Source organism: Streptomyces sp. 35G-GA-8, assembly GCF_023534745.1.
Taxonomy (GTDB): Bacteria; Actinomycetota; Actinomycetes; order Streptomycetales; family Streptomycetaceae; genus Streptomyces.
Genome location: NZ_JAMHJQ010000004.1, coordinates 57,672 through 115,342, shown reverse-complemented (window position 1 = coordinate 115,342; position 57,671 = coordinate 57,672). Strand labels below are relative to the sequence as shown.

Genomic DNA, 57,671 nt, shown 5'->3' with positions numbered 1-57,671 from the left:
GGGCTGGCGCATCGCGAGGGGCTGGGGCTGAGGCTCAGCGACCGGGGCGCGGAGATGGCCGAGGCGCTGGCGAAGGCACGTGAGGATTCTCTGGCGGAGTTGCTGGGGGACTGGTGGGGGCCCGACCGGCCGAGGGATCTGGTGCGGCTGGTGCGCGAGCTGACCGGCGAGCTGTGCGGCTCCGACAGCGAACGGCCGCGTGTCCCGGGGCCGCCCAGGGATCATGCGGCCTGACCGCCGGCGGGGGACGGCCCGCCGCCTCCGGTGCTTCTCGTATATCGGCGGCTCGGCCGTCCAGCGGCTGCGCGGTTTTGTCGGGTCAGGCGAGTACGTGGGCGAGCGCGAAGCCGTCGTACCCCTTGGAGCCCACCGTCTGCACCGCGGTCGCCGACAGCCGCGGGTGCTCCGCCATCAGCTCGATCGCGCGCCGTGTGCCCTGTACGGAGGCGTCGGTGCTGTCCGGGTCGGCGACCGCCCCGTTCCGTACGACGTTGTCGACGATGATGAGGCTGCCGGGGCGCGTGAGCTTCAGTGCCCACTCCACATAGTGCGGATTGTTCGCCTTGTCCGCGTCGATGAAGACGAGATCGAAGGGGCCCGCGTCCTCGGCCGCGAGAACGGGCAGCGTCTCCAGCGCGGGTCCGGTCCTGACCTCGGCGATCTTGTCGAGCCCCGCGTGCGCCAGGTTGGCGCGGGCCACCTCGGCGTGGCGGGGGTCGTACTCCAGCGAGATCAGCTTCCCGTCCTCCGGCAGCGCGCGGGCCAGCCAGATGGTGCTGTAGCCACCGAGCGTGCCGATTTCGAGGACGGTGCGCGCGCCCTGGACACGGGCCAGCAGCTGGAGCAACTTGCCCTGGTTGGGGGCGACGGCGATGGCGGGCAGACCGGCGGCGTCGCTCGCGGCGAGGGCGGCCGAGAGCGCTTCGTCGGCGGGGGCGAGCTGTTCGGTGAAGTAGCGGTCGACGGCGTTCCACTGCTCCTGTGACATGAGGGCCTTTCGTCGGTGCGGAGGTGACGGCGGTACCGGACGCGGACTCATTGTGCGCCGTCGGCCCGTCTCGTCGCCCTCTCCTTGTCCGCGCAAGTCCGGAAATCATGGGCCCCAGGACAAAACATGGATGACAGTCAGGCGAAGAGGGGGTTGCCTGAGTCTTCCCGACGGGGCAGTGCGAGGCTCTATGCCCCAAGGACGGCGTTATCGGACGGAGGGTCGGCGCGGCGTGGTGAATGCGGAGCACAGCGTGCACGGCGGTGCGGCGGCAGGTGCGGCAGCGGGTACGGCGGGGACCGGTTTCGGTACGGTCCGCGTGGCTCTCTGGCTGGTCGCCGCCGTGCTGGCGGTGAGACAGGCGGCGGCGGTGCTCCGGCATCCGCCCGGTGAACGGCTCACTGATCTGGAGACCTGGATCGGTGAGAACGGCGTGCTGCGTGTGACGGGTTCGCTGTACGACACCGGGAGGTTCACCGGGACACCGTTCGCCGGCCTCGTACTCAAACCGCTGGCGCGCTCGGCCGAGCAGAGCCTCGGCATAGCGTGGACCTTCGGGACGCTCCTGCTGGTCGTCGCCCTCGGTCTCGTCGCTGCCCGTGCTCTTCCCGGCCGGGTGTCGCGCCGTACCGGACTGCTGGCCGCGCCGGTCGCGATCAGTCTGCTGATGCTGTCGCTGCCCGTGCGCAACAGCTTCTCCCTCGGCCAGACCAGCATCATTCCCGTCCTGTTGGTGCTGCTGGGCTGTCTCGTCGCCCGGGGCGAACGCGGCTCCGGTGTGCTGATAGGTATCGGCGCGGCGCTCCAGCCCGCCGTGCTGCTCTTCGTACCGCTGCTCTGGCTGACCGGCCGCAAGCGGGCCGCCATGACGACGACCGGGGTCTTCGCCGCGAGTACGGCGGTGGCGTGGCTCGCGATGCCCGGCGACTCCTGGGCGTACTGGGTGCACCATGTGGCGGGCGCGGGCCTCGGTGAGCGACCCGACGGTCTCGCCAACCAGTCCCTGCACGGCGCGCTGCTCAGGCTCGGCCTCTCCGGCCCCCTGGAAGTGGTGGTGTTCATCGCGCTGGCCGCGGTCGTCGTCTTCCTGGGGCTGCGGCGCGCGGTCCGTTACGCGCGGGACGGGCAACCGCTGCTCGCCGTCGCGCTGACCGGCTGTGTCGCGATCGCCGTCTCGCCGACGGCCTGGCAGCACCAGCTGCTGTGGGTGCTGCTGGCGCTGGTCGGCCGGGTCGGCGTGCAGGCCAGGGACCGGCTGGTGTGGCCGGCCGTGGTGGTACTGGTGATGACGCTGCCGGGGACGATGCTCCTGCCGAACGTGGGCGTGCTCGTACCCCTGCGGGAGAACGCCCCGCTCGTCGCGGCGCTGGCGGCGGCGTGCGCGGTGCCGTTCCTGACGCGCACCGCGCGGTACTTCGAGCAGCCCGTACCGACCGAGTACGCGCGCCCCGTGCCCGCGCGCTGGCGCCGGATACCGCTGGTGCCGTTCTGGAGACGGCTGTTCAGCCGGCCGAACCTCCTGCTCGAAGTGCTCGCGATCCGGGTCGGTTTCTCCGTCTACACCCAGATCCGGCTCGCCGCGACGGGCGGTCGCGAGACCGCCGAGGAGCATGGCCGGCAGATTCACTCGATCGAGCGTGCGCTCGGGATCGACATCGAGCTCTGGTTCAACCACGCGGTCGTGAACGCGAAGTGGGCCGAGAGCTTCTTCAACTTCTACTACTCGTCGTTCCACTTCCTGGTGCCGCTGGCGATCCTCGGTGTGCTCTACGCGCGCCGCCCGGCGGACTACCGCTGGGCGCGCTCCTCGCTCGCCTTCGCCACGGTGCTCGCGCTGGTCGGCTTCTGGCTCTACCCGCTGGCGCCGCCGCGGCTGATGCCGGGCCTCGGCTTCATCGACACCGCGCACGGCCCGCAGGATCTCACCAACCCGGACTACGGGGCGCTGACCTCCCTCACCAACCAGTACGCGGCGATGCCGTCGCTCCACTTCGGCTGGTCGCTGTGGTGCGGTGTGGTGATCGTCGTCCTGGCACCCAAGGCATGGATGAAACTGCTCGGGGCGCTCCACCCGCTCTTCACCGTCTGCGCGATCGTCGCCACCGCGAACCATTGGGTGCTCGACGCGGTGGGCGGCGCGGCGGTGGTGGGGGCCGGCTTCGGGCTGACGTATCTGCTGGCGGGCCCGCGGCGGCTGGAGCCACGGACGGCGGCGCCCGGGAAGGCCGATCCGTTCCCGGAGGGGAAGGGGCTCGCCGCCACCCGTGGTACGGGCGACAGCGCGGAGCGGACGCCGACGGGCTGAACACCGGACCCCGCACAGAACTCCCGCACAGAACTCCGGCACCGGACTCCCGCACAGAACTCCGGCACCGGACTCCCGCGCTCAGGACTCACTCGCCGGACAGGCCCAGGGCCCCGGCCTTCGGCTCCTCGAACCGCGCCTCCGCGTCGAACGCCGCCCGGCGCGTCGCCCTCCGCAGCGCCTTGAGCACCGTCGCGCCGATCGTCAGGGTCAGCACGACCGTCAGCGCCGCCCGGCCCAGGTCCCAGCCGAACGACGTCGCCGCGCAGTACGCCAGGAAACGCGCCAGATTGTCGTGCACCGGATCGCCCGGATGGAAGGAGATCCCGGACGAGAGCCCGCCGATATACGTCCACCCCTGGAGGTTCATGACCGTGCCGTACGCGAACGCCGCGCACGCCCCGTACAGCGCCAGCATCAGCAGCTCACCGCGGCCCCGCAGCCGGTCGGCGCCGGGCAGCAGCCCCGCGCCCATCGTGAACCAGCCCATCGCCAGCATCTGGAACGGCATCCACGGCCCGACCCCGCCCGTCAGCAGCGCGGACGCGAACATCGTGACCGAGCCGAGTACGAAACCGAACCCCGGCCCCAGGACCCGGCCGCTCAGCACCATCAGGAAGAACATCGGCTCAAGTCCCGCCGTACCGGCCCCCAGTGGCCGCAGCGCCGCCCCGACGGCGGCCAGCACGCCCAGCATCGCCACCGCCTTCGCGTCCAGCCCGGAATCGGCGATCGTCGCGACGACGACGCCCACGAGGAGCGGGAGCAGCGCGGCGAAGAGCCACGGCGCGTCCTGGGAATGCGCGAGTCCTGACGCGGAGTCGGCGAGCAGCGGCCAGCCGAAGGCGACCACCCCGATCGCGCCGATGAGGGCGAGGGCGCAGACCGCGCGCGGGCCGAGCCGCACGGCGCGCGCCCGGGGGACCGGCGGCCTCATTCCGTTCCCTCCGGTTCGGGTGCCGTGGTCGCGGTGGCCGCCAGCGCCGTACGGACCTGAGCCACCGTCAGCCACTCCTGCGGGGCCATGACCTTCGCCACCTGTGGCGCGAACGCCGGTGACGAGACCACCACCCGGGGCGTCGGGCCGTCCGCCACGATCTCGCCGTCGGCCAGGATCACCACCCGGTGCGCGAGCTCCGCGGCCAGCTCCACATCGTGGGTCGCCAGGACGATCGCGTGCCCCTCCGCCGCCAGCGCGCGCAGCACCCCCACGAGACGGGCCTTCGCCGCGTAGTCCAGGCCGCGTGTCGGCTCGTCGAGGAGGAGCAGCGGCGGCCGTCCGGTCAGGATGACGGCGAGGGCCAGCGCCAGCCGCTGCCCCTCGGACAGATCGCGCGGATGCGTCGCGTCCGCCACTTCCGGCAGCAGCTCGGAGACCAGCGCGCGGCAACTCCCGTCCGCCGCGCCCGCGTCGCTGTCCGCCGCCGCGCACTCGGCCGCGACCGTGTCGGCGTACAGCAGATCGCGCGGTTCCTGCGGTACGAGACCGACGTGCCGGATCAGCTCGCCCGGCGGCGTACGGTCCGGGGTCCGGCCACCGACGAGGACGGAGCCGGCGGCCGGCGCGACCATCCCGACCAGGGTGGACAGCAGCGTGGACTTGCCCGCGCCGTTGCGGCCCATCAGCGCGATGGTCTCGCCCGGCGTGACGGTCAGCGACACGGCGCGCAGCGCTTCGGTCCTGCCGCGCCGTACCGCGAGTCCGGTGACCACGGCGAGTGGCCCGGTGCGGTCGGGCGCGGTGTCGTTCGTCGTGGTCGCGCGGCGGCGCAGGAGTCTGCCGAGCGGGGTACGGGCGCCCGTCGCCGCCGGGGGCGCGACCGTCCCCGTACCGTCCACCGGCTCCGGCCGGAGGTCCGCCAGCCGCTCGCGCAGCCCCGCCGCCCGGCGCCGCGCGTCGCGTACGGACAGGGGCAGCGGCTCCCAGCCGGTCAGCCGGCCCAGCGCCACCACCGGCGGATACACCGGCGACACCGCCATGATCCGCTCCGGGTCCCCGACCACCGGTGGCAGTCCGGGGCCCGGCAGCAGGACGACCTGGTCCGCGTACTGCACCACCCGTTCCAGCCGGTGCTCGGCGAGCAGGACCGTCGTACCGAGGTCGTGCACCAGCCGTTGCAGCACGGCCAGTACCTCCTCCGCCGCCGCCGGGTCGAGCGCCGAGGTCGGTTCGTCGAGTACCAGCACCCTGGGGTGCGGGGTCAGTACGGAACCGATCGCGACCCGCTGCCGCTGCCCGCCCGAGAGCGTGGCGATCGGCCGGTCGCGCAGCTCGGCCAGGCCCAGCAGATCGAGCGTCTCCTCGACGCGGCGCCGCATCACATCCGGCGCCAGGCCCAGCGACTCCATGCCGTACGCCAATTCGTCCTCGACGGTGTCGGTGACGAAGTGCGCCAGCGGGTCCTGGCCCACCGTGCCGACGAGATCGGCGAGTTCGCGCGGCTTGTGGGTACGGGTGTCCCGGCCGCCGACGGTCACCCGGCCGCGCAGCACGCCGCCGGTGAAGTGCGGTACGAGACCGGACACCGTCCCCAGCAACGTCGACTTGCCGACACCGGAAGGGCCGACGAGCAGCACGAGTTCGCCCTCGGGCACGGTGAGATCGACCCGGCCGATCGCGGGCGCCGAGGCATCGCCGTATGTCACCGACACCTGCTCGAACCGGATCACGACGCCGTCTTTCTCTGTGTCTTCGTTCTCTGTGTTTTCGGTCGCTGTGTTCTCGTTCGCTGTGCGGGAAGGGCCGCGGGGGAGAGGGCGGGTACGGGCGCGACGAACGCGGGCAGCAGTCCGAGCAGCGCCCCCGCCGCGGGCCAGAGCGGCAGTTCCGGCGCCACCAGCGGTACGACACCGGGGTGCAGCGCCGTCGGATCGACGGCGCCCGCCCGGATCATCAGCGCCGCGACGGCCGCGCCCGACCCGGCCACCAGCCAGGCGCGGACGCCCCAGCGGTCGGGGCGGTAGCGGGTACGGACCGAGCGCCGGCCGCCGAGCCGCAGCCCGGCCAGCGCGGCGGCGACCCCGGCGCCCAGCAGCGGCAGTCCATAGCCCGCGCCCTCGGCGGCGAGCAGCGCGTACGAACCGGCGCAGACGCCCAGCAGCCCGCCGAGCGTGAGCGCCGTGGTGGTGTGCCGTACGGCGCGCGGGACCTCGGCCGTGCGGCCGTAGCCACGGGCGTCCATCGAGGCCGCGACCGCCACCGAACGCTCCAACGCGCCCTCCAGGACCGGCAGTCCGATCTGGAGCACCGCCCGGACCCCACCGGTGGGCCTGCCGCGCAGCCGCCGGGCGGTACGCAGCCGTCCGACATCGGCGACCATGTTCGGCGCGAAGGTCATGGCGACGACGACGGCGACCCCGGCCTCGTACAGCGCGCCCGGCAGCGACTTGAGCAGCCTGGCCGGGCTGGCGAGCGCGTTGGCCGCGCCCACACAGATCAGCAGCGTGGCCAGCTTCGCTCCGTCGTACAGCGCGAAGACCAGTTGCTCGGCCGTCACCCGGCCACCGATCCGTACCCCCGCCGCCCAGTCGGGCAGCGGCACTTCGGGCAGGGTGACCAGGACGCGCTCGCCGGGGACCGGTGAGCCGAGGAAGACAGAGAACAGCAGCCTGATGACGATCACGGCCAGCCCCAGCTTGATGAACGCGCCGTAGGAACGGGCCCAGGGCGCGTCGGTACGGCGGGCCGCCACCACATAGCCCGCGACCCCGACCAGCAGCCCGAGCAGCAGCGGGTTGGTCGTACGGGACGCCGCGACGGCCAGCCCGAGCGCCCACAGCCACCAGGCCCCGGCGTGCAGGGCGTTGGAGCGGTTCGCCTCGGGCGCGCGGAGGGTGGCGGCGCGGTCGACGGTGCGGCTCATCCGCGCCGACGGCGGGCCTGCCACAGACCGGCCCCGGCGAGGACGACCACGGCGGCGGCCCCCGCGAGGAGACCGGCCGACGGACCGCCCTCACTTTCCCCGTCCGCCGCGACTTCCCCGTCGCCCGCGCCCTCGCGCGCGACGCCCGCCGCCGGTGTGGAGGTCCGCGAGGGCGTTCCGGAAGGCTCAGGCGTGGCGTCGCCGCCCGACACCCGCTCGCCACAGCCCGACGCCGGATAACCGGAGATGGCGCAGAGCAGGGCCTCGCTGTTGTAGCGCAGCGGCTTCGCCACCGCCGCCAGCGCCTCCGCGCTGGTCGCGTCCTCGGCCACCCGGGCGCACTCCGCCCGCGGCGCGGGCGGCTTCTCCCCGTCCGGGGCGTCGGCGTCGGTACCGGAGTCGATGACGACGGCGATCCGCTTGAGGCCGTCCCGCGCGGGGGTGGCGCCGCACACCGCCGTGAAGTCCGGTGTCCCGCGCGGCCGGTCCGCGTCCCCGCTGTCCGCGCTCACCGCGAAGCGGAACCCGTTGACCGTACCGTCGGCGGGCCGCGCCGTTGCCGGGCCCTGAGTGGCGTACGTCCACTTCGCGCCGTCGCTCTCCCAGAACGACCAGTAGCGGTAACCGGCCGCCTGGGACGTCCCCGCCCCGGCGACGACGGCGCCGACCGCGAGAACGAGGCAGGCGAAGGCGCGGAAGGGAAGGTGAAGGGGAAGGGGGAGGGGAAGGGGAAGACGAGGGGTACGAGTACGGGAACGAGCGCGGATCACGGCCGGGGGGTCTTTCCACGGATGCTGATCCGGAAGGCGATGTAGCCGGCCACGACCAGCCCCATCACGAAGAGCCACAGCATGGCACGCCCGCCGTCGTCGACGCTCGTGCTCGCCGCGGCGGCCGGTGAAGCCGGTACGGCGACGGCCTTCGGCGCGGGCCCGGTCGCGTTCAGCCGCTCCACGAGGTCGATACCGCCGAAGTTGCGCGGATCCGTGTCCGTGGCGTGGGCGGCCAGGATCAGCTGCGCGTAGGCGGCCGGGCCGTTCTCCTGCGCCCACGCCCCGCTGTTCTGCTTCAGCCACTCCAGCGCCCGGTTGGCCTGGTCCCCGTAGCCGGTGGCCGTCAGCGCGAGTACCGCTTCCGCCGTGTTCCCGATGTCGGGCAGCGGCGCGCTGTCGTCGGCGCCGGGCATCGGCGGCAGGTCGAGATGGCCGGTGGCCGCGAGCGCGGAGGCCAGATAGGCCGCGCCGTTGCGGGCCGCGCGCTCCGGCGAGAGATCCGCCGCCGGCACACACTCCGGCGCGGGGCCCGCCTTCACGGGACCGCTCACCAGCCGCTTGCCGACCCCGGCGAGGACGGCCGCGGCGGTGGCGTCGTCGTTGGCGGACAGCTTCCCGGCCGGGTCCGGCTGGTACGCGAAGGCACCGGCGTCCGCGCCCGATGCGGTGGCGCACGGGATCGAGAGGCCCACCAGCGCGTCGTAGGCGTTCTTCCCTCCGGGGGACAGCACCGAGGTGGGCCGTACCCCGGCGGCGGTCAGCGCGCCGATCACCAGCGAGGTGGAGTTGGTGTCGCTCGGGGTGCCGGGGACGTAGCTCCAGCCGCCGTCCTTGTTCTGTACGGACCGCAGCCAGGCGATCGCCTTGTCCATGGCCGGCCGCTGCTTGCCGAGCGTGGAGAGCGCCTGGACGGCCGCCGCGGTGGCGTTGGAGTCGACCGCCGTCTTCGTGTCGCAGGCCTTGGCGGGATCCGGACGGTACGCGGGGAACGCGCCGTTGGCGCACTGCTGCCCCTTCAGCCAGGACACTGCCTGGTTCGCGGGCCGCACGCCCGCCGCGAACTGGCCCAGCATCGCCAGCGACTGCCGCCAGACCCCGTCGTACGTCGGATCCTTCTCGCCGTACAGGCCCGGCGGGATGGTGACCGGCGCGGGCTCGGCCGGGGAGGGCGCGGGCGCGGGGGTGGGGTCGGCGGACGGGGACGAGCCGGGGGCGGCCGGCACATCGCCCCCCGCGACGGCGGCCGGAGCGAGCGCCACACAGAGCACGGTGGATGCGGCGAGCGCCGCTGCGCAGCGGCGGACGGTGGTCATGGCGGGCGGGGGCCTCTCCTGCGGGGGCCGGGCGCGGGCACACCTGACCGTGTCCGGGAAGTCCCGCCTCCCCGTGACGCCCGGCACGCGCACGCGCCGCGGTGTCGGAGCCCCCACGTACGGTCCCGTACGAGGGTGAACCTCCGTCTTGCGATCGCACGCGCCGGATGTCGCGGGGCCCGTCCTGCCGGACGGGCGGCGCTACTTCTCAGAAACGGCCTGGCGGCCCCTCCCGGCAACGTATTCCTCGACGATGCCGGCCACCGGCGGCTTCCGATGGCACGAGCCGGTCACGACCGCGTACGGAGCATTCCGGCTCGCCGCCGGGAAGGCGGCTCACGGCTGCGGGTCAGCGCCGGTTTCGCACCGGCTTCCCTCCATACGGGCATGAGAACGACCCGCTCACTCTACCGGCCGTCACGCGGCCCGCTCCGGGCGGTCGCCCCGGGGAGTCGCCCTCGCGGAGGGCCCCGCCGCGCCGTTCCGCGCGGGGCCGCGCGGCGGGCCGGGAGCCCCGTGTGCAGCCCCGTTCCCCGACAACCAGGTTAAATCCGGCGAACAGTCGGCAAACACTTGCCACTTACCGCACGCGAGCCCTTGTTGTCGTTCTATCTACGCGCGTATCTTGAGCCGACTTCGAGGGTTCTCACACTTCGTGCGCTTCTCGTACGACTCGCACGTCTCCCACACGTCATATTCGCAAGGAAGAGTCCACCGTGTCCCCATCCATACCCCCGGCCCTGCGCGGCCGTCGTGCCAAGGCGATCGCCGTGGCGCTCCCCGTCGGTCTCGCCGGATCGCTCATCGCGCTTCCGTTCACCGCCCAGGCGACGCCGTCCCCTGACGCCGTCATCTCCGAGGTGTTCGGCGGCGGCGGGAACTCCGGTGCCACCCTCACCAACGACTTCATCGAGCTGGGCAACGCGGGCGACGGTCCCTTCGACCTCACCGGCTGGTCCGTCCAGTACCTGAGCGGCTCGCCCACCTCCAGCTCCAAGTGGCAGGTCACCGAGATCAAGGGTGCCATCCCCGCGGGCGGCAGCTACCTCGTCGAGGAGGCCAAGGGCGCCGGTGGCGACACCCCGCTGCCCACCGCCGACGCGACCGGCACGATCGCCATGTCGGCGAGCAGCGGCACCGTCGCGCTCGTCCGCTCCACCACCCCGCTGACCTGTCTGACCGCCGCCGACTGCGCGGCCGACACCAACGTCAAGGACCTGGTCGGCTTCGGTACCGCCACCGTCCGGGAGAACACCCCCGCCACCGGCGCCGACAACACCCACTCGGTGGCCCGTAACGCGGCGCTCGCCGACACGGACAACAACTCCGCCGACTTCTCCGGCGCGACGCCGTCCCCCCGCAACAGCGCGGGCGCCGGCGACGGTGGCGGCGAGCCGGAGCCCACCCCCTCGCCCACCAACACCACCCCCGGCGAGCTGCGGATCCGCGACATCCAGGGCACCACCCGGATCTCCCCGCAGGCCGGAAAGACCGTCACCAACGTCCCGGGCGTGGTCACCGCGATCCGCGGGACCGGCTCCTCGCGCGGCTTCTGGATCCAGGACACCGCGCCGGACAAGGACCCGGCCACCAGCGAGGGCGTGTTCGTCTTCACCGGCTCGGCCACCCCGCAGGTGAAGGTCGGCGACTCGGTCCTCGTCAGCGCCAAGGTCGTCGAGTACTACCCCGGCGGCCAGAGCGGCGGCTCGCAGTCCCTCACCGAGCTGAGCGGCCCGACGACCGTCGTCCTCTCCTCCGGCAACCCGCTGCCCGCGGCCGAGGTGATCGACGCCAGGACGCTGCCCGAGGCGTACGCGCCGAAGGTGAAGGGGCTCAGCATCGAGCCGCTCGCCCTCAAGCCCGACAAGTACGCCCTGGACTGGTTCGAGTCCCGTGAGGGCATGCTCATCCAGGTCGGCGACAGCCGGGTGGTGGGTGCCTCCAACGCGTACGGCGAGACGTGGGTCACCACCAAGCCCAAGCAGAACCCGACCCCGCGCGGCGGCACCGTCTACCCCTCGTACGACGAGGCGAACTCGGGCCGTCTGCTGATCGCCTCGCTGACCGGCGAGAAGCTCGCGGCGAACGTGGGCGACACCCTGACCGGTACGACCACGGGCCCGCTGGACTACTCCAACTACGGCGGGTACGGCCTCCAGGCGAGCACCCTGGGCAAGGTCAAGTCCGGCGGTCTCAAGCCGGAGGTGGCGAAGAAGGGCAAGAGCGACGAGCTCTCCGTCGCCACGTACAACGTCGAGAACCTCGACCCGACCGACCCGCAGGCCAAGTTCGACCGGCTCGCCGAGGGCATCGTCAAGAACCTCGCCACGCCGGACATCGTGAGCCTGGAGGAGATCCAGGACAACAACGGCGCCAAGGACGACGGCACGGTCGCCGCGGACAAGACCCTCGCGCAGTTCGTCGCCGCCATCGAGGCGGCGGGCGGCCCGGCGTACGACTGGCGCGCGGTCGACCCGGCGGACAAGACGGACGGCGGTGAGCCGGGCGGCAACATCCGCAACGTCTTCCTCTTCAACCCGAAGCGGGTCTCCTTCGTGGACCGGCCCGGTGGCGACGCCACCACCGCCACCAAGGTCGTCACCACCGGCAAGAACGGCAAGGACATCACGCTGTCCGTGTCCCCGGGCCGGATCAACCCGACCTCGGACGCCTGGAAGAGCAGCCGCAAGCCGCTCGTCGGCGAGTTCACCTTCCGCGGTGAGCAGGTCTTCGTGATCGGCAACCACTTCAACTCCAAGGGCGGCGACCAGCCGGTCCACGGCGCCTTCCAGCCGCCGACGCTCGGCTCCGAGGCCCAGCGCCTGACCCAGGCCAAGGAGGTCAACGACTTCGTCTCCGGCCTGCTGGCCAAGGACAAGAAGGCCAAGGTCGTCGTCCTCGGTGACCTGAACGACTACCAGTTCTCCAAGCCCCTCACCACCCTCACCCGGGGCGGGGTCCTCGTCGATCTGATGAACAAGCTGCCGAAGAACGAGCGTTACAGCTACGTCTACGACGGCAACTCGCAGACCCTGGACCACATCCTCGTCAGCCCCGGCATCAAGAACCCGGACTACGACGTGGTGCACATCAACGCGGAGTTCGCCGACCAGGCGAGCGACCACGACCCGCAGGTCGTCCGCATCAAGTGAGCCGTCTCCTCGGCTGAACCGTGGCGTGTACGCGACTCGCGTACCCCCCACGGTCGCGTCGGCGCGTCCCTACAGACCGTCGGTGTAGAGGAGACGGTTGGGGGAGCCCCCGCTGAGGGGGAACACGAGGTCCTTCGTGGACCGCCCGGTGAGCCAGTCGGCCACCTCGTCCGGGGTGGCGGACGGGTTCTTCTCCTTGTAGAGGGCCGCGACCCCGGCGACATGGGGGCTGGCCATGGAGGTTCCGTTCAGCGCGACGGAGCCACCGCCGAGCCTGGCGGAGACGATGGCGACGCCGGGGGCGTATGTCTCCAGACAGGTGCCGTGGTTGCTGAACCGGGCCTCCTGGTCCTCACTGTTGGTCGCGCCGACGGTGTACACGCCCGAGGCGCGGGCGGGGGAGATGCCGCAGGCGTCCACCGCGTCGTTGCCGGCCGCGACGACCGGCAGCACTCCCTGGTCCGCGACGGCGTTGACCGCCGTGTCGACCGCGCTGGACGAGGGGCCGCCGAGCGAGGCGTTGAGCACCGCGGGCTGCCTGGCGTTCTTGGCCACCCAGTCGAAGCCGGCGATGACCCCGGCCCAGGTGCCGTTGCCCTTGCAGCCGAGCGTACGGACACTGACGAGGGAGACGGCGCGGGCGACGCCGAAGGTGGCGCCGCCGGTGGTGCCCGCCACATGGGTGCCGTGGCCGTTGCAGTCCTGGCCCATGCGCCCGTCACCGACGGAGTCGAAGCCGACGGTGGCCCGGCCGCCGAACTCGCTGTGGGCGGTCTCGATCCCGGAGTCGACGATGTACGCCGTGACTCCCTTGCCGGTGCCGTTCACCGTGAACTGGCCGTCGAGCGGCAGTCGGCGCTGGTCGATCCGGTCCAGTCCCCAGCTCTGCGCGGGGACCCGTTCACGCGTCGCGCCGGCCTGTCCCGAACCCGTCTGTTCAGGACCCGGCTGCTCGGCCCGCCACTGGCCGGGCCGGGTCGACGTCGGGCTGACGGTGATCCGGCTGTTCTCCTCGATGGCCTGGACGGCCCGGAGCGCGCGCACCTGGGAGAGCTGCGTCGCGGAGAAGGCGGCGGTGAACCCGTTCAGCACCTTGTCGTAGGTGAACAGCGGAGTGAGACCGAACTGCCGCAGGACGGCGGTCGCCGAGTACGCGGGCTTGAGGGTGACGATGTACTGACCGGGAACCGCGTTGGAGGAACGCTCGACCGGGACAAGGTTCTCCCGGGGCTCGGCCATGGCGTCGGTGCCGCTGGTGCCGCTGATCAGGGGGGCGAGCAGCAGAACGGCGGCGGATGCCCAGCGCGCGCTGAGACGCATACATGCTCCTTGGATGACGGGGATCGATCGCGGTCGGGGTGGACCCGCGAGGTACGAACACCCGTCCTTCGTCCACAACACACACGCCGCTTGAGCGATGACCACCGGATGGAGCAAGAACATCCGGCCGGTACCGCCGGGCCGTCAGTCCTCGATTCCTCGCGCGGCCGGTCCCCCGGGCCCCGGAAGGCCGGTCCCCGCGGAGCCTCGTACCGTCAGGTCGATCAGCCGGCAGACTGTCTCGATGTCCGACCTCACCTGCGCGATCGTGGCCCGGCCCGACAGCCAGGTGATCAGGGCCGCGTGCCAGGTGTGCTCCACGACGCGTACGGCGGAGAGCTGCTCGGGCGTCGGGCCCTGTGCGCCGATGGACGGGCCGATGGCGTCGAGGATGATCGCCGTCGTCCGCCCGATGACCCCGTCCACCTCGTCGCGCACCCCACGGTCCGCGAAGGTCAGCGCCCGTACCATCGCGTCGGCCAGATACGGATCCCGCTGGAGCGCCCGGAAGGCACGCAGCAGCGTCTCGGCCACCCGCTCGGCCGGACTGTCGCTCGCGGGCGGCCGTTTGCGCAGTGTGGTGTGCAGATGCTCCAGCTGGTCCCCCATCGTCGCGACCAGCAGATGGACCTTCGAGGGGAAGTACCGGTAGAGCGTCCCGAGGGCGACCCCGGCCTCCTCGGCGACCTCCCGCATCTGTACGGCGTCGAAACCGCCCCGGCAGGCCAGCAGGGTGGTGGCGTCCAGGATCCGGCGGCGCCGGGCCTCCTGGCGGCGCGTCAGCGGGGGTGACGCCGGTTTGACTTCCGCTGCCATCTGTCGCACTCCATTGAACGCATCCGACCGTCTCCGCCCGTCCCCGAGCGCCGCGCCGCCTTCGGACCGCACAGCATGGCAGACACCCGCCGTGGCATGAATCACCTGCTCCGGCGGGTGCCGCAACGCTACTTGCCGGTAGATTCGAAGCCGTGGACGAACAACTCTGAAACTTGTTCTAGATTGCGGACAGCGGTTACGCTCCGGCGAAAACGCGGAGAGCGCAGTGAGAAGGGGGCCGAAAGTGACCGCTGAGGCCATAGCGGCGGACACCGGAACGGGGCCCCTGCGTATCGCCCTTCTCAGCTACAAGGGAAACCCGTTCTGCGGCGGCCAGGGCGTCTACGTACGGCACCTGTCCCGTGAACTCGCCCGTCTCGGGCACAGCGTCGAGGTCATCGGCGCCCAGCCCTATCCCGTACTCGACGAGGGCATACCGCTCACCGAGCTGCCCAGTCTCGATCTCTACCGGCAGCCCGATCCGTTCCGTACGCCGAGGCGCGACGAGTTCCGCGACTGGATCGACGGCCTCGAAGTCGCCACGATGTGGACCGGCGGCTTCCCGGAACCGCTGACGTTCTCGCTCCGGGCCCGGCGCCATCTGGCGGCCCGCGCCGGGCAGTTCGATGTCGTCCATGACAATCAGACGCTCGGGTACGGACTCCTCGGCGACCTCGGCGCCCCTCTGGTCACCACCATCCACCACCCCATCACCGTCGACCGGCGGCTGGAGCTGGACGCGGCCGGGAACTGGCGGCGACGCGCCTCCGTACGCCGCTGGTACGGCTTCACCAGGATGCAGAAGCGCGTCGCGCGACGGCTGCCCTCGGTGCTCACCGTCTCCGGCTCCTCCAAGCAGGAGATCACCGACCATCTCGGGGTACGGGCCGACCGTATCGAGGTCGTGCACATCGGCGCGGACACGGAGCTGTTCTCGCCTGATCCGGCCGTGCCCGAGATCCCGGGACGGATCGTCACCACCTCCAGCGCGGACGTTCCCCTCAAGGGCCTCGTCCATCTCATCGAGGCCCTCGCCAAGCTCCGCACCGAACACCCCGACGCCCACCTGGTCGTGGTCGGCAGACGGGCCGAGGACGGCCCGGTCGCGGGGGCCATCGAACGGTACGGGCTCGAAGGCGCCGTCGAGTTCGTCAAGGGCGTCTCCGACGCCGAGCTGGTCGATCTGGTGCGCGGCGCGCGGATCGCGTGCGTGCCGTCCCTGTACGAGGGGTTCTCGCTGCCCGCCGCCGAGGCGATGGCCACCGGAACCCCGCTCGTCGCCACCACCGGCGGCGCGATCCCCGAGGTCGCGGGGGTGGACGGGGAGACCTGTCTGGCCGTACCGCCCGGCGACGCGGGCGCGTTGGCCCTCGCCCTCGGCCGGCTGCTCGACGACCCGGAACTGCGTGCCAGGCTGGGCGCGGCGGGCCGTGAGCGGGTGCTGGAGCGCTTCACCTGGGCCAGGGCCGCGCAGGGGACGGCCGAGCTGTACCGCGCGGCGATCGCCCGCTCCCCGGGCGCCCGGAAAGCCGGCCCCTCGGCCGCCCGCTCCTCGAACGCCCGCTCCTCGAACGCCCGCCCCTCCGACCGCGAAAGCAGGACGACCCTGTGCTGACCGTGGACTTCACCCGCTTCCCGCTCGCCGCGGGTGACCGTGTGCTCGATCTGGGGTGCGGCGCGGGCCGGCATGCCTTCGAGTGCTACCGGCGCGGCGCCCAGGTCGTGGCCCTCGACCGGAACGGCGAGGAGATCCGCGAGGTCGCCAAGTGGTTCGCCGCGATGAAGGAGGCGGGGGAGGCCCCGGAGGGCGCCACCGCCACCGCGATGGAGGGCGACGCGCTCAATCTGCCGTTCCCCGACGCGTCGTTCGACGTCGTCATCATCTCCGAGGTCATGGAGCACATCCCGGACGACAAGGGCGTCCTGGCGGAGATGGTGCGGGTACTGCGTCCCGGCGGGCGGATCGCGGTGACCGTGCCCCGGTACGGTCCTGAGAAGGTGTGCTGGGCGCTCTCGGACGCCTATCACGAGGTCGAGGGCGGCCATATCCGTATCTATAAGGCCGATGAACTGCTCGGCAGGATGCGGGAGGCCGGGCTCAAGCCGTACGGCACGCACCACGCGCACGCGCTGCACGCGCCGTACTGGTGGCTCAAGTGCGCCTTCGGCGTCGACAACGACAAGGCGCTGCCCGTACGCGCGTACCACAAGCTGCTGGTCTGGGACATCATGAAGAAGCCCCTCGCGACCCGGCTCACCGAACAGCTGCTCAACCCCGTCGTGGGGAAGAGTTTCGTGGCCTACGCGACGAAGCCGCGGCTGTCGGCCGTGTCCGCGGCAGCCGCCAAGTGACCTTGGCCGGCCGTGGTCCCGACGCCACGGAACATCTCGTCCTGCCCGGGGTCCTCACCGCCGCGCAGGCCGCCGAGACGGTCGCGGGCATCCTGGCGGCGCAGCGTCCGGACGGTGCGATTCCGTGGTTCCGCGGACACCATCTCGACCCCTGGGACCACACCGAGGCGGCCATGGCGCTGGACGCGGCGGACGAACCCGAGGCGGCGGCCCGTGCGTACGAGTGGCTGGCCAGGAACCAGAACGAGGACGGGTCCTGGTACGCCGCGTACGCCGACAGCCCGTCGTACGCCGACACGGCCGCCATGCGGCCGGACGACCGGGGCCGCGAGACCAACTTCTGCGCCTATGTGGCCGTCGGTATCTGGCACCACTATCTGGCCACCGGCGACGACGCGTTCCTCGACCGGATGTGGCCCGTCGTCCACGCGGCGATCGAGTTCGTCCTCGCGCTCCAGCAGCCCGGCGGCCAGATCGGCTGGAAGCGCGAGGCGGACGGCACGCCCGTCGACGACGCACTGCTGACCGGGTGTTCGTCCGTGCACCAGGCGCTGCGGTGCGCGCTCGCGATCGCCGAGGAGCGCGAAGAGCCGCAGCCCGACTGGGAGTTGGCGACCGGCGCGCTGCGGCACGCGATACGCGACCATCCCGAGCGGTTCCTCGACAAGAGCGACTACTCGATGGACTGGTACTACCCCGTGCTCGGCGGCGCGGTGACGGGAGCGCGGGCCACGGCGCGGATAGCCGCGCACTGGGACCGCTTCGTCGTACCGGGCCTTGGCGTGCGCTGTGTGCTGCCCAACCCCTGGGTGACGGGCGGCGAGAGCTGTGAACTCGCCCTGGCGCTCTGGGTGATGGGGGAGTCCGACCGGGCACTGGAGGTCCTTCAGTCCATCCAGCATCTGCGCGCCGAGGGCGGGATGTACTGGACGGGGTATGTGTTCGAGGGCCGTCGGGCCTACTGGCCCGAGGAGCTCACCACCTGGACGGCGGGGTCGCTGCTGCTGGCGGTGGCCGCCCTGGGCGGGGACGAGGCGACCACCGCCGTGTTCGGCGGCGAACGGCTGCCGCTCGGCCTGGAGCCGGACTGCTGCCGCTGACCGGCCGACCGGTGCTCGGTCGGCGACCGACCCGTCTCCGAGGGGTCACCGGCGGCGGAAACCCGTTGGCCGCCCGTGACCCGGGTGCTTAGGGTGCGCCGTATGACGACGCTTCTCGGCTATGACCGGTACGGCCACGAGATCACCGCACAGACCGACCTGCTGAGGGCGGCGATCGCCGGCGCCGATCTCGCCGCGCCGGTGCCGAGCTGTCCGGAGTGGACGCTCGGACAGCTCGCGCGCCATGTGGGCGGCGCGCACCGCTGGGTCGAGGCGATCGTGAGGACCCGGGCGGAGCAGGATATTCCGGAGGACGAGGTCCCGGATGCCGGGGGCCCCGCCGGCGATGATCCCGCGGCGCTGGACGCCTGGCTCGCGGACGGGGCGGCCAAGCTGGTCGGCGCCCTGCGGGAGGCCGGGCCGGGCGCCGGTGTCTGGACCTGGGCATGGGAGCGGACCACGGATTTCTGGGCGCGGCGGATGGCCCATGAGACGGTGATCCACCGGGCGGACGCGGCGCTGGCCGCCGGGGTTCCGTTCGAGGTGGCCCCGGACGTCGCGGCGGACACGATCGACGAACTGCTCCAGATGGTGGGGTTCGCCGCGGCCTCCGGGGATCCCGAGGCCGCCGAGCTGCGCGGCCCCGGACGCACCCTGCACTTCCATGCCACGGACGCCGATGGGGGAGTGGACGCCGAGTGGCTGGTCGAGTTCGGGGAAGAGGGCTTCGGCTGGCGGCGCGGGCACGAGAAGGCGACGGTCGCGGTGCGCGGACCGCTGACCGATGTACTGCTGGTCCTCTACCGGCGGCTGCCCGCCGACAGCGAGCGGGTCGAGGTGCTCGGCGACGCGAAGCTGCTGGACTTCTGGCTGGAGCGCACCTCGTTCGGCTGACCGCTGACCGATGGCCGCTGACCGATGGCCGGAGCCCGGCCGACCGATGGCCCGGGGAAACGGCGACGGCCCCCCGCCTTCCGGTGGGGGGCCGTCGCCGTAGCGCTGTCGCGTCCGATCAGCCGCGCTGTATGCCGGACGTGTCCTGGAGGACTCCGCGGCGGCCGTCCTGCGTCTGGGCCACCAGAGCGGGACCGCGCTGCTCGACCGCGAGGTACCAGGTGCCGGGGGCCAGCTCCGCGATGGGGGACGGCGAGCCGTCCTCCCCGAACAGCGGGCGGGCCACCGGTACGGCGAACCAGAACGGCGAGAAGTCACCGGCGGGAGCGGCGCCGCCCTGCGACGGCCCGTTCTGCTGGGCCGCGGCGGCGGGCCCGCCCGCAGGGGCGCCGTACGGCTGCGGCTGGCCCTGCGTACCGTACGGCTGCTGGCCGGCCGGGTAGCCGTACCCCTGGCCGGGGATGCCCGGCTGTCCGCCGTACGGCTGCGGGGTCTGCGGCCTCGGGGCGCCGATGAGGGCCGCCTTGAGGGCCGGGACGATCGGCGTGGCGACCGCGGCGCCCGCCATGACCAGCGCGGCGATGAAGCCGAGGATCAGACCGCCGCCCGCGCTGCCGTCACCGAGCAGGTACCACAGGCCCGTCCAGGCCGCGAAGACCGACAGGGCGACACCGAACTGACCGAGGTCGAGTCCCACGACCTTCCGCGGCTGGGGCAGCGCGCGGGCGGTGACGATCAGTGCCGCGGCGATGACTCCGGCCAGATGGAAGCTCATCACGACGCCCAGCAGGTCCCAGGCTTTCACGCCGGTGCTGAAGCTGGACTCGTAGAAATTGAGGAAGGAGGCGATGAAGAGCAACACCGCTGCTCCGATCACCACGCCGTCGCCTCTAGTGAGGGAGCGGATGTTCACGTGAAAAGTCCTTCGTCTGTCGGCTGAGTCGGGGCGGTCGTCGCGGCCGCCGGTGAGGCGGTACACGGTGCGAAGCTCGGGGGCGGCTCCCTATGGTACGGATGAATGTATCGTCTCCCCGTTCCTGGCGTCTGCCGGGTATCGGGGGCCGGTACACGCCCGTTACGCGGGTCCGTGGGCGGAGTTCACCGCTCCCGTCTCCTGATTCACCGCACCTGTTCGCCCCTCCCGCTCACCCCTCCTGTTCTCACTTCTCACTCTCTTCTCACTTTTTCAGGAATCCGCGGATCCCGTCCGCCAGCCCCTGTGCCGCTTTCTGCCGCCATTTCGCGTCGGTGAGCAGTTCGGCATCCGACGAATCGCGCATATTGCCGCATTCGATGAAGACCTTGGGCGCGGTCGACAGATTCAGCCCGCCGAGGTCCCCGCGTACGTCGAGACCGGTGCCCTCGCCCAGATAGTTGGCGGGGGCGCTGCCGGTCTCCCGGCCGAAAGTGCCCACGATGTGTTCGCCGAGATCGCGCGAGGGGCCGACGATGGCCGTGGTGTCCGCGCCGCCGCCCTTGACCAGGGCGGGGAGGATGACATGGAATCCGCGATTGCCGGGAGCCGACCCGTCCGCGTGGACGGAGATCGCGGCGTCGGCCTTCGCCGTGTTTCCGATACGGGCGCGCTCATCGACGCAGGGGCCGTAGGGGCGTTCGTCGTCGTGGGTGAACGTGACCTTCGCACCCTCTTTCCTGAGCAGATCGCGCAGGCGGTGGGAGACATCGAGGGTGAACTCGGCCTCGGGGTAGCCGGCCTCGGTGGAGGTACCGGTGGTGTCACATTCCTTGCTGGTCGCTCCGATGTTCACCGGCTTGTTGATCTCGGCGGTGTGGTCGCGATTGCGTGGATTGTGACCGGGATCGATGACCAACACCTTGCCGGCGAGCGGTCCGGCCGGGACGGTGCCACCGGGAACGTCGTCGGCTTGTGCGTCACCGGTACGGGGCCGGGCGGTGGCGGCGGCGGACGGCGTGGTGGCCGTGGAGGCGGAGGCGGCGACACCGGCGGCGGACGCCGGGGTCGGACCGCCGTCCGGGCCGCTCATCCCCTGCCAGACGAGCCATCCGGCCGCGGCGGTCGGTACCAGTACGGCGACCGCGACGGTGAGTTTCCTTCGGCCGGAACGGCCGCGGGCGGGCTGGGGACTCTCGTCGTACGACACCGTCGCGATGGTAGACCGTCGGGCGATCGGGGCGCGGCACGAGACACGGGACTTTCCCGACACGCCCCGGGCCGGCGGTCAGCCGCCCGGTGCCGTACGGCGCAGGACGCGCAGCGAGTCGGTCACCGACACCTCGGTGAAGGCGCCGGAGGCCAGGGCCCGGAGATGGACGCGGTACGGGGCCTGGCCGCCGGCCGCCGGGTCGGGGAACACGTCGTGGATGACGAGCAGCCCGCCCTCGGCGAGATGCGGGACCCAGCCCTCGTAGTCTCCGTTGGCGTGCTCGTCGGTATGGCCGCCGTCGATGAAGACGAGGCCGAGCGGGCGGCCCCAGACCGCCGCGACCCGTGGCGAACGGCCCACGACCGCGATCACCGAGTCCTCCAGGTCCGCCGCGAGGAGCGTCCGGCGGAAGGCCGGGAGCGTGTCCATCAGCCCGGTGTCCGGATCGACCAGGGACGGATCGTGGTACTCCCAGCCGACCTGCTGCTCCTCGCTGCCGCGGTGGTGGTCGACGGTGACGGCGACCGTACCCGCCTCGCGGGCGGCGGCGGCCAGCAGGAGGGTGGAGCGCCCGCAGTACGTTCCGATCTCCAGGAGCGGCAGCCCGAGCGCGCCCGCCTCGGTGGCCGCCGCGTACAGGGCGAGCCCCTCATGGACGGGCATGAACCCCTTGGCGGCCTCGAAGGCGGCGAGGATCTTCGGTGCGGGTGCCGGGGGCATCGGCTCTCCTCGTGCTGGTGCGGGGCATGGCCGCCCATGCTGCCGTACACCCCCGGCCCGGCGGCTGCCGGGGGTGAGGGCGGGTCAGGAAGCGACGGTGGTACGGCGCTCCCGCGCGCCCTGCGCGAGGATCAGATCGACATCGACCGGCACGCCGCCGCCGGGGTACTCCGCGGGGAGCGCGATCGGCGCGTACCCCGTGGCCGTCCCGGCCAGGACATACGGTCCGCCGGACGGCGGCAGCAGCGCGTAGTGGCCGTCCTCGTCGGCGGTGGTGCGGCCCGCCTGCCGGCCCCGGGGGTCGATGAGCGTGACGTTCGCCCGCGCGATCGGCGCCCCGTCCGGGTCCACGACCCGCCCGCGGAACCCGCCGGACCCGGCGACCAGCGTCGGCCGCCTGCTCTCCTCGGCCTCGCCCGCCAGGGACTTCCGCCCCGGCGCCGAGCGCTGCGACGGCAGGAACGCGGCCAGCACCAGGCCGACGATCACCGCGCCCGTCGCGATGAGGAACGAGATACGGAATCCGTCCATGCTGGGGACCGCCACACCGCCCGTCCGGATCGAGGTGTGCGCGAGCACCATGCCGATCACCGCGCTCGACACCGACGTACCGATGGAGCGCATCAGGGTGTTCAGACCGTTGGCCGCGCCGGTCTCCGACGGATCGACGGCGCCGATGATCAGGGCGGGGAGCGAGGAGTACGCGAGTCCGATGCCGGCCCCCACGACGACCGAGATGACGATGGTCTGCCAGGCCGCGTTCATCAGGCCGAGGCCCGCGCCGTACCCGATCCCGATGATCAGCAGGCCCAGCATCAGGGAGACCTTGGGGCCGCGCCGGGCGGAGATCCTGGCGTAGACGGGCGCGGTGAACATCATCGTCAGACCGAGAGGCGCCACGCACAGACCCGCCACCACCATCGACTGGCCCAGGCCGTAACCGGTCGCGGCGGGCAGCTGGAGCAGTTGGGGGAGGACGAGCGAGATCGCGTAGAAGGCGACACCGACCATGATCGAGGCGAGGTTGGTGAGCAGTACCTCACGCCGGGCGGTGGTGCGCAGATCGACCAGCGGGGCGGCGCCGCGCAGCTCCATCACGCCCCACAGCAGCAGGATGGCCACCGCCAGGCCGAACAGCCCGAGCGTGGTCGGTGAACCCCAGCCCCAGTCGCTGCCCTTGGTGATCGGCAGCAGGAGCGCGACGAGTCCGGCGGACAGCCCGATCGCGCCGAGCCAGTCGAAGGTGCCCTGGGCCCGTACCGAGGACTCCGGTACGTAGCGGACGGTCAGCAGCATCGACACCACGCCGAGCCCGGCCGCGCCGAAGAACAGCGCGTGCCAGTCGGCGTTCTGGGCGACCAGGGCCGCGGCGGGCAGCGCGAGCCCGCCGCCGACCCCGATGGACGAGCTCATCAGCGCCATCGCCGAGCCGAGCTTCTCGCGCGGCAGCTCGTCGCGCATGATGCCGATGCCGAGGGGTATCGCGCCCATCGCGAAGCCCTGGAGCGCTCTGCCGACGATCATGATGACCAGGTCGTCGGTGAATCCGCAGATCAGCGAGCCGACCACCATGACGGCGAGGCTGGCGAGCAGCATCCGCCGCTTGCCGAAGAGATCACCGAGCCGCCCCATGATCGGGGTGGAGACGGCGCCGGCGAGCAGGGTCGCGGTCATCACCCACGTGGCGTCGGAGGGCGATGTGCGGAGCAGGACGGGCAGGTCCTTGATGACGGGAACGAGCAGGGTCTGCATCACCGCGACGGTGATGCCCGCGAAGGCGAGGACGGGAACGATCCCGCCGGCTGTGCGCGTCGACGGATCCGGGAGCTCCCCGGCGCGCTGATCGGTCGTCGTCTGTGGCATACGTGCGTCCTCCGGGCAGGAAGTAAGGGCAGCTGAGGGTGCGCGAGGGCAGGTGGATGCAGTGTGCAACCTTTCAGTCGGCCGCGATATTCCGGCGAACGCGACGCGAACGGCATCGGAAGAGGACGCCGGTCCTCACCGCCACTTATCTGACGCTCCGTCAGGAACGAGACGCGCGCCCCCCGGCTCCTCCGAGGCCTGGTCCGCCAGGGGCCGTACTGGTCCCGGGGCCTACGCCGAAATCCCGATGTACGGACCGTTCGGCGCCTGCGACCATGACCGCCATGGTCCGAGCCCCCGTGGAAACCGACACCGTCCACCTCTCCGCGACGTCGGGGCCGCCCCGTACCTGGGCGGTGCTCCTCGCCGCCTGCGCCGGGCAGTTCCTCGTCGTCCTCGATGTCTCCGTGGTGAATGTCGCGCTGCCGTCGATGCGCGCGGACCTGGGGCTCTCCGGCGCCGGTCTGCAGTGGGTGCTCAACGCCTACTCGATCGCGTTCGCCGGGTTCATGCTGCTCGGCGGGCGGGCCGCCGATCTCTTCGGCCGCAAGGCGATGTTCCTGACCGGGCTCGCCGTGTTCACCCTGGCGTCTCTCGCGGGCGGACTCGCCCAGGAGGGCTGGCAACTGCTCGCCGCCCGCGCCGTACAGGGGCTCGGCGCGGCCGTGCTGGCGCCCGCGACACTCACCATCCTCACGTCCGCCGTACCGGAAGGCGTCGCCAGGACCCGGGCCATAGGGACCTGGTCGGCGGTCGGCGCGGGCGGTGGCGCGGCCGGCGGGCTCGTCGGCGGTGCCCTCACCGATCTGCTGTCCTGGCGCTGGGTGCTGCTGATCAATGTGCCGGTCGGGGTGCTGGTGCTGGCCGGCGCGGCGGTATGGCTGACCGAGTCCCGTACGGAGCGGGTACGGCGCCTCGATCTTCCCGGCGCGGTGCTGGTCACGGCGGGTCTCGCCCTGGTCGCGTACGGGATCGTGGGGACCGAGGAGCACGGCTGGGGAGCGGCGGCGACGCTGCTGCCACTGCTCGGCGGCGCCCTGCTGCTCGGCGCGTTCGTGGCGGTGGAGGCGCGGGCGAAGGCACCGCTGATGCCGCTCGGGCTGTTCCGGGTACGGGCCGTGTCCGCCGCCAACGCGGCCATGTTCGTCTGTGGCGCGGCGTCGTTCGCGATGTGGTTCTTCATGACGGTCTACGCCCAGAACGTGCTGGGATACACACCGTTGGACGCCGGGCTCGCGCTCATCCCCAGCTCGCTGTCCATCGTGCTCGGCTCCAAGCTGGCGCCCCGGCTGATGCCGCGGGTCGGCGCCCGCAATCTGGCGGTGCTCGGGACGCTGCTGGCGGTGGCCGGATTCGGCTGGCAGTCCACGATGACCGCCGACGGAACGTATCTCTCGTCGATCCTGGGCCCCGGGCTCCTGATGATGACCGGCCTGGGGCTGGCCGCGACCCCGCTGGCGGCGCTGGCCACGGCGGGCGCGGCGGCCGACGACGCGGGTCTGGTCTCCGGCCTGATCAACACCTCCCGGACGATGGGCGGCGCGCTCGGTCTGGCGGTCCTCTCCACGGTGGCGGCGTCCCGTACGGCGGGCGGCACGAGCCCGGAGGCGCTGACCGAGGGGTACGCGACGGCGTTCAGGACGGGCGGCGGGGTGCTGCTCGCGGGTGTCGTTCTGATGCTGCTGTGGCTGCCGCGCGGCTCTTCGAGTGCGTAACGGTCTTTCGAGTGCGTAACGGCCCCCGGCGGACCGGGTCCTACAACCAGCCCTGCCCGCGGGCCGTGCGGACGGCCTCCCTGCGATCGCGGGTGCCGGTCTTGCCGATGGCCGACGAGAGGCAGGTGCGTACGGTCGACTCGGACAGCCGCAGCCGTTCCGCGATATCGGCGACTGTCGCCCCGTCCACGGCCGCGTTCAGCACGTCCCGCTCCCGCGCGGTGAGCGGGTTCGGCCCGGCGCTCGGCGCGGCGGCGGCGAGGGCGGGGTCGACGACGGTCTCACCGGTCAGTACCCGCCGGATCGCGGCGGCCAGTTCCTCCACCGGACCGTCCTTGACGAGAAAGCCCGCGGCCCCCGCCTCCATCGCCCGCCGCAGATGGCCGGGCCTGCCGAAGGTGGTCAGGATCAGGACCCGGCAGTCGGGCACCTCGTCGCGCAGCCTCATGGCCGCGTCGAGACCGCTGAGTCCGGGCAGTTCGATGTCCAGCAGCGCCACATCGGGCCGCGAGGCGAGCGCGGCGTCCACGATGGCGTCGCCCCGCCCCACCTGCGCGACCACTTCGAGGTCCGCCTCCATGCCGAGCAGCAGGGCGAGGGCGCCGCGCGTCATGCCCTGGTCCTCGGCGAGGAGGACACGTACGCACCTGGCCGGTCTGTGATCCCGCGGCATCTCCGTCACCGGCACAGCGTAGGGCGGGGAGGACGTCAGCCGTCGTGCCGGTCCGGCGCGGCGAGGGCGTTGACGGCGGTGACGATTCCGTTTCTCCTCATGGGTGCGTCCTGGCATGCATCACGCGGTCCCGCCTTCACGGGGTCCCCCGCCTTCACGGGGTCCTCGCCGACCTGCGGTACGAGAACACCGCGTACGAGCCGAAGACGAGAAGCCAGCCCGCCAGCACCGCGATCGTCGTCACCCCCGGGGCCGTGCCCTGCGTGGTGGACCAGCCCAGGTCGGCGAAGCGGTTGGCGGGGGTGTACTCCGAGATCGTCCGCAGCCAGCCGGGGAACGCGGCGATCGGGAACCAGAGCCCGCCGACCACGGACAGGACCATCAGACAGCCCACGTTCACCACGCCGGTCGTCTGCGCGGAGAGCCGGTAGCCGTTGCCTATGCCGAGCAGGGTGAAGGGGAGCGCGCCCGCCCACAGCAGCACGATCAGGGCCGCCCACTGCCACAGCGCGAGCCGTACGCCGTTGACCAGACCGCCCGCGGCCAGTACGGAGAGCAACGCGGGCAGGACGGTCACCGAACCGGCCATCGCCCGGCCCAGCACCACCTGGCGCGGCGGCATCGGGGTGATCCGCAACTGGCGCAGCCAGCCGAGCGACTTGTCCTCGGCGATCCCGGTGCCCGTACCGACGGCCGCGCCGAGCGCGCCGTACGCGGCCATGCCGACCATGGAGGCGATCTTCCACTCCATGTCCTCCGCACCGGCGCCGCCGCCGATATTGGTGAAGAGCAGATACATCAGCACCGGCATGCCGGTGCCGAAGATGAGGAAGCCGGGATCGCGCAGCGTACGGCGGACTTCGAGCTTGATGTACTCCAGCATGGCGGGCATCACAGGCCGTCCCTCGTGTTGTCCCTCTTGTCGTGCCTCTTGTCGTGCTTCGTCGCTTTCTCGGGGGCGTCCTCGTGGTCGTCCCCGGAGCGGCCCGCCGTGCGCGTCAGGGCGAGGAAGGCGTCCTCCAGCGTCGCCGGGGCGACTTCGAGGCGGCGGATCGCGTCGAGTCCCGCGAGGGCGACGACGGTCGCGTCCGAGTCGTCCGTACGGAGCCGGGCGCGGCCCGCGCGCACCTCGGCCGAGACGACGCCGGGCAGCCGCGTCAGCTCCGCCGTGAAGCCCTCCGGCAGGTCGAAGCTGACGAGATGGCCGCCGACCGAGCCCTTGATCAGTTCACCGGCGCCGTCCGCGACGATGCGGCCGTGGTCGAGGACGACGATCCGGTCGGCGTTGTCGTCGGCCTCCTCCAGATAGTGCGTGGAGAAGAGCACGGTGTTGCCGCGGTCCGCGTAGGCGCGCATCGACGCCCAGAAGGCGCGGCGGGCCTCCACGTCGAGGGCGGCGGTGGGCTCGTCGAGAACGAGCAGTTCGGGGCCGCCGGCCAGGGCGACCGCGAACCTGACCCGTTGCAGCTGACCGCCGGAGAGCTTGTCGACGCGGCGGCCGGCCAGTTCCGTGAGCCCGGCGAGATCGAGCGACTCCGCGAGGGGCAGCGGGCGCGGGTAGGTGCCGGCGACGAAGGTGAGCAGTTCCCGTACGGTCACCCGCCGGATCGGCCGGCCGTCCTGGAGCATGGCCCCGACCCGCCCGGCCGTGACGGCGTGCGCGGGCGGCCCGCCGAAGAGCCGCACCGTCCCGCTGTCCGGCTCGTCGAGGCCGAGGAGCAGCCCGATGGCGGTCGACTTGCCGGCGCCATTGCGGCCGAGCAGCGCGACGGCCTCACCTCGCGGAACACCGAGATCGATGCCGTCCACGGCCCGGACCGCGCCGAAGGTCTTGACGACACCGGTGAAGCTCACGGCGTCCGTCGAGGCACCGTCCGTCGAGGCACTGTCCGTTGAGGCACCGGGGCGCCTGCGCGCGGTGCCCGTGCCCGTGCCCGTGCGAGGGGTATCTGTCGCCGGCGTACCGGCTGTCTGCGTCATGCCCCCGACGCTACGGACCCGACCCGCCACTCCGACAGACACGTGTGTACGAACTCACGCGGTACAGCGGTACAAATGTCCCGCACGGATGTCCCGCCGCCCCGCCGTTCTCATGGCGAGAGGCCGCCACGGACGTGCCGTGACGGCCTCTCCTCATGTGTGCGGACGTGGTCGGACCTGATAGGGCGTCCGATTCGTCAGGCGGCGTAGCCGCTCTGCTCCGGGCGGCGGTGACGGCCGTGGGCGGGGGACGCCGAGTCCTCCGTCGCTGCCGCACCTCCCCGGTGCTTCGCGTGCGTTCCGATACCGCCGCTCTCGTCCCGGTCGGTGGCCGCCGCTCCCCGCGGGCGATCCTGGGTCGTCTCGGTTCGGGCTTCAGACATGTGGGAAGTCACCCCGTCGTGATCGCATCTTGTTGTGGCGCAGGGACTCCGGCCGCCCCGTACCGCCACGACAGCGTTACGGTCACGCGTCCGCATCACCGTCACCGACACATCCCGTCGGTACGGCCGCGAAGCCCCCGGCCGGAAGTCTATCCAGGTGCCACACGGCCGGTGAGGGGAGCCTGCTGGAGCGGCACCGGCCTGCACATCACAGGAGTACGGGGGCCGTTGGGCGGTTCCCCGTCCGGCGATTCCGCTTGTGCCGGTTCTGTGATCGGTTCGGCATCAGGGCCGGGGCACGGGCTCGCGGCCGGATCCCGGTCCGGGGCCCGAGGGCCGTCCGGGACGTGGAGCGGCACATCGGCGGGGGCGTCCAGGCGTGCCACTCCGCAGGGCACCGCCCTTGTGGCGTACGGCAGTTGCAGCACGGCGTCCCTGGTCCACACGCCGGATCCGGCCAGCCACCCCTCGGGAGCCCGGCGTTGATGCAGCCGTCGGCCCGCCGGTCGCCACACACCGAGCCAGCTGCCCGCCGCGCCGTCGATCCGCAGCGCCACCGCGCAGCTCTCCGGCATCAGCACCTGACCCGGCTGTACGGCGAACGGTGTCACCGCGCAGTCCGGCAACCGCAGGCACTCGGGGAACCGCACCGGCCGTGGGCTCCCCAGGACACCCCACCCCAGCCGGTCGTGGCCCGGCGCGTCCGAGCGGATCAGCAGCAGCCCGCTGTCGGCGTCCGCCAGCAGCAGCCGGTCGTTGCTCTCCTCGGTGATCTGGAGCAGCGGTGTCACCTCGCCGCCCCGCCCCAGATCGACGGCGACGGCCTTCACCACGCCGTCGGTCTCCCGGTCGAGGGCCAGTATCCGGCCCGTGCGGTCCAGCCAGACACCGCCCGAGCAGCGGCCGGGCACCTCGGCGACCGGCTCGGGGCCGAACGCGCCGCCCGTCACCAGCCAGACCGTGGTGGCGCGCGGGCCGGCCGACAGGGCGTAGGCGCGGCTGCCGTCGGGCGACGGCGGCAGCAGCGTCAGCTCGGTGAGCTCGTCCGTACGGCCCACCGCGCCCACGGGCAGCTGGCCGGTGCCGGGGCCGGTGGGGTAGAGCAGCGAGAAGTCGTGCCGGTCCGCGACCAGCCGGCGGATGAGAACCCTGCCGTCGGCCAGCGGCAGCACCTCGGTGTCGGGCTCCTCGGGCTGGTCGAGGGGGAGAGGCACGGCGTAGGGCTCGGGTCCGTCGAGCGTCCACCGCTCCGGGAACCACGCGTCGCCCTGAGCGGCCGGACCGCCCCGGCCGGGCGCGCCGAGCGTCAGCCGAGCCGCGTAGGCGCCGTCCGCCGTGATCGCGAACTCCGGGTGTCGCACCGCCTTGCGCGGGCCCCCCGGGCCGCCGCCTCCGTTCGGGCGGACCTGGCGGCCCGGTCCGCCAGGTCCGCCCGGGCCGTTCGGCCCCGTTCCGTCCGCCCCGTCCGCTCCGTCCGTTCCGCTCTCGTTCCCCGTAGCCGTCTCGATAGCACAGGCCGTCATCGGTCTGTCACCTCCGGCGACGAAGCTAGTTTTCGTACTTCCAGCCGAACAACACGAGACCCGGCACTTCACACATAAGGGTGGCCATCGCGCGATTCCCCTGAAAGCGCGGGGGCGGGTGTGCTGGCCGAGACGGCGCTGCTTAAAGTAAGGCACGCCTTACCAGTCCTGCCCGATCCCGCCCGTACCTCAACGAGTACCGCCTCCCAGGAGCATCAAGATGTCCATAAGACGCCGTGGCACAGCCGCCGCCGTCGCCCTCGCCGCCGCGTTCTCCCTCGCGGCCTGCGGCAGCGGCGACCCCTCCGACAGTGGCTCCGCCGCGTCGGACGGGGGCGACAAGAAGGCCGCCGTCGCCACGGGCGGCAAGGACTTCGCCGACGCGGCCAAGAAGACGGCCGCCTACGGGACCGACGCGGAGCCGGGCCGGTTCCCGCGCACGATCACCCACGCCATGGGGACGACGGAGCTCAAGAAGCGCCCCGAGCGGGTCGTCGTGCTGGACGTCGGCGAGTTCGACAATGTCGTCTCCCTCGGGTTGAAGCCCGTCGGATACGCGCCGACCGAGGGCGACGAGGGCATCCCCAGCTATCTGCTGAAGGGCGCGGGCACCCCCAAGAGTGTCGGCACGATCAACAACCTCAACCTGGAGGCGATCGCCGGGCTCAAGCCCGACCTCATCCTCGGCAGCCAGCTGCGCGCGGCCGACAAGTACAAGGCGCTCGCGGCGATCGCCCCGACGGTCTTCGCCATCCGCCCCGGCTTCACCTGGAAGGAGAACTACCTCCTCAACGCCCAGGCGCTGGACCGTACCGCGCAGGCGAAGGCCGAACTCGCCGCGTACGACAAGAAGGCCGCCGCCCTCGGCACGGACATCGGCCCCGACAAGCCGACCGTCTCGATGGTGCGCTACATGCCGGACCGGCTGCGGCTCTACGCGAAGGCGTCGTTCATCGGCACGATCCTCGACGACATCGGCGTGCCGCGGCCGAAGAACCAGCAGATCAACGATCTGGCCGTGGAGATCAGCCCGGAGAAGATCGACGACGCGGACGCGGACTGGATCTTCACGGGTGTGTACGGCGACCCGAAGAAGACCCAGCGGGACACCGCGCGCTCCAACCCGCTGTGGAAGAACCTGAAGGCGGTCAAGGCGGGGCAGGCGAAGGACGTCAAGGACGAGACCTGGTACCTGGGCCTCGGCGTGACGGCGGCGGACCTGGTCCTCGACGACCTGCGCGGCTACCTCGTCAAGTAGCGGGCCGCGCAACGCCCGCCCGCCATGGCCACGGAGACCTTCGTAGCCATGGTGGGCGGGACACGTGGGACAGGTAGCCTTTGCACCGTGCCCCCTGTCCCCTCAGCCGTCCCCGCCGACGCGCCCCCCGCGCCCCGTCTGGCGGACGTCCTCGCCGCGCTCGACGCCCTCTGGCCGCCCGAGCGGGCCGAGCAGTGGGACGCCGTCGGCACGGTCTGCGGTGACCCGGGCGCCACGGTCACCCGGGTCCTGTTCGCGGTCGACCCCGTCCAGGAGATCGCCGACGAGGCGGTCCGGCTCGGCGCCGAGCTGATCGTCACCCACCACCCGCTCTATCTGCGCGGTACGACGACGGTCGCGGCCTCCACCTTCAAGGGGCGCGTCGTGCACACGCTCATCAAGCACGACATCGCGCTGCATGTCGCGCACACCAACGCCGACACCGCCGACCCCGGTGTCTCCGACGCCCTCGCCGGGGCGCTGGACCTGCGGGTCGTCCGGCCCCTCGTACCCGATCCCACGGACCCCGCCGGACGGCGCGGCCTCGGCAGGATCTGCGAGCTGGACCACCCGGCGACCCTCCGCGACCTCGCCGCACGCGTCGCGCACCGGCTGCCCGGCACCGCCCAGGGCATCAGGATCGCGGGCGACCCGGACGCGCCCGTCCGTACGGTCGCCGTCAGCGGCGGCTCGGGCGACGGCCTCTTCGACCAGGTCAGGGCGGCGGGCGTGGACGCGTTCCTCACCGCGGACCTGCGCCACCACCCGGTCTCCGAGGCCACCCAGCACAGCGCGCTCGGGCTGATCGACGCCGCGCACTGGGCCACCGAATGGCCCTGGTGCGAGCAGGCCGCCGCCCAGCTCGACGAGATCTCCGACCGCCATGGCTGGGACCTGCGGGTCCATGTCTCGAAGACGGTCACCGACCCCTGGTCAGCCCATCACTCCTCCGACCTCTCAGGAGCCCCCAACTGAACGCCGCGCCCGCCGACCAGATCCGACTCCTCGACGTCCAGGCCCTCGACGTACGACTGTCGCAGCTCAGCCACAAGCGCACCGCGCTGCCCGAGCACGCCGAGATCGAGTCGCTCACCAAGGACCTCGCCCAGCTGCGCGACCTGCTGGTCGCCTCGACGACCGAGGAGAGCGACACCGCCCGCGAGCAGACCAAGGCGGAGCAGGACGTCGACCAGGTGCGCCAGCGCGCCGTACGCGACCAGCAGCGGCTGGACTCCGGCGCGGTCACCTCGCCCAAGGACCTGGAGAACCTTCAGCGCGAGATCGTCTCGCTCGCCAAGCGGCAGGGCGATCTGGAGGACGTCGTCCTCGAAGTCATGGAGCGCCGTGAGTCCGCGCAGGAGCGGGTCGCCGAGCTGACGGAACGTGTCTCCGCCGTCCAGGCCAAGACCGACGACGCCGCCGCGCGCCGTGACGCCGCCGTCGGGGAGTTCGACCGCGAGGCCGCGACCGTCACCAAGGAGCGCGAGGTCGTCGCCGCCTCCGTACCGGCGGACCTGCTCAAGCTGTACGAGAAGCTGCGCGGCCAGCAGGGCGGGGTGGGCGCGGCGCGGCTGTTCCGGCGCCGCTGCGAGGGCTGCCAGCTGGAGCTGAACATCACCGAGGTCAACGAGGTCAAGGCGGCCCCCGCCGACGCGGTGCTCCGGTGCGAGAACTGCCGCCGCATTCTGGTGCGTACGGCCGACTCGGGTCTGTGATGCGGCAGTTCATCGTCGAGGCGGACGGCGGCTCCCGGGGCAACCCGGGGCCCGCCGGGTACGGCGCGGTCGTCCTCGACGGCCGGACCGGCGAACCGCTCGCCGAGGCGGCCGAGTACATCGGTGTCGCCACCAACAACGTCGCCGAGTACAAGGGTCTGATCGCGGGCCTGACCGCCGCCAGGGCGCTGGACCCGGCCGCCGAGATCAGGGTCCGGATGGACTCCAAGCTGGTCGTCGAGCAGATGTCGGGGCGCTGGCAGATCAAGCACCCGGACATGAAGCCGCTGGCCGCCGAGGCGGCGCGGATCTTCCCCGCGGGACAGGTCACCTTCGAGTGGATCCCGCGCGAGCGGAACAAGCACGCGGACCGGCTGGCCAACGAGGCGATGGACGCGGGCAAGAACGGCGGGCAGTGGGATCCGTCGGCGTCCACGGCGGCGCTCGACGCGAGCGCGGCGCGCGCGGCGATGACGGAGGCCGAAGCGGGCGAGGCCGTGGGGCGGGCGGCACAGACGGAGCGCGCGGCACAGACGGAGCGCGCGGCACAGACGGCGCGTGCTGCGCAGGCTGAGCGGACGGAGCCGGCGCCCTCCGGCTCCGTGGGCTGGGGAGCCTCGGCCGACCTCGGCGCCCCCGTCACCCTCGTACTGCTCCGGCACGGCGAGACCGCGCTCACCCCGGAGAAGCGCTTCTCCGGCAGTGGCGGCAGCGACCCGGAGCTGTCGGCGGTCGGCCGTCGGCAGGCCGAGGCCGTCGCCGCGTCGCTGGCCGCGCGCGGCACCATCCAGGAGATCGTCTCCTCACCGCTCAGGCGCTGCCGCGAGACGGCGGCGGCCGTGGCGTCCCGGCTCGGTCTGGACGTCACCGTCGAAGAGGGCCTGCGCGAGACGGACTTCGGCGCCTGGGAGGGGCTGACGTTCGCGGAGGTGCGGGAGCGGTACGCCGACGATCTGAGCGCCTGGCTCGCCTCGCCCGATGTCGCGCCGACGGGCGGTGGCGAGAGCTTCACGGCCGTGGGCGGGCGCGTCGCGGCCGTCCGCGACCAGCTGCTGGAGCGCTACCGGGGCAGAACGGTACTGGTGGTCACGCATGTCACCCCGGTGAAGACCCTGGTACGGCTGGCGCTCGGCGCACCGCCGGAGTCCCTGTTCCGGATGGAGCTGTCGGCGGCCTCGCTGTCGGCGGTGGCGTACTACGCGGACGGCAACGCGTCGGTGCGGCTCCTCAACGACACCTCGCATCTGCGCTGACGTGCGCTGACGTGCGCGCGCCGCGGGCCGGTGGCGCGCGGGCTCAGGGGCGGCGCGGCTCGCGCAGGGTCGACGCCTCGCGGGCCAGCGACTCGACCCGGCCCCAGTCCTTGGCCGCCAGCGCGTCCGCCGGGAGCATCCACGTACCGCCGACGCAGCCGACGTTCGGCAGGGCGAGATACGACGGTGCCCTCTCCGCCGTGATGCCGCCCGTGGGGCAGAACCTGGCCCCCGGCAGCGGACCGGCCAGGGACTTGAGATACGCCGTGCCGCCCGCGGCCTCCGCCGGGAAGAACTTCATCTCCGTCACCCCGCGCTCCAGCAGCGCCACGACCTCCGAGGTGGTCGACACCCCCGGCAGGAACGGCACGCCCGAATCCCGCATCGCGGTCAGCAGAGTGTCCGTCCACCCCGGGCTGACCAGGAAGCGCGCGCCCGCCCGCACCGAGTCCGCCACGGCGGCGGGCGTGATGACCGTGCCCGCGCCGACCACCGCGTCCGGCACCTCGGCCGCGATCGCGCGGATCGCCGCCGGCGCGGCCGGCGTCCGCAGTGTCACCTCGATCGCGGGCAGCCCGCCCGCGACCAGGGCGCGGGCGAGAGGTACGGCGTCGGCGGCATCGTCGAGGACGACGACAGGGATGACGGGGGCGAGGTCGAGCACGGAAGCCACGGGCGCGGAGGTCATGGCGACATCCTGCCGCGCCCACGCCATGCTGCGCAATGACCGTTGCATAGGATGCAACGAGATGGATCGAGGGTGCGGGGGAGGCGCGGGGTGCGGGGGAGGCGCGGGGCTCAGTGGATCTCCGTGACCACCACATCCAGCGCCCACGTACGCCCCGCCCTCTCCGGCGCGGTCGCCTCCACCACGTACCCCAACTCCCGCAGCGTCTCCACCAGTTCGGCGGGTCCCTTCGGCCGGGCGCCCGCGATCAGCAGATCGCGCACCAGCCGCCCCTTCGTGGCCTTGTTGAAATGGCTGACCACGGATCGCTTCTCCGCCCCGGTCACGGGATCGATCTGCGCGTGCAGCACCCGTACCGTGGCCGTACGCCCCGCCAGCTCACCCTTCGGCCTCCACGCGGCGGAATACGCCGACGAACGCAGATCGAGCACGGTCCCGCCGCCCGCCACCTCCGGCAGGACGGACTCCATCGGCCCGCGCCAGTACGCGCCCAGCGCGCCGAGCCCCGGCAGCCTGACCCCCATCGAGCAGCGGTACGAGGGGATGCGGTCGCCCATCCGCACCGCGCCCCACAGCCCGGAGAAGACCAACAGTGTCTTCGCCGCCCGCCGCCGCGCGGCGGTGTCGAGCGTGGCCGGATCCAGCGCGTCGTACAGCACACCGGTGTAGATCTCCCCGGCCGGGCGCGTGCCCGCCGTACGCAGCTCCACGTTCTTCGCGATCTCGCCGCGCAGCCCCTCGCTGAGACCGAGCACCTGACGCGCCTTCTCCTCGTCGGCCGCGCACAGCTCGACGAGTTCGTCCAGCACGGCGGCCCTGGCCGCGGCCAGTCCCGGCAGGGAGAGGGACTCCGGCCTCAGCGGAGCGCCGCGCCCGGAAGCGGCCTTTCCTTCCGACGGCGGCAACAGCACGAGCACGGTGATTCTCCTCGGAAGACGTACGGGACACAGGGGATGTGGTCCCCGCGCCAGCCTAGGGCGTCTCCGACGGGCAGCCCGCGCCCGATCCGTTCGGGCCCCCGGCGGGGGCGTGGTGCCCGCGCTCAACGCGCCCTCCCGCGCCCCCCGCGCTCAACGCGCCTCCCGCCTCCGTCCGCCATACGCTCGATTCATGCCCCGCCGTCATCTGCACACGACCGCCGCGGCCGAAGGTCCGCTGCGGGCAGCCCTGGGCGTGCTGCGCACGGTGCTCGACGTGCCCGGGACCTTCCCGCCCGCGGTCCGCGCCGAGACGGAGCGGATCGTACGGGCCCCACGGCCGCCGGACGACGGCTGGGCGCCGGAGCGCGACGACACCGCTGTCGAGCTGTTCACCATCGCCGCGCCCGCCGCCGCCGACCTCGACCGGGCGATGCGGCTGGCCCGGCGCGCGGGCGGCGGCTTCCGGGTCCATTACGCGATCGCCGATGTCGCCGCGTTCGTCACCCCGGGCGGCGCGCTCGACGCCGAGTCCCATCGTCGCGTAGGGACCCTCTACTTCCCCGACGGCAGCGTGCCGCTGTTCCCCCCGGTCCTCTCCGATGTCGCGGCCAGTCTGCGGCCCGACCGGACCAGGCCCGCCCTGCTCTGGCGGATCGATCTGGACGCGGAGGGCCGGACCGTCTCGGCCGAGGTCCGCAGAACGCTCGTACGGAGCAGGGCACGGCTCGACCACGCGGGCGCGCAGCGGGAGATCGACGAGGGGACGGCCCCGGAGTCCCTTGCCCTGCTGAAAGAGATCGGGCTGCTGCGCGAACGGCTGGAACGGGAACGCGGCGGCATCTCCCTCCGCGTCCCCGAACTGGAGATCGTGGAGCACCGACCGGATCTCGACGGCGAGCAGCCCGGCGCCGGCCGGTCCGAGGGCGGCCGGTCCCGCGCGGCACATGCCTCGTACGAGGTCGCCTACCGCGCCCCGCTCCCCGTCGAGGGCTGGAGCGCCCAGATCTCCCTGCTCACCGGCATGGCCGCCGCTCAGCTGATGCTGACGGCCGGCACCGGCATCCTCCGCGCCCCGCCCGGCGCCCCGGACGGCGCGGTCGGCCGGCTCCGCCGCTCGGCGAAGGCGCTGGGCATCGACTGGCCGCACCATGTCGCGTACGCCGACACCGTCCGTTCCCTCGACCCCCGCGACGCCCGTCACGCCGCCTTCCTCCAGGAGTGCACGGACCTGCTGCGCGGCGCGGGCTACGCCGCGTTCACCGGCGGCCGTACCCCGCGGCCCGCCGTCCACTCGGCGGTCGCCGCCCCGTACACCCACTGCACGGCCCCGCTGCGGCGGCTCGTCGACCGGTACGCGGGCGAGATCTGTTTGAGCGCGGTGGCGGGCCAGGACCCGCCGGAGTGGGTGCTCGAAGCCCTGGACGGGCTGCCGAAGGAGATGGCCGAGGGAGCGGAACGGGCCGATGTCGTGGAGCGCGAGTGCGTCGGCCTCGTGGCGGCGGCGCTGCTCGGGGCCAGGGTCGGGGAGATCTTCGACGGAGTGGTGATCGATGTGAGGGAGCGTGATCCGTCCGTCGGCACGATCCATCTGGAGGACCCTGCCGTGATCGCCCCGATCGGGAGCGGCGGGGCGCCGCTCCCGCTGGGGGAGCGGCTGCGGGCACGGCTCACCCGGTCGGATCCGGGATCGGGGTCGGCGAAGGTGCTGTTCGAGCCCGCGTGAGTGCCTGGGTGAGCGCCTTGACCAACTCGGCGGACCCGTCCGCGTGGAAGCGCACCACCCGGGCCCGCTCGCGCCGACCGAGGGGCCGTACGAACATGACGGGCTCGGTCAGCTCCACCCGTACGGTCGTCTGGCCGCCCACCGCGAGATCGAGGACCCCGCCGTCCGCCGGGTCGAAGGTGATCAGCCCGCCGCTCGGCGGGTAGCGCCGGTCGACATGTACGGAGGCGATCCGGGCCGCCTCGACGGAGAAGTCGAAGAGCGAGCCGTACCGGATCCTCAACGATCCGTCCGCGCCCGCCACATGGGGCCGTGTCACACAGCCCGCGTGCAGCGCGAGCACCGCCAGCAGCGTATAGACGTCCACCACCAGCATGATGAGATGCACCACCGGCCAGGGGATCAGCACCGCCAGTGCCACCGTCTCGACGACGGCGACGAAGAGCAGTCCGTACACCATCGCCGTCTGCGGGCCGGTGTACGGCGCGGCGTGATCGCCCTCCCGGACCCCGTGCGTACGGCGGGTGACCCACCGTCCGAGACTGCTCAGGCCCCGTATCTCGTGCGCCAGCAGCCGCCGTACCGGCTCGGGCACGGCGGTACGGACCGCCGAGACGACCGCGTCCCGGCGGCCGGCGCCGGTCCGCCGGGCCCGCGCGTAGTGCCGGCACAGGACCGCGGCCTCCAGCGCGAGGAGCGTGAGGACGACGGCCTCGGCGCCGAGGAGCACGGGGGCGGGGACCGCCACCCCCGCCAGCAGACAGCCGACGAGCGCGATCTCACCCGCGATGACGAGCGGTACGACCCATTTCACGGCGATCCTCCGTGTCCGTGTCCGTGTCCTTGTCTTTGCCCTTGTTCTTGTTCTTGCGCCACTTTCAGGGCCAGCGCCGCCATGACCAGACGGGCGACCTCTGCCTGGGCGGGGGCGAGGTCGTCGAGCAGGGCTTCCCCGAAACCGGCGACGAGCGGTTTTCCCTGTGCCTTCGAGATCAGAGCCAGCACCTCCGCCGGGACGGAGTCGACGAGGGCGTCGGCGAGGGACGCGATCCGGGGATCGCCGGGCGCCGCGTCGGCGAGTTCGTCCAGCCGCCGGTAGAGATCGAGGAGATCCGGGCTCTGCGCGAGCGGTCGCAGCGCCTCGTAGAACTCCTCGTGGCCCGCGCCGGTGTCGAACAGGATCAGCAGTTCGCGGTCCTTGGCGCCGATGGGCGAGTCGACCGCGGGGGCGGTGCTCAGCAGCCGCGCCAGCGCGGGGGAGACCGGCCCTTCGGTGGACGGCGGATTCTCCATCAGCTCGGCGAGCCTGCCGCGGCGGGCCCGGATCTCGGCCTCCTGCCGCGCCAGATCGGCGTCCAGCTCCCCCAGCACCTCGGTGAGTTCGCGCCCGGCGTCGTCGGCGATCACGTCCCGCACCTCGTCCAGGGCGAGCCCCAGCTCGGTCAGCCGCCTGATCCGGGCCAGGAGGACGGCGTCCCGTACCGAGTAGTCGCGGTAGCCATTGGCACGCCTGGCGGGTTCGGGCAGCAGGCCCAGGTGGTGGTAGTGGCGTACCGCCCGCGTGGTGACCCCGACGAGAGCGGCGATCTCTGCGATCCGCATGAACCCAGTAGAAACCCTGACGTAGCGACAAGGTCAAGCCCACCGGCCGTCCCGCCCCCCCCGGCCCCCACCGGCGCCGATGCGGTCCGCCCCGCTCACGCCGGGTACCATGGCCGACACGGCAGACGAGCCGGGCGGACGGCCGCGTCAAGATCTTCGATCTTGCCGAGGAACGTCCGGACTCCACAGGGCAGGGTGGTGGCTAACGGCCACCCGGGGTGACCCGCGGGACAGTGCCACAGAAAACAAACCGCCGGGGACCGTATCCGTACGGGCCTCGGTAAGGGTGAAACGGTGGTGTAAGAGACCACCAGTGCCCAGGGTGACCTGGGCAGCTAGGTAAACCCCACCCGGAGCAAGGTCAAGAGGGAGCACCCCGGTGCTCCTGCGCGGACGATCGAGGGCTGCCCGCCCGAGTCCGCGGGTAGACCGCACGAGACCGGCGGCAACGCCGGTCCTAGATGGATGGCCGTCTCCCGGACGGCCGCGAGGCCGCCCGGTGACAAAATCCGGCGTACAGCCCGACTCGTCTGCCATCACGCTCCGCCCCCCCCCGGGGTAGCTCCGCTGCGAGGACACCCCGCCGCCCGCGCGAAGCCGAAGGTCGTTATCGCGGGACCACGTGAAACGGCCCGCCGGTATGTCCGGCGGGCCGTCCACGGTGAGCGTGAGCCTACGGTGCGAGAGTTTCGATCAGGACCTCGGAGGCACCGGCGTCGAGCAGGGACCGCCGGACCCGCTCCAGGTCCGCCGTCGCCGCCTCCGCGCCCGAGTCGTCGTCCCCGACGCTGTCACACAGCAGCATCCAGGACGAGGCGATCTCGCCGTCGGGACCCGACTCCACGTCGTCCTCCACCTCGTCGGGGAGGACGACCTCGATCTCCCAGCGCTCGTTGCTGAGGAACTGCGGGGTCGAGTTGAAGATTCCCAACGCGTCCGCGGTCCGCTGGGCGACGACGTCTCCACTCATCCGCCCCAGCACTCTCACGGTGAACTCCACGACTGCCTCACTCTCGATCCGCCGAAACCGACGGTCTCATGGTTGTCACTGCCGGGTTGTCAGTGCCGGGTCGTCACCGCCGGCCCGGCTGTCAGCTTCGCGAATGCTGGTTCATCGCGTTGCGCTGGATGTTGGAGCAGGCCTTGCAGTGTGGCAGCAGGAGCTGGCGCGCCTTGCCGAGCAGCTGCAGCTTCTTGAGCACGGCGTTGGCCGGCCAGTGGTCGGGGATCCAGTTGCCGAGCGTCCGGTTCTTGAACATCCGCTGGGCGTTGCTGACGCTGGTCCCGGGGTCCTTCACCCCGCAGCGATGGCAGCCGAACCGGTCGCCGATGGCGTTGACGGCCTTTCGGACAGCCTTGCCGAAGCGCTGGGAGGTGCTGGGGGCCAGGACCGCCTTGCGGGCGAAGGGTCCCGGGCTGAAGATGCCGTCCCCGCCGCGGAGGCTCTTGGGGATCTTGATCTCGGGGAGATCGTCGCCGCAGCCGTTGTGGACGAGGAGCTGGCCGTCACCGGCGAGGACGTAGTAGTCGTGGACGCCTTCGACGGTGAGGTTGTGCACCCGCTCCTTACGGGTGGTGCGGTCGACCGCGGTGATCTGGATCCAGGTGCCGGAGGAGGCCCGCAGCCACATGCCCGGCTCAAGAGCCCTGGCCTGTACCCACTGTCCGGCGTCCGGCAGCCAGTACTCGTGGCCCGCCGTCGAGGTGATGGTGCCGCTCTTCGCTCCGTCCCGGCCGTCGGTGTCGACCGTGAGCGTCACGAGGTCCTTGCGGCCCTCGTGGCTCCGTGTGTCGGTCACCGCGCGGGCGCGGGTGTCACCGCCCTCCACGTCCGTGGCGAGGACGAGGTCACCCACCTCCAGCCGGTCGATGGCCCGGGTGGAACCGTCGGCCATGAGCACCGCGGTCCCGGGGACAAAGCTGTTGATCTTGCAGGCGGGAGCCGCCGGCGCGTCCGGCGCGTCCTGCTTGGGTGCCGGAGCGGGGGAGGGGTCCTTGGGCGTGGGAGCGGCCTTCGCCGCGTCGCCGGCCTTGTCGGCCGCGCGCACGGTGTCGCTCGCGGTGTCGAGAGCGTCGATGCCCTTGTCGACGTAGCGGCCGGCCTTCACGGCCGTCGCCCCGTATCCGGCGAACGGAATCGCCGAGGCCATGGACAGCGCGGCGTCGGTGTAGTTGCCCTCGGCCGCGTACCAGACGCCGTTGGCGACGTCGGCGACCTCACCGACGACCGGTACCAGGCCGACGACATCCAGCGTCGCGTGGCCGATGTCGGACAGGGAGAGCCCGAAGAGATGTCCGTCGATCTCGACGAAGCTGATCGGATTGCCGCCGGCGAAGGCGTAGCGGTTGCCGGTGAACGGGTCCGCCGCCAGCCGCATGTCGGCGAGCGCGCCGCCGTACATGTCGCGCGTCAGGAAGCGGTTGAGGCCCGGGTCGTAGCTCCGGAAGCCCATGTCGTACGTCCCCGAACCACCGTCCCAGCGCGCCGCGTTGTAGCGGAACGCGTTGTACGGCTCCTCGCCCTCGGGGGCGGCGGCGTCGGGCTTGTCCGCGCCGGTGAACTGCGCGTCGTCGTTCGAGCCGTAGGCGGTGTAGCCGTAGGTGGCCCGGGTGGTGCCGTTGTCCTTGGTGATCGCCTCCACGTCACCGCGCGGGCTGTAGGTGAACTGCGAGTACTCCTTGGAGCCGGTGTCCAGGTGCTTGATCTGGGTGAGTTTCTGCCCCCAGGGCGACAGCTGGTAGGACTTGTCCGCCTTTCCGCTCAGCTCCTCGCGCAGGACCTGGTCGTCCATGCCCAGGTAGGTGAACGCCCTGGTTCTGCTCTCGGCCCCTGAGGTGGTCTCGCTCACCGTGCGGTCGAAGGGGTCGTAGACGTAGTCGGTGGTCACGGCGGACGCACCGGCCCCCGACCGGCTCCGCTTCGTCCGGTCGAAGCCGTCGTAGGTGTTCTTCTGGATGGTCTGGCCGCCGGCGGAGATGGTGTCCAGACGGCCCAGCGGGTCGTAGTTGAAGGTGGAGCTGATACCTCCGGCGGAGGAGGACAGCAGCCGGTTGCGGTCGTAGCGGTGGGTTGTGTCGACCCCGCCGGCCGACTGCTCGATGACATTGCTGTTCGCGTCGTAGGTGTAGGTCTCGGTCGCCGAGGAGTCACCGCTCTTGGTGACCTTCGCGACGCGGTCCTGCGGGTCGTAGTCGTAGAGGTACGTGTTGTCGATGGACGCCGCCGGGTCATCGGCGTTCATCAGCTTCAGGGTGTCCTTGGAGCGGTGGCCGTTGGCCGAGTACTCCAGGTCGTGCTGGGCCACCACCGCGCCCGCGGCTGTCTTCTCCTGGGACCGCTTGACCGAACCGTCCAGGTAGTAGCTCAGGTCGAGCGTGTTGCCGTTCGGCTTGGTCTGTCGCAGCGACTGGCCCAGCGGGGTGTAGGTGAACGTGGAGATCTGCTGGTCGCCCGCCGTCGCCGAGTCCGCGTTGGTGACCTTGGTGACCAGGTCACGCGCGTCGTACTCGGTCTTCGACCAGGTGAGGTCGTGCGTCGAGGTGACGGGGTTGCCGTTGGCGTTGTAGGTGAGCGCGGTGGTGTTCTTCACCGTGCTCCCGGCGAACTCCTGCACCTTGGAGATGCGGTTGAGTCCGTCGTAGCCGACGCGGTACGTGTCGACGGCGGCACCCGGCGAGTTGTCCTTGACCTCGACGAGGTTGCCGTTGACGTCGTAGCGGTAGCCGAAGTCCTTCTTCTCGGTGTCGCTCTCGCCGCCGTTGTCACGGACCAGCTTCACCGCGTCGGCGAGCACCGTGCCGTTCGCCTTGTCCGAGACGCTGATCTTCTGCGGGCCGTCCTCCACGAAGGCGTAGCTGCCCAGGGAGATCCACTCGCCGGCCCGGGTGCTCTGGTCGACACTCCTCGTGGCGCTGCCGCCGTCGTGGTCGATGGTGAACGTGGCGTCGGTGGCGGCGCCGGCCACCTGGGGGTGGCGGACGAAGACCTCGTAGGTGCCCTTCTGCGGGATGTTCAGCTGCCACACGAACTGCCCCGTGCCGGTGCCGGCCGGGTGCGAGTAGGTGTCGTAGCCGTAGTTCCCCGGAGCGGTGGTCCGGTTCCAGGTCCCCTGCGAGGTGGTGTTGTGGAAGTCGGAGCTGTCCACGAGGGTGACGGCCCGGCCCACCGGGACTCCGTCGTCGGAGCGGCCCCTCTCATTGCCGGACGGGTAGAAGTCCCAGGTCATGGTGCGGGACTGGGAGCCGCCCGCGGCGGTCAGGGTGTTCTTGGTCTGCTGGCCGAGCTCGTTGTAGTCGTAGGAGGTGGTGATGTCCCACGGATCCTTGGAGCTCTTCGTCCAGCCGTTGTCGTAGTAGGCGTACTCGGTGACGTTCCGGACGGACTGGCCCTCGGACGGCGGGGTGGAGACCTGGAAGAGGTTGCCGACCTCGTCGTAGGTGTAGAAGGTCGTGTCCGGGGTCCGGTAGCGCGCGTCGTCCTTGTCGAAGGGCGAGCGCTCCTCCTTGACGCGGTTCAGCTGGTCGTAGACCGTCTCGGCGACGAAGTCCGTCGTGTCGTCGGTGGTTTCGACACCGCGCGGGGTGACCGTCCTGGTGGAGTTGCCGACCTGGTCGTACTCGTACTGGCTGGTGCGGTAGAGGGGGTTGCCCGAGGAGTCCTTGTTCCAGGGCTGCTTGGCCTCGATCAGGGCGTTGCGGGCGTCGTAGGCGGCGAGCGCCTCGTTGCCCTCGGCGTCGGTCGTGCCGATGGTGTTGCCGTCGAGGTCGAAGCGGTCGGTGGTGGTGGCTCCGATGGCGTCGGTCGTGGTGACGACCCGGTGGTTGAGGTCGTAGGTGAACTTCGTGGTGAAGGCGTCCGGGTCGGTGCCGGCGTTCTTCAGCGGGTCGACGACCTTGAGCACGTTGCCTGCGTTGTCGTACGTGGCGGTGGCCTTCTCGCCCTGCGAGTTCACCGTCTCGACGGCCTGGTAGATCTCGTCGTACCGGTTCGTCGTGGTGAAGTCACCGGCCTCCGCCGTGACATTGCCCTGCGGCTCGGTCTCGGTGAGGACATTGCCGGCTTTGTCGTAGGTGAAGGTCGACTTGCGCTCCGGGTCGCCGGCCTCGTCCCGCGGGAGTACCCGCTCGATGAGCTGGTCGCCCTTGTCGTACGCGGAGGTGGAGACGGCCCCGTTCGGCGCGGTCACCCGTGTGATGTTGTCGTTCGCGTCGTAGACGGGAGCGGGCGTGGTGATGAAGAGGTTCGCGCCCTGGTCCTTGGGTTCCTTCTTGACCAGCGGGCGGCCGAAGTCGTCGTAGGTCTGTGTGACCTTGGCGCCCTTGGCGTTGACGGCCTCCAGCACATTGCCGCGTACGTCGTAGACGAAGGTGGCGGACTTGCCCAGCGGGTCGGTGATCGTCGCCGGGTAACCGGTCGGACCGAAATCGCTGTTGGTGGTGGAGTTGCCGTTGGCGTCCGTCTCCTTGGTCAGCTGCCCCATGGCGTCGTACGCGTAGCGGGTGGTGTAGTCACCCACCGTCGCGGAGGCGACTCCCTTGGGGTCGGTGACCGCGGTCAGGTTGCCCGAGGCGTCGTAGCCGAATTCCCAGGTGCGGCCCTCCGGTGAGGTCTTGCGCCACAGGTCGGCGATATGGCCGTTCAGACCGGTCTGGTACTGGAAGGTCTGCGCCGGGGTGCCGTTCTTGTTGGCCTCCGGGTCCTTCTGCTCCAGCGGGTAACCGGTCTTCGGGTCGTACACCCAGGTGGTGAAGGCGCCGTTGGGCTCCTCCAGCCTGGTCACGTTGTTGTCCGCGTCCCAGGACATCTCGGTGACCTGGGACTTGGCGTTGGTGATCCGGGTCGGACGGCCGAAGCCGTCATGGACGTAGTCGGTGGGGTGTCCCTCGGCGTCGGTGACCCGCGTATTGATCACCGAGCCGGCGCTGCCGTCCGGGTCGGTGTAGACGAACTCCGTGGTGCCGCCGAGCCGGTCGGTGATGCTCTGCGAGGCCCAGTGGAACTTCGGGTCGTCGCCCTCGTTCGGGGCGTAGTAGTCGAAGGAGGTCGCGTTGCCGCGCGGGTCGGTGACCTTGACCAGTTTGACGTTCTTGTTGCCCTGTGTGGCGTCGTAGACGAAGCGGAACACCTTCGGCTGGGCGGAGCCCGCGCCGTCGGTCAGCTCACCGAGCAGCCCCTTGTCGCTGTAGACGAAGGTGAGTTCGCGGTCGTCGACGTCCCTGATCGACTTCACATGGTCCACGATCTTCGGGTTGGTGAGGTTGTCGCCCGTCACCTTGGCGCCCGCGTCGTCGATATAGCTGTACGCCTCGCCCTTGGCGTAGTAGTCGACGGTCAGCGTCTGCCGGCCCGCCGGATCGGTGATGTACCGGAGGAACTTGACGGGCTTGTTGTTGGACTTGCGCTCCTCGTAGGTGAACGACTGCGTGTTGCCGTTCTTGTCCACCGTCGAGGTGATGAAGCCGTCGCAGTCGAAGAAGAACACCGTCCGGTCGGGCCGCGTCAGCGACCAGGCCTCCGGGTCGCCGTCCGAGGACGGCTTGCAGTCGACGCCCGGCTTCTCCTTCAGCAGATAGTGGACGCCCGCCGGAGCCTTCCACGTACCGTCGTCCTGCTTGCGGAAGATGTGCGCGGTGCCGTCGCCGTCGGGCAGTGTCACCTCACGCGGCGTGGGGTTGGGGTGGAAGTCCAGCCCCATGCCCAGCCGCAGCGGCGAGGCCAGCTGGGCGGACCAGCCGTGGCCGAGGACGGTGTCGGAGGTGTCGAGGGAGTTGTAGGTGAAGCGGGCGAAGGTGGAGATCCCGCGGCCCGGGTTGGTGAAGGCGTTGTACGACCAGACGTTGTTGCCCGCGAACAGATTGTTCATCACGGACGCGCCGGCGCCGGTGTTCTTCCCGGTGTACGAGTAGAACTTCTCCATACCGAGCTGGTTCGACGTCGGGTCCTCGACGGCGACGTTCTGGCGCAGCCCGGCGATGCTGTCGGTGGCCGACATCCAGGTGCCTGCCGTCTTGTTCCGGACGTCCCAGGTGAGCACGTGGTCCGTGCGCTTGTTGCCGGAGCCGGAGTTGACCGGCGCCTTGACCTGGGCCTGCACCGTGACGGTGTCGCCGGGCGGCAGATCGCGCGGCAGCGCCGTCGCGACCTGGTTCCCGCCGGTGGTCGCGTCGGTGCCGTCCGGCAGCGCCCAGGTGTAGGTCAGCTCCTCGTTCGCGGCGCTCAGCACGCGGCCGGTGGTGTTGGTGAGGGTGACCTCGACGGTGTGCGTGTCACCGGGGATCATCCGGGCCGGGGTCCCCGCCGCGTAGTACGTCGACGCGGTGGTGGAGTCGATGTACGTGACGACGAGCTGCGGGCGCAGCTCCTGCTCCGGCGCCTCGGACGACAGGAAGAGGGTCCGCTCCTGCGGGCCGGCCTCGTCCGCCAGTTTGACCATCAGGCCCTTGGCCGAGGCCGGGTCCTTCACCCATCCCTGGGTGAGGGAGGTGGCGTCCCAGTTGTGCCGGGCCGGGTCGTTGGTCAGCTGGGAGACGGTGTCGGAGACCGCGGCCGCGTGGTCGCCGCCCGGCGTCGTCCAGGCGGTGGCGGCGTCGGCCTTGTTCCAGGTCGCGGTGGCCTCGTCGAACGACCGGGTGAGGGGCCGCAGTTCATACACCGCGCCGCTGCCGCCGGTGTTGGTGAGCGAGCCCCACAGGACCAGCTCGGACTGCATCACGCGGGCACTCGCCGGGATGTCCAGCGAGGGGAAGCCGAGGACGGCGCGGGTCTTGCCGAAGGTCGCCGAGTTGTTGCCGACCGAGAGCCAGTTCTGCTGGACGCCGGTGTCGCTGATGGTGTCGTGCGGTGTCGTGGGTTCGTTCGAGGAGAGCGTGGTGTCCCACTGGCCGCTCTGGAAGATCTTGGTAGTGCGTCCGGCCTTCGGGAGCCGTACGAGCTGGGTGGTGGCGGGGACGATCTGGCCGTCCGCGGTCTTCACCGCGACCATGTAGTAGTACGCGCGGCCGAACGGCTCCGGGTCCGTGGCGGCCGTCGGAGCGGCCGTGGTGTCGGTGAACGTCCGGACGTCCTTGCCGACGGGGGCGATCAACGTCGAGGCCGAGGGGGTGAACCGCTGGAAGACGCTGCGGTGGACCTGGTACTCGACGATGTCGTCGGCTGTGCCGGTGGACGGGTCCTGGTAGGCACCCCAGGCCAGTTCGGCGCCGGTGTCGTGGATCGTCGTCGGCGCCTTGAGGTCCGCGCCGGGGCGGCCGTAGGTGAGGGTGAGCTTCGGGTACGTCGCGGTCTCGCCGCCGTAGCCGTACCGGGAGGCGTGGTAGCGGGGGCCCCCGACGGCGGCGGTGGCCTCGTTCTCCGCCTTGACGACGAAGCCGTGGTTCGTCTGTGTGCCGTCGAGCCAGGACTGCACGGTGTCGCGGACGGAGAAGCTGTGCCACTTGTTGTACGTGTTGGGCTGCATCACGTCGGTGGCGGGCTTGACGAACCGCGCCGCGTCCGCGACGACCGCGGTCGACGTGGAGGCCGGGCCGTCACCGAGGACGAGCTTGCCCGCGGTGCCGGCCGCGAAGTCCTTGGTGCCCAGTGTCTTCCAGACGCCGCCGGTGCCGGCGGACTGGTCGACGGTGTACGGCGTGGTGCCGCCGTTGTGCGTCAGGGTGTACGGCGCGTTGGTGGCACGGTCGGTGGCCGGGACGGAGTGCACATCGACCCGGTACGCACCCGACTCGGCGAGCTGCGGCTGCCAGGTGTAGGTGTCGCCGGTGACCGCGTCCTTGTTGTAGAGATAGTCCCGGTTGATCGCGTACTGCGTGAACGCCGTGTTGGTCGAGGAGGGCCAGGCGCCCTTGGCCGCGGTCGTCCCCGCGTCCCCGTCATCGACGGTGACGGAGTAGGCCGACTGCTCGCCGACGAGGTCCTTGGTGCTGTTCCAGGTGGCCGTCGTCTCGTCCCACGGGCCGGTCGCCCGGTAGGCGCCGAGCGTGACGGGGAGATTGTTGGCGCTGTGGTTCTGGTCGTAGTAGAGCTGCATCCGCGCCGAGTCGATACGCGTGCGGGCGGGGATGCCGGACAGGTCGTACTTGATCAGGGAGCGGGTGTTCCCCACGGTCGTGCGGCCCGCGGAGAGCCGCCAGGAGTCCTTGAAATTGGCGTCGGGGTCGTCGGACGTGACCATCACGTCCTGCGACTGGGTCGGGGTCGGGGCGATCGTGATCGTCGGGTCGATGACGACGGGGTACTGCCGCTCGGGTGCGTCCAGCCACGCCGCGGACGGTTCGACGGTCAGCTCCCAGCCGCCGCCCTTCTTCGCCAGTCGCGTCGTGATGTCGGTGCTGTAGGCGGTTCCGTACGGGGAGTCCGCGTCCCGCCTGGCGTCCGTCATGTACGGCGCGGGGATCACCAGCACCGGGTCGGCGGCGGACTCCTTGTGGAAGGCCACCGAGCCGCCGGGACGCAGCTTCGGCGTGAGCCCGTCCGTATCGAGGGTGAAGGTGTACGCGGGCGCCTTCGCCGGCCGCTCCCTGAGCGTAAGGGTCTCCTTCACCTCGCCGGGACCGACCCGGTAGGCGAGATCGGCGCCGTCGACGGCGCCCGGGTAGCTGACGTCGGAGCCCTTGGCGCGGGGCGTGAGCCGGCCCGCGCCCTTGAGCCCGAAGGTGACGCCCTGACCGCCCGTGGTCTCGACGCGCAGGAGGGAGGCGGCGTCCGAACCGAACCAGCTCCGCGCCGTGTTGGCGGTGTTGGCGAAGGTGAATCCCTTGCGGTCGGCGGCGGTGACGCTCGTGTCGATCGTCTTCCAGCCCGCGCCCGACCTGAAGGCGGTCGGCACCGCGGATATCTCCGCCTGGGTGGTGCCGTCCGACATCTCCCAGTAGCGGGCGGTCGGCGTCCGGCGCTCCGTGAACTCCTTCACGCGCTCGGGCTTCCGCGCCTTGCCGCCCTTGGGCACGCGCTCGTTCAGGGGCACGGATTCCGAGGGCAGAACGGGCGGATCACCCTCGTCCTTCTCCCAGTTGTTCAGTTTTTCGCGCCACTCCCTCTCGTTGAAAGGGGCGGCGGCCTCCGCGGGGCCGGAAAAGGCAACGGGTTGCAGCAATGTACTGATGACGGCGAATGCCGCGAGGCCGGCCCATGAGCCGGGTCTCGGAATTCTCACTTTCGACTTCCCCTCAGCGTTGGAAAGCGGATCAGAAAGGCGCTGACACGGAGGGATGTCTAGAGATTGACGGAGTGTCATGTCAAGCGACAAGAAACTTCGCCGCAAAGGGAATTATCCTTGCAGATTTCTGTATTGCGGAAACTCGCCCCGATCCATCCGGTCGCTCGCCCCGGCGGCCGGGAATCGTGTATAACAGCCGGTTCCGCTTGTCCTCGTGTGCGCTTCAAGCCCTAGCGTTGCCTCCATGGAATCCATGGAGAGCAGGACGCTGGGACACAGCGGGATCACCGTCGGCGCGCTCGGCTTCGGGTGCTGGGCGATCGGCGGTGAGTGGCAGGACACCGCGGGCCATCCGCTCGGCTGGGGCGCGGTCGACGACGAGGAGTCCGTCGCCGCGATCCGGCGGGCCATCGAGCTGGGGGTGACCTTCTTCGACACGGCCGACGCGTACGGCACGGGCCACAGCGAGCGGGTGCTCGGGCGCGCGGTGCGGGGGCGGCGGGACGAGGTCGTCATCGCCACCAAGTGGGGGAACGTGTGCGACGAGACGACCAGGACCATGGTGGGCGCCGATGACACGCCCGCGTACGCGCGGCGCGCGCTCGCCGCGTCGCTGCGCCGGCTCGGCACCGATCACATCGACCTCTACCAGCTGCATCTGTCCGGCGCGCCGCTCGACCGGGCCGCCGAACTACGGGAGCTCTGCGAGGAGTTCGTACGCGAGGGGCTGATCCGCGCCTACGCCTGGAGCACCGACGACCCGGAGCGTGCCGCGGTGTTCGCCGAGGGGGCGCACTGCGCGGCAGTGCAGCACGCGTGCAATGTGCTCCAGGACGCGCCGGAAATGCTCGCGCTGTGCGCGGAGCGCGACCTCGCGAGCGTCAATCGCAGCCCGCTCGCGATGGGGCTGCTGGCCGGGAGGTCCGGGCGCGGCGGCCGGGGTGTGTCCGCCGGCGCGCGGGACATCCGTGCCGTGCCCCCGGCCTGGCTGCGGTGGTTCGGGGAGGGCGGGGTGCCGGCCCCCGAGTGGGCGGCGCGCGTCGAGTCCGTACGGGACGTCCTCACCAGCGACGGCCGCACCCTCGCCCAGGGCGCGCTGGCCTGGCTGTGGGCGCGCAGCCCGCATACGGTGCCGATCCCCGGCTTCCGCTCGGTCGCCCAGGCCGAGGAGAACGCCGGAGCCCTCGCGTACGGTCCGCTGCGCGAGGGCCAGATGAAGGAGATCCGCGACCTGCTGGCCGCGTGAATTCCCGCTGATGCCGGGAGGGGCACTGGTTCCTGGCCGGACAGATCCTAGGTCCGGTCAGGGATCCGGGCGCCCGCGCCGCCCACCCGGACGCGCGGGTCGCCCGGCCGCAGCTCCACCGTCAGCACTCCCGGGCGGCCCATGTCCGCGCCCTGGTGCAGGGTGAGCACCGATTCGCCCGGTACGACGCCGAGTTCACGCGCGTACGCGCCGAACGCCGCCGCCGCGGCCCCCGTCGCCGGATCCTCGACGACGCCGCCCACCGGGAACGGGTCGCGGACATGGAAGACGGTCGCGGACTCCCGCCAGACGAGCTGAATCGTCGTCAGATCCAGCCGTGTCATAAGCCTTTCGAGGCGTTCGAAGTCGTACGAGAGATCCGCGAGCCGCGCCCGCGTCGCGGCGGCCAGCACGAGGTGGCGGGCTCCGGCGAAGGCGATACGGGACGGCAGCGCCGGGTCGAGATCGGTCGCCGGCCAGCGCAGCGCGGCCAGCGCCTCCCGTACGTCCTGGCTGCCCACCTCCGTGACGTAGGGCTCGACGCTGGTGAGCGTGGCCCGCAGCGCGCCGTCCCGCTCGGTGACCGTCACCGGGACGCTCCCGGCGCGGGTCGCGAAGACGAGATCGCCGGGACCCCTGCGCTCGGCGAGCGCGACGGCGGTGGCGACCGTGGCGTGTCCGCAGAAGGGGACCTCGGCCTTCGGGCTGAAGTACCGGACGGTGAAGGCCCGGCCCGGCTCGCCGAGGCCCGGCGGCGGGGCGGTCAGGAACGCGGTCTCGCTGTAGCCCAGCTCCGCCGCGATCGCGAGCATCGCGCCGTCATCGAGTCCGGCCGCGTCCAGGACGACACCGGCCGGGTTGCCGCCCTCGGGGTCGGTCGAGAACGCGGTGTACCGAAGGACCTCACCCGGGGTTCCGGGGGAGGCGGACGCGGATGCGGAGTGTGGGCTCATGTTCCGGCCAACAGCGACGGCGGTCCGCCGCATTCCCGCGCGCCCGTGCGGCACCACACACGCGCCCGTACGGCACCCCTACCGCGCCCTCGCCCCCCTCGCCCCCCTCGCGCCCCCTCAGCCCCGGCCCACGAACGGCATCCCCGTCGCCAGCACCGTCGCGAACTGCACATTCGCCTCCAGCGGCAGCTCCGCCATGTGCAGCACCGTCGTGGCCACATCCGCCACATCCATCACCGGCTCCACCGCCAGCTCACCGTTCGCCTGCATCACCCCCTGCCGCATCCGCTCGGTCATGTCCGTGGCCGCGTTGCCGATGTCGATCTGCCCGCAGGCGATCCGGTACGGACGGCCGTCCAGCGACAGCGACTTGGTGAGCCCGGTCATACCGTGTTTGGTGGCGGTGTAGGCGATCGAGTCCGGGCGGGGCGCGTGGGCCGAGACCGAGCCGTTGTTGATGATCCGGCCGCCCCGCGGGTCCTGCGCCTTCATCAGCCGGAAGGCCGCCTGCGCGCACAGGAACGTACCGGTCAGATTCGTGTCCACCACCTTCCGCCAGGCCGAGTACGGCAGATCCTCCAGGGGCACACCGCCGGGGCCGAACGTGCCCGCGTTGTTGAACAGCAGGTCGAGACGGCCGTATCGCTCGCCCACCGCCGCGAACAGCGCGTCCACGTCCTCGGGTTTGGACACATCGGTCCGTACGGGCAGCGCGTCGCCCTCCATGGCGTCGGCCGTCTCCGTCAGCTTCTCGGGATGGCGGCCCGCCAGTACCACCGACCAGCCCGCGCCGCTCAGCGCCTTCGCGACCGCGCGCCCGATGCCGGAGCCGGCACCCGTCACCACGGCGATTCGCCCCTTGGTGTTGATGTTCCGCATGGCGTTCATGGTCAGGCAGGGTACGTGCGTTACGTGGGGTAGAACTTGGCGCAGCACGCGGTCCTCATCCAGTCGCCATGCGCATGTTGTGCGCACGACAACGGGGCGTCTTCGCCCTCGACTGCAATGCGAGTGACAACCGCCGTCAGGGGAGGGGCACATGACACCTGTACTTCGCCACGCACCGGCCGGCCGCACATTCGGCGGCTCCGTACCGGCCGGCACCCACTCCCCTGAACTGAGAGCCGCCGCCGCGCACCTCGGCCGCCGCCGTCTCCTCACCGGCACCGCTGCCGCCGCCGCGCTCGCCTTCGCCGTCAATCTGCCGGGCGCGGGGGTCGCGAGCGCCGCCGAGCTGGACGCCAGGAAGATCACCGAGGACCCGTTCACCCTCGGCGTCGCCTCCGGGGACCCGAGCCCCGACAGCGTGCTGCTCTGGACCCGCCTCGCGCCCCGCCCGTACGAGCCCGACGGCGGCCTGCCCGCCAACCGTGTCTCCGTACGCTGGGAGCTGGCCCACGACGCGGCCTTCCGCCGGATCGCCAAGCGGGGCGAGACCGACGCGCACCCCGAGTTCAACCACAGCGTGCATGTCGAGGTCCCCGGCCTGGAGTCCGGCCGGGTGTACTACTTCCGCTTCCGCACCGGCGGTTGGATCAGCCAGGTCGGCCGCACCCGTACCGCGCCCGCCGCGAACGCCAGGACGAGCGCGCTGTCCTTCGCCGCCGTCTCCTGCCAGGCGTACCACGACGGCTACTTCACCGCGTACAAGCACCTCGCGGCCGAGGACCTCGATGTGGTCTTCCACCTCGGTGACTACCTCTACGAGTACGCCGTCAACTCCGTCGGCGGCGCCCGTAACTACCAGGACCGCGAGCTGCCCGCGCACTTCAACCGCGAGACCGTCACGCTGGACGACTACCGGATGCGCTACGGCCTCTACAAGTCCGACCCGGATCTGCGGGCCGCGCACGCCGCGCACCCCTTCGTCGTCACCTGGGACGACCACGAGACCGAGAACAACTACGCGGGCGATGTCCCCGAGAACGATGTGCCGCCGCAGGAGTTCCTGCTGCGCCGCGCCTCCGCCTACCGCGCGTACTGGGAGAACCAGCCGCTGCGCGCCCCGCAGCGGCCCGACGGCCCCGACATGCGGCTCTACCGCAGGCTGCGCTTCGGCCGGCTCGCGCAGTTCGACATCCTCGACACCCGCCAGTACCGCGACGACCAGGCGTACGGCGACGGCTGGCAGCTGCCGGGACCGGAGTCCGAGGACCCGGGGCGCACGATGACAGGACCGAACCAGGAGCGGTGGCTGCTGGACGGCTGGAAGAAGTCCACGGCGACCTGGAACGTCGTACCCCAGCAGGTGACCTTCGCCCGGCGCCGCAATCTGTCGACGGCCGACTACAAGCTGTCGATGGACTCGTGGGACGGCTACCCCGCCTCCCGGCAGCGGCTGCTGAACGGGGTCGAGGCGGCGGGGATCAAGAACTTCATGGTGCTGACCGGCGATGTGCACACCGGCTACGCGTACGACCTGAAGAAGGACTGGGACAACCCGGGGTCGCGCACGCTCGGCACCGAGATCGTGGCGACCTCCGTCTCCAGCGGCAGGGACGGTACGGACCGGCCCTCCAACTGGGCCACGTTCATGGAGGCCAACCCGCACATGAGGTTCTACAACGGGCGGCGCGGCTATGTGACCGTGGCGCTCGGTGAGCGGCAGGCGCGGGCGGACTTCAGGACGGTCAATGTCATCACGACGCCCGGCGCCCCGGTCACGACGGCGGCGTCCTTCGTGACCGAGGTGGGCGACCCGGGGCTGAAGCCGGTCTGACGCGTCGCTCGGCCCCCTCCATCACTGAAACATCCGTCACCGAAATAAAGGTCTCGGCCGCTCCCGCTGACCTGAGAGCATGGGTACGGATTCAACGACATGGAGACAGGAATGCCGGACGGCGGCCGAACCACCGAAGGACGTAAAGGACATATACCGCACGAGCAGCGTCGCTCGGCATCGATTCCGGAACAGCGCGGGGCACCCCCGGGTGCCCCGCAGGCGGCTCCGCAAGCCGCGCAAGCGGCTCCGCAAGCCCCGCAAGCGCCACCGCAGGAGCGTGTCGCCGCCGCGCGTCGCGCCGGGCTGCTGGTCACCCTCGTACTCGGCGGGCTCACCGCGCTGCCCCCGCTGTCCATGGACATGTACCTGCCGGCCCTGCCGGAGGTCACCCGCTCGCTGAACTCACCGGCGGCGACGGTTCAGATCACCCTCACCGCCTGTCTGGCGGGCATGGCGCTCGGCCAGATCGTGGTCGGCCCGATGAGCGACAAGTGGGGTCGGCGCAGGCCCCTGCTGCTCGGCATGATCGTCTACGTATTCGCCACCGCCCTCTGCGCCCTCGCGCCCACCACCGAACTCCTCATCGGCTTCCGCCTCTTGCAGGGCCTGGCGGGCGCGGCGGGCATCGTGATCGCCCGCGCGGTGGTGCGTGATCTCTACGACGGCGTGGAGATGGCGCGCTTCTTCTCCACCCTGATGCTGATCTCCGGCGTCGCACCGGTCATCGCGCCGGTGATCGGCGGCCAGGTGCTGCGCCTCACCGACTGGCGCGGCATCTTCGCCGTCCTCACGGTGGTCGGCGTCATCCTCACACTGGTCGTCTGGAAGTGGCTGCACGAGACGCTGCCACCGGAGAGGCGGCACAGCGGCGGCACCGTCGCCGCGCTGCGTACGATGCGCGGGCTGATCGCGGACCGGGTCTTCACCGGCTACATGCTGGCGGGCGGTCTGGCCTTCGCGGCGCTGTTCGCGTATGTCGCGGCCTCGCCGTTCGTGGTGCAGGAGATCTACGGCGCCTCGCCGCAGACCTTCAGCCTGCTCTTCGGCGTCAACTCCATCGGTCTGATCGCCGTCGGCCAGATCAACGGCAAGGTGCTCGTCGGGCGGGTCAGCATGGACCGGGTACTGGGCTTCGGGCTGGTGGTCATCACCCTCGCCGCGCTGGCCCTGCTGCTGATGACCTCCGGGGTGTTCGGTCCCGTGGGGCTCCTCCCCGTCGCGGCGGCGCTGTTCGTACTGATGTCGGCGATGGGGCTCGCGATGCCCAACACCAACGCCTCGGCGCTGATGCGGACGCCGCACGCCGCCGGCTCGGCGTCCGCGCTGATCGGTACGTCGTCGTTCCTGATCGGTGCCATCGCCTCGCCGCTGGTGGGGATCGCGGGTGAGGACACGGCCGTGCCGATGGCGGTCGTGCAGCTGGTGTGCGCCGTCGGCTCGCTGGGCTGCTTCCTGGGCTTTGTCAGGCCATGGCAGCGGCACTAGCAACCGAGGGAGAGCCCCGCCACCGCCACCGGCGCCTGACCACCGCTTCTGATCGGTGGTTCTGATCGGTGTTTCGCGTGCTGTCCGCGCCGGGGCTCTCCCTCAGCCCTGGCGCAGATAGCCGACCAGATGCGGGCGGTCCTTCGAGTCCGTCCAGCGGAAGAGCCCGACTCCCGACGTCTCCGCGCTGGGCAGCCGGACATTGGTCGCCAGCGCCTCGGGCGTGGCGGTCGTCAGATTCACCTTGACCGGGTTGCCGCCGCCCGCCAGCGCGTCCGACGTGTTGCGGGCGCTCACCGCGCCGTACGCGATGCCGTCGTCCGACACGGTGGTCAGCGTCAGCGGCTGCGTGCCGTCCGTCTCCTCGAAGCAGTACGCCTTCTTCGCGTCCAGGTCGAAGGCGAGCCGCCCCGCGATCAGGAAACGGCCGTCGGGGGAGGCGATGAGGCGCGGGTCCTCGGCCGGGTTGATGGCCGGCTTACGGCACCGCACCTGCGCCACGGACTTGCCGGTCGCCGCGTCGTGCACCGCCCAGATCTCGTGCGTACGGGCGTCCGCGGCGCCCTTCTTCTTCTGCCACTTGGCGAGAATGAACCCACTCGCCATCGAGGCGGGCACCCCCGAGGCGCTGTCGGTGTCCTTGGGCGCGCCCTGCCGGCTGTACCAGCCGCCGCGTACCCAGAACTCCTTGGCCCCGCTGACCAGCAGCCCCTTCTCGGTGACCCCGCGCACCTCGGTCAGCTTGCGGCACTCCTTGCAGTCCTTGGGGTAGCCGAGCGAGCCCGGCGGGACCTTGACCACCTCGGCGGTCGCCGGATCGATCACCGCGCTGGTGGCCTTGCCGTCGCTGATCAGGATGGCGGGCCCGGCGGCGCTCACCTTCGGCGCGTCCGCCCAGGGGGTCTCGACCCGCTGGCGGGTGCCGTCGGAGGCGTTGTAGATGTCGAGCGAGACGATGGAGTCGGCGGGGCGCAGCGCGTCCGCGCTGAGCCTCCCGTACGACCAGGTGACGAAGTACTCCTGGCCGTCCTTGGTCACGGACAGCAACCGGGGGAACCGGTCGGGGGCGAACAGCGGTCGCCAGGGCTCCCCGTCCCAGCCGCGCTGCCCGGTCTCGGGGTCGATCGTCCGCAGCCGGAACCGGTCCATGCCGACCCGCTCCAGATAGGCGAGACGGTTTGTGTCATGGGCGACGGCGACATCGGGGGAGCCGCCGACGATCTCCCAGCCGCGCGCGGTGTCGTACGCGTCGGGAACGCTGAGCCGCGGCGCCCGGTCCAGGACGTTCGTCACGGGCTCTTTGGCCGCGCCGTCGTCCTTCTTCGTCTTGGCGGCCTTGTTCCCGCCGCCACAGGTGGCGAGCAGGAGCAGCAGTGCCAGCACGATGATCCCGCCGACGAGGATCATGCGGACGACCCGTTGTCTTGTGGTCCCCGTGCTGGGTGGCCGGTACTGTCTCACGCGCAGTCTCAATGTGTCCCCAGTGAAGGGCGGCTACGGGGCAAGCATCGCCAGCGTAGCAACTGCTTCTGTGACCCTCGCAGTTCGATCCGGGCACCGGGGCGCACCGTGTCCGTTTCCCGGCCCGGGGTGCCCGCTTGCCCGCCCGATGGCGCCCGCTGTCCCTGTCCGGGCCTTAAAATTCGCCGGTGAACGCCACCCTCTCCACCGCCGAAGCGCTGCGCGCCGCGCTCGCCGGGCTCCTCGACGGACTGCCGCCCAAGCAGGCCGCCCAGGCCGTCGACCGGCTGATCGCCAACTACCGGGGCACCACCCCGACGGACGCGCCCGTACTCCGGGACCGGTCCGATGTCGCCGCGTACGCCGCGTACCGGATGCCGGCCACCTTCGAGGCGGTACGGGCCGCGCTGGACGCCCTGGCCGACGCGGCGCCCGGGTGGGCGCCCGGAAGCCATCTGGATGTGGGCGGCGGCACGGGGAGCGGGGTGTGGGCGGCGGACGCGGTCTGGGCGGAGCCCGGTGATGCCCGTACCACCACGGTCCTGGACTGGGCGGAACCCGCGCTGGCCCTGGGCCGAGAACTGGCCGCCGCCACGGCCTCACCCGCGCTGCGCGCCGCCGAGTGGCGCCGG

General features: G+C 71.6%; 43 protein-coding genes, 1 other RNA gene and 1 riboswitch (2 of these 45 cut by a window edge). Of the genes, 18 read left to right on the top strand and 26 right to left on the bottom strand.

The annotated features are described in order from the left end of the window. Positions 1 to 234, top strand: partial view of an MFS transporter gene (locus M1203_RS09760; RefSeq protein ID WP_249949175.1) — the 3' end only. 1,815 nt of this gene lie to the left of the window's left edge; the window shows 234 of its 2,049 coding nt (coding positions 1,816-2,049); the start codon falls outside the window, past its left edge; it ends in the stop codon at positions 232 to 234. Positions 235 to 319: 85 nt separating this feature from the next. Here the strand turns inward: M1203_RS09760 and M1203_RS09755 are convergent, their stop codons facing one another. After that, positions 320 to 988: an O-methyltransferase gene (locus tag M1203_RS09755; protein WP_249949174.1), complete on the bottom strand. Its 669-nt coding sequence runs from the start codon at positions 986 to 988 to the stop codon at positions 320 to 322. A 232-nt stretch (positions 989 to 1,220) separates the two neighbouring features. Between M1203_RS09755 and M1203_RS09750 the strand changes: the two genes are divergently transcribed. Continuing rightward, positions 1,221 to 3,293: a bifunctional glycosyltransferase 87/phosphatase PAP2 family protein gene (locus M1203_RS09750; protein WP_374402579.1), complete on the top strand. Its 2,073-nt coding sequence runs from the start codon at positions 1,221 to 1,223 to the stop codon at positions 3,291 to 3,293. Between the two features lie 88 nt (positions 3,294 to 3,381). On the opposite strand, the gene M1203_RS09745 is transcribed toward M1203_RS09750, so the two are convergent. The 5 genes from M1203_RS09745 to M1203_RS09725 are packed head-to-tail and all read right to left on the bottom strand — an operon-like array spanning position 3,382 to position 9,242. Continuing rightward, positions 3,382 to 4,230 (bottom strand): ECF transporter S component, encoded by an 849-nt coding sequence (locus M1203_RS09745; protein ID WP_249949172.1) that lies wholly within the window; start codon positions 4,228 to 4,230, stop codon positions 3,382 to 3,384. After that, complete coding sequence (locus M1203_RS09740; RefSeq protein WP_249949171.1) at positions 4,227 to 5,963, bottom strand: ABC transporter ATP-binding protein; 1,737 nt, start codon at positions 5,961 to 5,963, stop codon at positions 4,227 to 4,229. The genes M1203_RS09745 and M1203_RS09740 overlap by 4 nt, the downstream gene beginning before the upstream one ends. Then, the gene (locus M1203_RS09735) at positions 5,960 to 7,156 is read right to left on the bottom strand and encodes an energy-coupling factor transporter transmembrane component T (protein ID WP_249949170.1); all 1,197 of its coding nucleotides are present in this window, start codon (positions 7,154 to 7,156) and stop codon (positions 5,960 to 5,962) included. The genes M1203_RS09740 and M1203_RS09735 overlap by 4 nt, the downstream gene beginning before the upstream one ends. Further along, positions 7,153 to 7,926 carry an SCO2322 family protein gene (locus M1203_RS09730; RefSeq protein WP_249949169.1) on the bottom strand — a complete coding sequence of 258 codons (774 nt, stop codon included), beginning with the start codon at positions 7,924 to 7,926 and terminating at the stop codon, positions 7,153 to 7,155. The genes M1203_RS09735 and M1203_RS09730 overlap by 4 nt, the downstream gene beginning before the upstream one ends. Then, positions 7,923 to 9,242 carry a prenyltransferase/squalene oxidase repeat-containing protein gene (locus tag M1203_RS09725; RefSeq protein ID WP_249949168.1) on the bottom strand — a complete coding sequence of 440 codons (1,320 nt, stop codon included), beginning with the start codon at positions 9,240 to 9,242 and terminating at the stop codon, positions 7,923 to 7,925. The genes M1203_RS09730 and M1203_RS09725 overlap by 4 nt, the downstream gene beginning before the upstream one ends. Positions 9,243 to 9,549: 307 nt before the next feature. Further along, positions 9,550 to 9,617, bottom strand: a riboswitch (cobalamin riboswitch). Between the two features lie 365 nt (positions 9,618 to 9,982). On the opposite strand from M1203_RS09725, the gene M1203_RS09720 reads away from it, so the two are divergent. Continuing rightward, the gene (locus tag M1203_RS09720; protein ID WP_249949608.1) at positions 9,983 to 12,394 is read left to right on the top strand and encodes an endonuclease/exonuclease/phosphatase family protein; all 2,412 of its coding nucleotides are present in this window, start codon (positions 9,983 to 9,985) and stop codon (positions 12,392 to 12,394) included. A gap of 69 nt (positions 12,395 to 12,463) precedes the next feature. Here M1203_RS09720 and M1203_RS09715 read toward each other — a convergent pair whose 3' ends face one another. Continuing rightward, positions 12,464 to 13,714, bottom strand: a complete 1,251-nt coding sequence (locus tag M1203_RS09715; RefSeq protein WP_249949167.1) for a S8 family peptidase — start codon at positions 13,712 to 13,714, stop codon at positions 12,464 to 12,466. Between the two features lie 144 nt (positions 13,715 to 13,858). Then, a complete protein-coding gene (locus M1203_RS09710) occupies positions 13,859 to 14,530 on the bottom strand; it encodes a TetR family transcriptional regulator (RefSeq protein WP_249949166.1) in 672 nt (223 codons plus the stop codon). A gap of 244 nt (positions 14,531 to 14,774) precedes the next feature. Here M1203_RS09710 and M1203_RS09705 point away from each other — a divergent pair, with 244 nt between their 5' ends. From M1203_RS09705 to M1203_RS09690, 4 genes are all read left to right on the top strand, one after another. After that, entirely contained in the window at positions 14,775 to 16,145 is a 1,371-nt protein-coding gene (locus tag M1203_RS09705) for a glycosyltransferase family 4 protein (RefSeq protein ID WP_374402575.1), read from the top strand. Continuing rightward, positions 16,139 to 16,882 carry a class I SAM-dependent methyltransferase gene (locus M1203_RS09700; RefSeq protein ID WP_249949164.1) on the top strand — a complete coding sequence of 248 codons (744 nt, stop codon included), beginning with the start codon at positions 16,139 to 16,141 and terminating at the stop codon, positions 16,880 to 16,882. Before M1203_RS09705 ends, M1203_RS09700 begins: the two co-directional genes overlap by 7 nt. A gap of 2 nt (positions 16,883 to 16,884) precedes the next feature. Next, positions 16,885 to 17,982 (top strand): prenyltransferase, encoded by a 1,098-nt coding sequence (locus M1203_RS09695; RefSeq protein ID WP_249949607.1) that lies wholly within the window; start codon positions 16,885 to 16,887, stop codon positions 17,980 to 17,982. A gap of 102 nt (positions 17,983 to 18,084) precedes the next feature. Then, positions 18,085 to 18,876 (top strand): maleylpyruvate isomerase family mycothiol-dependent enzyme, encoded by a 792-nt coding sequence (locus M1203_RS09690; RefSeq protein ID WP_249949163.1) that lies wholly within the window; start codon positions 18,085 to 18,087, stop codon positions 18,874 to 18,876. Between the two features lie 118 nt (positions 18,877 to 18,994). On the opposite strand, the gene M1203_RS09685 is transcribed toward M1203_RS09690, so the two are convergent. The 4 genes from M1203_RS09685 to M1203_RS09670 form a co-directional block, all read right to left on the bottom strand. Then, positions 18,995 to 19,789 (bottom strand): DUF5336 domain-containing protein, encoded by a 795-nt coding sequence (locus M1203_RS09685; protein ID WP_249949162.1) that lies wholly within the window; start codon positions 19,787 to 19,789, stop codon positions 18,995 to 18,997. Between the two features lie 265 nt (positions 19,790 to 20,054). Next, positions 20,055 to 20,999, bottom strand: a complete 945-nt coding sequence (locus tag M1203_RS09680) for an N-acetylmuramoyl-L-alanine amidase (protein ID WP_249949161.1) — start codon at positions 20,997 to 20,999, stop codon at positions 20,055 to 20,057. A gap of 78 nt (positions 21,000 to 21,077) precedes the next feature. Continuing rightward, entirely contained in the window at positions 21,078 to 21,722 is a 645-nt protein-coding gene (locus M1203_RS09675) for a class I SAM-dependent methyltransferase (RefSeq protein ID WP_249949160.1), read from the bottom strand. Positions 21,723 to 21,806: 84 nt separating this feature from the next. Further along, on the bottom strand, positions 21,807 to 23,585 hold the full coding sequence (locus tag M1203_RS09670; protein ID WP_249949159.1) for an MFS transporter: 1,779 nt from the start codon (positions 23,583 to 23,585) through the stop codon (positions 21,807 to 21,809). Positions 23,586 to 23,869: 284 nt separating this feature from the next. On the opposite strand from M1203_RS09670, the gene M1203_RS09665 reads away from it, so the two are divergent. After that, positions 23,870 to 25,300 carry an MFS transporter gene (locus M1203_RS09665; protein ID WP_249949158.1) on the top strand — a complete coding sequence of 477 codons (1,431 nt, stop codon included), beginning with the start codon at positions 23,870 to 23,872 and terminating at the stop codon, positions 25,298 to 25,300. 40 nt (positions 25,301 to 25,340) lie between these two features. Here M1203_RS09665 and M1203_RS09660 read toward each other — a convergent pair whose 3' ends face one another. From M1203_RS09660 to M1203_RS09640, 5 genes are all read right to left on the bottom strand, one after another. Next, positions 25,341 to 25,973 (bottom strand): response regulator transcription factor, encoded by a 633-nt coding sequence (locus M1203_RS09660; RefSeq protein ID WP_249949606.1) that lies wholly within the window; start codon positions 25,971 to 25,973, stop codon positions 25,341 to 25,343. A 154-nt stretch (positions 25,974 to 26,127) separates the two neighbouring features. Beyond that, entirely contained in the window at positions 26,128 to 26,856 is a 729-nt protein-coding gene (locus M1203_RS09655; RefSeq protein ID WP_249949605.1) for an ABC transporter permease, read from the bottom strand. An 8-nt stretch (positions 26,857 to 26,864) separates the two neighbouring features. Next, entirely contained in the window at positions 26,865 to 27,827 is a 963-nt protein-coding gene (locus M1203_RS09650; protein WP_249949604.1) for an ABC transporter ATP-binding protein, read from the bottom strand. Positions 27,828 to 28,150: 323 nt separating this feature from the next. Continuing rightward, entirely contained in the window at positions 28,151 to 28,336 is a 186-nt protein-coding gene (locus M1203_RS09645) for a hypothetical protein (protein ID WP_249949157.1), read from the bottom strand. Positions 28,337 to 28,485: 149 nt separating this feature from the next. Then, positions 28,486 to 29,859 carry a hypothetical protein gene (locus M1203_RS09640; RefSeq protein WP_249949156.1) on the bottom strand — a complete coding sequence of 458 codons (1,374 nt, stop codon included), beginning with the start codon at positions 29,857 to 29,859 and terminating at the stop codon, positions 28,486 to 28,488. Positions 29,860 to 30,079: 220 nt separating this feature from the next. Between M1203_RS09640 and M1203_RS09635 the strand changes: the two genes are divergently transcribed. From M1203_RS09635 to M1203_RS09620, 4 genes are all read left to right on the top strand, one after another. Continuing rightward, positions 30,080 to 31,117 carry an ABC transporter substrate-binding protein gene (locus tag M1203_RS09635; protein ID WP_249949155.1) on the top strand — a complete coding sequence of 346 codons (1,038 nt, stop codon included), beginning with the start codon at positions 30,080 to 30,082 and terminating at the stop codon, positions 31,115 to 31,117. An 87-nt stretch (positions 31,118 to 31,204) separates the two neighbouring features. Then, positions 31,205 to 32,092: a Nif3-like dinuclear metal center hexameric protein gene (locus M1203_RS09630; protein WP_249949154.1), complete on the top strand. Its 888-nt coding sequence runs from the start codon at positions 31,205 to 31,207 to the stop codon at positions 32,090 to 32,092. Next, positions 32,089 to 32,832 carry a zinc ribbon domain-containing protein gene (locus M1203_RS09625; RefSeq protein ID WP_249949603.1) on the top strand — a complete coding sequence of 248 codons (744 nt, stop codon included), beginning with the start codon at positions 32,089 to 32,091 and terminating at the stop codon, positions 32,830 to 32,832. Before M1203_RS09630 ends, M1203_RS09625 begins: the two co-directional genes overlap by 4 nt. Further along, positions 32,832 to 34,085: a bifunctional RNase H/acid phosphatase gene (locus M1203_RS09620; RefSeq protein ID WP_249949153.1), complete on the top strand. Its 1,254-nt coding sequence runs from the start codon at positions 32,832 to 32,834 to the stop codon at positions 34,083 to 34,085. Before M1203_RS09625 ends, M1203_RS09620 begins: the two co-directional genes overlap by 1 nt. Before the next feature lie 43 nt (positions 34,086 to 34,128). Here the strand turns inward: M1203_RS09620 and eda are convergent, their stop codons facing one another. Then, positions 34,129 to 34,773: a bifunctional 4-hydroxy-2-oxoglutarate aldolase/2-dehydro-3-deoxy-phosphogluconate aldolase gene (gene eda, locus M1203_RS09615; protein WP_249949152.1), complete on the bottom strand. Its 645-nt coding sequence runs from the start codon at positions 34,771 to 34,773 to the stop codon at positions 34,129 to 34,131. A gap of 110 nt (positions 34,774 to 34,883) precedes the next feature. Continuing rightward, on the bottom strand, positions 34,884 to 35,690 hold the full coding sequence (gene yaaA / locus M1203_RS09610; protein WP_249949151.1) for a peroxide stress protein YaaA: 807 nt from the start codon (positions 35,688 to 35,690) through the stop codon (positions 34,884 to 34,886). Positions 35,691 to 35,883: 193 nt separating this feature from the next. On the opposite strand from yaaA, the gene M1203_RS09605 reads away from it, so the two are divergent. Further along, positions 35,884 to 37,416: an RNB domain-containing ribonuclease gene (locus tag M1203_RS09605; protein WP_249949150.1), complete on the top strand. Its 1,533-nt coding sequence runs from the start codon at positions 35,884 to 35,886 to the stop codon at positions 37,414 to 37,416. Here the strand turns inward: M1203_RS09605 and M1203_RS09600 are convergent. Continuing rightward, positions 37,361 to 38,230, bottom strand: a complete 870-nt coding sequence (locus M1203_RS09600; protein WP_249949149.1) for a hypothetical protein — start codon at positions 38,228 to 38,230, stop codon at positions 37,361 to 37,363. The genes M1203_RS09605 and M1203_RS09600 overlap by 56 nt on opposite strands. Next, a complete protein-coding gene (locus M1203_RS09595) occupies positions 38,227 to 39,018 on the bottom strand; it encodes a MerR family transcriptional regulator (RefSeq protein ID WP_249949148.1) in 792 nt (263 codons plus the stop codon). The genes M1203_RS09600 and M1203_RS09595 overlap by 4 nt, the downstream gene beginning before the upstream one ends. Positions 39,019 to 39,144: 126 nt before the next feature. On the opposite strand from M1203_RS09595, the gene rnpB reads away from it, so the two are divergent. Beyond that, positions 39,145 to 39,551: RNase P RNA component class A (gene rnpB / locus M1203_RS09590), an RNA gene on the top strand. Between the two features lie 140 nt (positions 39,552 to 39,691). On the opposite strand, the gene M1203_RS09585 is transcribed toward rnpB, so the two are convergent. Next, complete coding sequence (locus M1203_RS09585) at positions 39,692 to 40,018, bottom strand: hypothetical protein (protein WP_249949147.1); 327 nt, start codon at positions 40,016 to 40,018, stop codon at positions 39,692 to 39,694. Between the two features lie 91 nt (positions 40,019 to 40,109). Beyond that, entirely contained in the window at positions 40,110 to 48,980 is an 8,871-nt protein-coding gene (locus M1203_RS09580) for a DNRLRE domain-containing protein (RefSeq protein ID WP_249949146.1), read from the bottom strand. Between the two features lie 436 nt (positions 48,981 to 49,416). On the opposite strand from M1203_RS09580, the gene M1203_RS09575 reads away from it, so the two are divergent. Next, positions 49,417 to 50,418, top strand: coding sequence for an aldo/keto reductase (locus M1203_RS09575; protein WP_249949145.1), 1,002 nt, complete (start codon positions 49,417 to 49,419; stop codon positions 50,416 to 50,418). Positions 50,419 to 50,465: 47 nt separating this feature from the next. Here M1203_RS09575 and M1203_RS09570 read toward each other — a convergent pair whose 3' ends face one another. After that, positions 50,466 to 51,371, bottom strand: coding sequence for a PhzF family phenazine biosynthesis isomerase (locus M1203_RS09570; RefSeq protein ID WP_249949144.1), 906 nt, complete (start codon positions 51,369 to 51,371; stop codon positions 50,466 to 50,468). 117 nt (positions 51,372 to 51,488) lie between these two features. Then, positions 51,489 to 52,259, bottom strand: a complete 771-nt coding sequence (locus tag M1203_RS09565; protein ID WP_249949143.1) for an SDR family oxidoreductase — start codon at positions 52,257 to 52,259, stop codon at positions 51,489 to 51,491. A 151-nt stretch (positions 52,260 to 52,410) separates the two neighbouring features. Between M1203_RS09565 and M1203_RS09560 the strand changes: the two genes are divergently transcribed. Further along, positions 52,411 to 54,090 (top strand): alkaline phosphatase, encoded by a 1,680-nt coding sequence (locus tag M1203_RS09560; RefSeq protein WP_249949142.1) that lies wholly within the window; start codon positions 52,411 to 52,413, stop codon positions 54,088 to 54,090. A gap of 99 nt (positions 54,091 to 54,189) precedes the next feature. Next, positions 54,190 to 55,578, top strand: coding sequence for a multidrug effflux MFS transporter (locus tag M1203_RS09555; RefSeq protein ID WP_374402564.1), 1,389 nt, complete (start codon positions 54,190 to 54,192; stop codon positions 55,576 to 55,578). 102 nt (positions 55,579 to 55,680) lie between these two features. Here M1203_RS09555 and M1203_RS09550 read toward each other — a convergent pair whose 3' ends face one another. After that, positions 55,681 to 56,985: a hypothetical protein gene (locus M1203_RS09550; protein ID WP_249949141.1), complete on the bottom strand. Its 1,305-nt coding sequence runs from the start codon at positions 56,983 to 56,985 to the stop codon at positions 55,681 to 55,683. Between the two features lie 242 nt (positions 56,986 to 57,227). Here M1203_RS09550 and M1203_RS09545 point away from each other — a divergent pair, with 242 nt between their 5' ends. After that, positions 57,228 to 57,671, top strand: partial view of a small ribosomal subunit Rsm22 family protein gene (locus M1203_RS09545; RefSeq protein ID WP_249949140.1) — the start only. The gene runs 561 nt beyond the window's last position; 444 of the gene's 1,005 nt are visible here — the first part of the coding sequence; the start codon lies at positions 57,228 to 57,230; the stop codon falls past the right edge of the window.

Coding starts and splice junctions, on each gene's coding strand:
- M1203_RS09570 (WP_249949144.1), bottom strand. CDS start 51,371: ATGAGCCCACACTCCGCATCCGCGTCCGCCTCCCCCGGAACCCCGGGT.
- eda (WP_249949152.1), bottom strand. CDS start 34,773: ATGACCTCCGCGCCCGTGGCTTCCGTGCTCGACCTCGCCCCCGTCATC.
- M1203_RS09710 (WP_249949166.1), bottom strand. CDS start 14,530: ATGGCAGCGGAAGTCAAACCGGCGTCACCCCCGCTGACGCGCCGCCAG.
- M1203_RS09565 (WP_249949143.1), bottom strand. CDS start 52,259: ATGAACGCCATGCGGAACATCAACACCAAGGGGCGAATCGCCGTGGTG.
- M1203_RS09715 (WP_249949167.1), bottom strand. CDS start 13,714: ATGCGTCTCAGCGCGCGCTGGGCATCCGCCGCCGTTCTGCTGCTCGCC.
- M1203_RS09645 (WP_249949157.1), bottom strand. CDS start 28,336: ATGTCTGAAGCCCGAACCGAGACGACCCAGGATCGCCCGCGGGGAGCG.
- M1203_RS09745 (WP_249949172.1), bottom strand. CDS start 4,230: ATGAGGCCGCCGGTCCCCCGGGCGCGCGCCGTGCGGCTCGGCCCGCGC.
- M1203_RS09735 (WP_249949170.1), bottom strand. CDS start 7,156: ATGAGCCGCACCGTCGACCGCGCCGCCACCCTCCGCGCGCCCGAGGCG.
- M1203_RS09690 (WP_249949163.1), top strand. CDS start 18,085: ATGACGACGCTTCTCGGCTATGACCGGTACGGCCACGAGATCACCGCA.
- M1203_RS09550 (WP_249949141.1), bottom strand. CDS start 56,985: ATGATCCTCGTCGGCGGGATCATCGTGCTGGCACTGCTGCTCCTGCTC.
- M1203_RS09575 (WP_249949145.1), top strand. CDS start 49,417: ATGGAATCCATGGAGAGCAGGACGCTGGGACACAGCGGGATCACCGTC.
- M1203_RS09660 (WP_249949606.1), bottom strand. CDS start 25,973: ATGCCGCGGGATCACAGACCGGCCAGGTGCGTACGTGTCCTCCTCGCC.
- M1203_RS09605 (WP_249949150.1), top strand. CDS start 35,884: ATGCCCCGCCGTCATCTGCACACGACCGCCGCGGCCGAAGGTCCGCTG.
- M1203_RS09635 (WP_249949155.1), top strand. CDS start 30,080: ATGTCCATAAGACGCCGTGGCACAGCCGCCGCCGTCGCCCTCGCCGCC.
- M1203_RS09670 (WP_249949159.1), bottom strand. CDS start 23,585: ATGCCACAGACGACGACCGATCAGCGCGCCGGGGAGCTCCCGGATCCG.
- M1203_RS09665 (WP_249949158.1), top strand. CDS start 23,870: ATGGTCCGAGCCCCCGTGGAAACCGACACCGTCCACCTCTCCGCGACG.
- M1203_RS09555 (WP_374402564.1), top strand. CDS start 54,190: ATGGAGACAGGAATGCCGGACGGCGGCCGAACCACCGAAGGACGTAAA.
- M1203_RS09755 (WP_249949174.1), bottom strand. CDS start 988: ATGTCACAGGAGCAGTGGAACGCCGTCGACCGCTACTTCACCGAACAG.
- M1203_RS09675 (WP_249949160.1), bottom strand. CDS start 21,722: ATGCCCCCGGCACCCGCACCGAAGATCCTCGCCGCCTTCGAGGCCGCC.
- M1203_RS09595 (WP_249949148.1), bottom strand. CDS start 39,018: ATGCGGATCGCAGAGATCGCCGCTCTCGTCGGGGTCACCACGCGGGCG.
- M1203_RS09620 (WP_249949153.1), top strand. CDS start 32,832: ATGCGGCAGTTCATCGTCGAGGCGGACGGCGGCTCCCGGGGCAACCCG.
- M1203_RS09725 (WP_249949168.1), bottom strand. CDS start 9,242: ATGACCACCGTCCGCCGCTGCGCAGCGGCGCTCGCCGCATCCACCGTG.
- M1203_RS09640 (WP_249949156.1), bottom strand. CDS start 29,859: ATGACGGCCTGTGCTATCGAGACGGCTACGGGGAACGAGAGCGGAACG.
- M1203_RS09655 (WP_249949605.1), bottom strand. CDS start 26,856: ATGCTGGAGTACATCAAGCTCGAAGTCCGCCGTACGCTGCGCGATCCC.
- M1203_RS09560 (WP_249949142.1), top strand. CDS start 52,411: ATGACACCTGTACTTCGCCACGCACCGGCCGGCCGCACATTCGGCGGC.